56 protein-coding genes and 1 other RNA gene (2 of these 57 only partly in view) are annotated in these 56268 nt (G+C 57.2%); 29 read left to right on the top strand and 28 right to left on the bottom strand.

Annotated elements, in window-relative coordinates; genetic code table 11:
• From ACRZ96_RS06520 to ACRZ96_RS06540, 5 genes are all read right to left on the bottom strand, one after another.
• Window positions 1–957 carry the 5' portion of an SPFH domain-containing protein gene (locus ACRZ96_RS06520; RefSeq protein WP_170563990.1) on the bottom strand. Its footprint begins 192 nt before the window's first position, so 957 of the gene's 1149 nt are visible here — the first part of the coding sequence; its start codon is at window positions 955–957; the stop codon falls past the left edge of the window.
• A 22-nt stretch (window positions 958–979) separates the two neighbouring features.
• Window positions 980–1951, bottom strand: a complete 972-nt coding sequence (locus ACRZ96_RS06525; protein ID WP_480567273.1) for a DUF2927 domain-containing protein — start codon at window positions 1949–1951, stop codon at window positions 980–982.
• Window positions 1951–3141: a toxic anion resistance protein gene (locus tag ACRZ96_RS06530; protein ID WP_170392243.1), complete on the bottom strand. Its 1191-nt coding sequence runs from the start codon at window positions 3139–3141 to the stop codon at window positions 1951–1953. The genes ACRZ96_RS06525 and ACRZ96_RS06530 overlap by 1 nt, the downstream gene beginning before the upstream one ends.
• A 29-nt stretch (window positions 3142–3170) precedes the next feature.
• Window positions 3171–4085: a 5-bromo-4-chloroindolyl phosphate hydrolysis family protein gene (locus ACRZ96_RS06535; protein ID WP_223116816.1), complete on the bottom strand. Its 915-nt coding sequence runs from the start codon at window positions 4083–4085 to the stop codon at window positions 3171–3173.
• Window positions 4086–4260: 175 nt separating this feature from the next.
• The gene (locus tag ACRZ96_RS06540; RefSeq protein ID WP_480814335.1) at window positions 4261–5076 is read right to left on the bottom strand and encodes a pseudouridine synthase; all 816 of its coding nucleotides are present in this window, start codon (window positions 5074–5076) and stop codon (window positions 4261–4263) included.
• A gap of 61 nt (window positions 5077–5137) precedes the next feature.
• Between ACRZ96_RS06540 and ACRZ96_RS06545 the strand changes: the two genes are divergently transcribed.
• Window positions 5138–5590, top strand: a complete 453-nt coding sequence (locus ACRZ96_RS06545) for a nucleoside deaminase (protein ID WP_480814336.1) — start codon at window positions 5138–5140, stop codon at window positions 5588–5590.
• Here the strand turns inward: ACRZ96_RS06545 and ACRZ96_RS06550 are convergent.
• Entirely contained in the window at window positions 5587–6753 is a 1167-nt protein-coding gene (locus tag ACRZ96_RS06550; RefSeq protein WP_480814337.1) for a M24 family metallopeptidase, read from the bottom strand. The two genes, ACRZ96_RS06545 and ACRZ96_RS06550, sit on opposite strands and share 4 nt — an antisense overlap.
• Window positions 6753–7445, bottom strand: a complete 693-nt coding sequence (locus ACRZ96_RS06555; protein WP_480706797.1) for a metal-dependent hydrolase — start codon at window positions 7443–7445, stop codon at window positions 6753–6755. Before ACRZ96_RS06555 ends, ACRZ96_RS06550 begins: the two co-directional genes overlap by 1 nt.
• A gap of 57 nt (window positions 7446–7502) precedes the next feature.
• On the opposite strand from ACRZ96_RS06555, the gene ACRZ96_RS06560 reads away from it, so the two are divergent.
• Entirely contained in the window at window positions 7503–8186 is a 684-nt protein-coding gene (locus ACRZ96_RS06560) for a ceramidase domain-containing protein (RefSeq protein WP_170563970.1), read from the top strand.
• 30 nt (window positions 8187–8216) lie between these two features.
• On the opposite strand, the gene ACRZ96_RS06565 is transcribed toward ACRZ96_RS06560, so the two are convergent.
• Together ACRZ96_RS06565 and ACRZ96_RS06570 are read right to left on the bottom strand one after the other, a co-directional pair.
• Window positions 8217–8780 (bottom strand): DUF4202 domain-containing protein, encoded by a 564-nt coding sequence (locus ACRZ96_RS06565; protein ID WP_170401613.1) that lies wholly within the window; start codon window positions 8778–8780, stop codon window positions 8217–8219.
• A 154-nt stretch (window positions 8781–8934) separates the two neighbouring features.
• Window positions 8935–9093: a hypothetical protein gene (locus ACRZ96_RS06570; RefSeq protein ID WP_170401611.1), complete on the bottom strand. Its 159-nt coding sequence runs from the start codon at window positions 9091–9093 to the stop codon at window positions 8935–8937.
• Window positions 9094–9317: 224 nt separating this feature from the next.
• On the opposite strand from ACRZ96_RS06570, the gene gatC reads away from it, so the two are divergent.
• The 5 genes from gatC (at window position 9318) to rnpB (ending at window position 13015) form a co-directional block, all read left to right on the top strand.
• Window positions 9318–9605 (top strand): Asp-tRNA(Asn)/Glu-tRNA(Gln) amidotransferase subunit GatC, encoded by a 288-nt coding sequence (gene gatC / locus ACRZ96_RS06575; RefSeq protein ID WP_170392224.1) that lies wholly within the window; start codon window positions 9318–9320, stop codon window positions 9603–9605.
• Between the two features lie 3 nt (window positions 9606–9608).
• Window positions 9609–11096, top strand: a complete 1488-nt coding sequence (gatA, locus tag ACRZ96_RS06580; RefSeq protein WP_170563967.1) for an Asp-tRNA(Asn)/Glu-tRNA(Gln) amidotransferase subunit GatA — start codon at window positions 9609–9611, stop codon at window positions 11094–11096.
• A 41-nt stretch (window positions 11097–11137) separates the two neighbouring features.
• Window positions 11138–11842: a hypothetical protein gene (locus ACRZ96_RS06585; protein WP_480706794.1), complete on the top strand. Its 705-nt coding sequence runs from the start codon at window positions 11138–11140 to the stop codon at window positions 11840–11842.
• Entirely contained in the window at window positions 11826–12497 is a 672-nt protein-coding gene (locus tag ACRZ96_RS06590; RefSeq protein WP_480706792.1) for an N-acetylmuramoyl-L-alanine amidase, read from the top strand. Before ACRZ96_RS06585 ends, ACRZ96_RS06590 begins: the two co-directional genes overlap by 17 nt.
• 124 nt (window positions 12498–12621) lie before the next feature.
• Window positions 12622–13015, top strand: an RNA gene (gene rnpB / locus ACRZ96_RS06595) — RNase P RNA component class A.
• A gap of 6 nt (window positions 13016–13021) precedes the next feature.
• Here rnpB and ACRZ96_RS06600 read toward each other — a convergent pair.
• On the bottom strand, window positions 13022–13354 hold the full coding sequence (locus tag ACRZ96_RS06600; RefSeq protein WP_170732963.1) for a GYD domain-containing protein: 333 nt from the start codon (window positions 13352–13354) through the stop codon (window positions 13022–13024).
• A gap of 380 nt (window positions 13355–13734) precedes the next feature.
• Here ACRZ96_RS06600 and rpmG point away from each other — a divergent pair, with 380 nt between their 5' ends.
• Both rpmG and ACRZ96_RS06610 read left to right on the top strand, forming a co-directional pair.
• Complete coding sequence (gene rpmG / locus ACRZ96_RS06605; protein WP_010441901.1) at window positions 13735–13902, top strand: 50S ribosomal protein L33; 168 nt, start codon at window positions 13735–13737, stop codon at window positions 13900–13902.
• Window positions 13903–14109: 207 nt separating this feature from the next.
• Window positions 14110–14616, top strand: a complete 507-nt coding sequence (locus ACRZ96_RS06610; RefSeq protein ID WP_480814338.1) for a membrane lipoprotein lipid attachment site-containing protein — start codon at window positions 14110–14112, stop codon at window positions 14614–14616.
• 294 nt (window positions 14617–14910) lie between these two features.
• On the opposite strand, the gene ACRZ96_RS06615 is transcribed toward ACRZ96_RS06610, so the two are convergent.
• From ACRZ96_RS06615 to ACRZ96_RS06650, 8 genes are all read right to left on the bottom strand, one after another.
• Window positions 14911–15966: an ABC transporter ATP-binding protein gene (locus tag ACRZ96_RS06615; RefSeq protein ID WP_480814339.1), complete on the bottom strand. Its 1056-nt coding sequence runs from the start codon at window positions 15964–15966 to the stop codon at window positions 14911–14913.
• Window positions 15966–17213 (bottom strand): MGH1-like glycoside hydrolase domain-containing protein, encoded by a 1248-nt coding sequence (locus tag ACRZ96_RS06620; protein ID WP_480706788.1) that lies wholly within the window; start codon window positions 17211–17213, stop codon window positions 15966–15968. Before ACRZ96_RS06620 ends, ACRZ96_RS06615 begins: the two co-directional genes overlap by 1 nt.
• A 5-nt stretch (window positions 17214–17218) precedes the next feature.
• A complete protein-coding gene (locus tag ACRZ96_RS06625; RefSeq protein ID WP_480814340.1) occupies window positions 17219–18427 on the bottom strand; it encodes a carbohydrate ABC transporter permease in 1209 nt (402 codons plus the stop codon).
• The gene (locus ACRZ96_RS06630; RefSeq protein ID WP_170512378.1) at window positions 18427–19659 is read right to left on the bottom strand and encodes a carbohydrate ABC transporter permease; all 1233 of its coding nucleotides are present in this window, start codon (window positions 19657–19659) and stop codon (window positions 18427–18429) included. Before ACRZ96_RS06630 ends, ACRZ96_RS06625 begins: the two co-directional genes overlap by 1 nt.
• Window positions 19660–19716: 57 nt before the next feature.
• Window positions 19717–21072 carry an extracellular solute-binding protein gene (locus ACRZ96_RS06635; protein WP_170625244.1) on the bottom strand — a complete coding sequence of 452 codons (1356 nt, stop codon included), beginning with the start codon at window positions 21070–21072 and terminating at the stop codon, window positions 19717–19719.
• On the bottom strand, window positions 21069–22148 hold the full coding sequence (locus ACRZ96_RS06640; RefSeq protein WP_480814341.1) for a LacI family DNA-binding transcriptional regulator: 1080 nt from the start codon (window positions 22146–22148) through the stop codon (window positions 21069–21071). Before ACRZ96_RS06640 ends, ACRZ96_RS06635 begins: the two co-directional genes overlap by 4 nt.
• Before the next feature lie 519 nt (window positions 22149–22667).
• Window positions 22668–23405: a Bax inhibitor-1/YccA family protein gene (locus ACRZ96_RS06645; RefSeq protein ID WP_010441904.1), complete on the bottom strand. Its 738-nt coding sequence runs from the start codon at window positions 23403–23405 to the stop codon at window positions 22668–22670.
• 195 nt (window positions 23406–23600) lie between these two features.
• Complete coding sequence (locus ACRZ96_RS06650; protein WP_480771946.1) at window positions 23601–23819, bottom strand: DUF1127 domain-containing protein; 219 nt, start codon at window positions 23817–23819, stop codon at window positions 23601–23603.
• A gap of 127 nt (window positions 23820–23946) precedes the next feature.
• On the opposite strand from ACRZ96_RS06650, the gene ACRZ96_RS06655 reads away from it, so the two are divergent.
• The gene (locus ACRZ96_RS06655) at window positions 23947–24825 is read left to right on the top strand and encodes a LysR family transcriptional regulator (protein WP_170512372.1); all 879 of its coding nucleotides are present in this window, start codon (window positions 23947–23949) and stop codon (window positions 24823–24825) included.
• Here the strand turns inward: ACRZ96_RS06655 and ACRZ96_RS06660 are convergent.
• The gene (locus ACRZ96_RS06660) at window positions 24809–25777 is read right to left on the bottom strand and encodes an NADPH:quinone oxidoreductase family protein (protein WP_480706783.1); all 969 of its coding nucleotides are present in this window, start codon (window positions 25775–25777) and stop codon (window positions 24809–24811) included. The two genes, ACRZ96_RS06655 and ACRZ96_RS06660, sit on opposite strands and share 17 nt — an antisense overlap.
• A gap of 337 nt (window positions 25778–26114) precedes the next feature.
• Here ACRZ96_RS06660 and ACRZ96_RS06665 point away from each other — a divergent pair, with 337 nt between their 5' ends.
• The 3 genes from ACRZ96_RS06665 (at window position 26115) to ACRZ96_RS06675 (ending at window position 28771) form a co-directional block, all read left to right on the top strand.
• A complete protein-coding gene (locus ACRZ96_RS06665) occupies window positions 26115–26486 on the top strand; it encodes a helix-turn-helix domain-containing protein (protein WP_170343628.1) in 372 nt (123 codons plus the stop codon).
• Between the two features lie 44 nt (window positions 26487–26530).
• Window positions 26531–27322 (top strand): histidinol-phosphatase, encoded by a 792-nt coding sequence (hisN, locus tag ACRZ96_RS06670; RefSeq protein WP_170392196.1) that lies wholly within the window; start codon window positions 26531–26533, stop codon window positions 27320–27322.
• Between the two features lie 114 nt (window positions 27323–27436).
• Complete coding sequence (locus ACRZ96_RS06675) at window positions 27437–28771, top strand: 8-oxoguanine deaminase (protein WP_480706781.1); 1335 nt, start codon at window positions 27437–27439, stop codon at window positions 28769–28771.
• A 65-nt stretch (window positions 28772–28836) separates the two neighbouring features.
• Here the strand turns inward: ACRZ96_RS06675 and guaD are convergent, their stop codons facing one another.
• The gene (gene guaD, locus ACRZ96_RS06680) at window positions 28837–30126 is read right to left on the bottom strand and encodes a guanine deaminase (RefSeq protein ID WP_480814342.1); all 1290 of its coding nucleotides are present in this window, start codon (window positions 30124–30126) and stop codon (window positions 28837–28839) included.
• A 138-nt stretch (window positions 30127–30264) separates the two neighbouring features.
• Between guaD and mgtE the strand changes: the two genes are divergently transcribed.
• From mgtE to ACRZ96_RS06705, 5 genes are all read left to right on the top strand, one after another.
• Window positions 30265–31659, top strand: coding sequence for a magnesium transporter (gene mgtE / locus ACRZ96_RS06685; protein ID WP_480706779.1), 1395 nt, complete (start codon window positions 30265–30267; stop codon window positions 31657–31659).
• Window positions 31656–32222 (top strand): 5-formyltetrahydrofolate cyclo-ligase, encoded by a 567-nt coding sequence (locus ACRZ96_RS06690; RefSeq protein ID WP_480706777.1) that lies wholly within the window; start codon window positions 31656–31658, stop codon window positions 32220–32222. Before mgtE ends, ACRZ96_RS06690 begins: the two co-directional genes overlap by 4 nt.
• A gap of 112 nt (window positions 32223–32334) precedes the next feature.
• On the top strand, window positions 32335–33147 hold the full coding sequence (locus tag ACRZ96_RS06695) for a TIGR00282 family metallophosphoesterase (RefSeq protein WP_170594671.1): 813 nt from the start codon (window positions 32335–32337) through the stop codon (window positions 33145–33147).
• 91 nt (window positions 33148–33238) lie between these two features.
• A complete protein-coding gene (locus ACRZ96_RS06700) occupies window positions 33239–35017 on the top strand; it encodes an SLC13 family permease (RefSeq protein ID WP_170392185.1) in 1779 nt (592 codons plus the stop codon).
• A 96-nt stretch (window positions 35018–35113) separates the two neighbouring features.
• On the top strand, window positions 35114–35860 hold the full coding sequence (locus ACRZ96_RS06705) for a YbaY family lipoprotein (protein WP_170625249.1): 747 nt from the start codon (window positions 35114–35116) through the stop codon (window positions 35858–35860).
• Here ACRZ96_RS06705 and ACRZ96_RS06710 read toward each other — a convergent pair whose 3' ends face one another.
• From ACRZ96_RS06710 to ACRZ96_RS06725, 4 genes are all read right to left on the bottom strand, one after another.
• Complete coding sequence (locus tag ACRZ96_RS06710; protein WP_480814343.1) at window positions 35861–37522, bottom strand: FAD-binding dehydrogenase; 1662 nt, start codon at window positions 37520–37522, stop codon at window positions 35861–35863.
• Window positions 37523–37533: 11 nt separating this feature from the next.
• On the bottom strand, window positions 37534–38391 hold the full coding sequence (locus tag ACRZ96_RS06715) for a bile acid:sodium symporter family protein (protein ID WP_480706771.1): 858 nt from the start codon (window positions 38389–38391) through the stop codon (window positions 37534–37536).
• A 72-nt stretch (window positions 38392–38463) separates the two neighbouring features.
• The gene (locus tag ACRZ96_RS06720) at window positions 38464–39198 is read right to left on the bottom strand and encodes a glutamine amidotransferase (protein ID WP_170594678.1); all 735 of its coding nucleotides are present in this window, start codon (window positions 39196–39198) and stop codon (window positions 38464–38466) included.
• A gap of 16 nt (window positions 39199–39214) precedes the next feature.
• Window positions 39215–40987 (bottom strand): SLC13 family permease, encoded by a 1773-nt coding sequence (locus ACRZ96_RS06725; protein ID WP_170732952.1) that lies wholly within the window; start codon window positions 40985–40987, stop codon window positions 39215–39217.
• Window positions 40988–41097: 110 nt separating this feature from the next.
• Between ACRZ96_RS06725 and ACRZ96_RS06730 the strand changes: the two genes are divergently transcribed.
• Window positions 41098–41838: a YebC/PmpR family DNA-binding transcriptional regulator gene (locus ACRZ96_RS06730; protein WP_170392173.1), complete on the top strand. Its 741-nt coding sequence runs from the start codon at window positions 41098–41100 to the stop codon at window positions 41836–41838.
• A gap of 172 nt (window positions 41839–42010) precedes the next feature.
• Window positions 42011–43285, top strand: coding sequence for an MFS transporter (locus ACRZ96_RS06735; protein ID WP_480771949.1), 1275 nt, complete (start codon window positions 42011–42013; stop codon window positions 43283–43285).
• Here the strand turns inward: ACRZ96_RS06735 and ACRZ96_RS06740 are convergent.
• Window positions 43282–44175: a LysR family transcriptional regulator ArgP gene (locus ACRZ96_RS06740; protein ID WP_480814344.1), complete on the bottom strand. Its 894-nt coding sequence runs from the start codon at window positions 44173–44175 to the stop codon at window positions 43282–43284. The two genes, ACRZ96_RS06735 and ACRZ96_RS06740, sit on opposite strands and share 4 nt — an antisense overlap.
• Window positions 44176–44259: 84 nt before the next feature.
• On the opposite strand from ACRZ96_RS06740, the gene ACRZ96_RS06745 reads away from it, so the two are divergent.
• The 6 genes from ACRZ96_RS06745 (at window position 44260) to ACRZ96_RS06770 (ending at window position 50087) form a co-directional block, all read left to right on the top strand.
• A complete protein-coding gene (locus ACRZ96_RS06745) occupies window positions 44260–44859 on the top strand; it encodes a LysE/ArgO family amino acid transporter (RefSeq protein WP_170512381.1) in 600 nt (199 codons plus the stop codon).
• Window positions 44860–44899: 40 nt separating this feature from the next.
• Entirely contained in the window at window positions 44900–45832 is a 933-nt protein-coding gene (locus ACRZ96_RS06750; protein ID WP_480814345.1) for a DMT family transporter, read from the top strand.
• A gap of 57 nt (window positions 45833–45889) precedes the next feature.
• Complete coding sequence (gene betI / locus ACRZ96_RS06755) at window positions 45890–46462, top strand: choline-binding transcriptional repressor BetI (protein ID WP_170392164.1); 573 nt, start codon at window positions 45890–45892, stop codon at window positions 46460–46462.
• Window positions 46459–47967, top strand: coding sequence for a choline-sulfatase (gene betC / locus ACRZ96_RS06760; RefSeq protein ID WP_480814346.1), 1509 nt, complete (start codon window positions 46459–46461; stop codon window positions 47965–47967). Before betI ends, betC begins: the two co-directional genes overlap by 4 nt.
• Before the next feature lie 88 nt (window positions 47968–48055).
• Window positions 48056–49714 carry a choline dehydrogenase gene (betA, locus tag ACRZ96_RS06765; protein ID WP_170647960.1) on the top strand — a complete coding sequence of 553 codons (1659 nt, stop codon included), beginning with the start codon at window positions 48056–48058 and terminating at the stop codon, window positions 49712–49714.
• A 133-nt stretch (window positions 49715–49847) separates the two neighbouring features.
• The gene (locus ACRZ96_RS06770) at window positions 49848–50087 is read left to right on the top strand and encodes an HP1242/YdcH family protein (protein WP_170392158.1); all 240 of its coding nucleotides are present in this window, start codon (window positions 49848–49850) and stop codon (window positions 50085–50087) included.
• Between the two features lie 56 nt (window positions 50088–50143).
• On the opposite strand, the gene ACRZ96_RS06775 is transcribed toward ACRZ96_RS06770, so the two are convergent.
• Both ACRZ96_RS06775 and ACRZ96_RS06780 read right to left on the bottom strand, forming a co-directional pair.
• Window positions 50144–51544, bottom strand: a complete 1401-nt coding sequence (locus tag ACRZ96_RS06775; protein WP_170392156.1) for a helix-turn-helix transcriptional regulator — start codon at window positions 51542–51544, stop codon at window positions 50144–50146.
• Between the two features lie 64 nt (window positions 51545–51608).
• Window positions 51609–52814, bottom strand: a complete 1206-nt coding sequence (locus ACRZ96_RS06780; protein WP_480706756.1) for a multidrug effflux MFS transporter — start codon at window positions 52812–52814, stop codon at window positions 51609–51611.
• Between the two features lie 181 nt (window positions 52815–52995).
• On the opposite strand from ACRZ96_RS06780, the gene ACRZ96_RS06785 reads away from it, so the two are divergent.
• The 3 genes from ACRZ96_RS06785 (at window position 52996) to ACRZ96_RS06795 (ending at window position 55526) form a co-directional block, all read left to right on the top strand.
• Entirely contained in the window at window positions 52996–54528 is a 1533-nt protein-coding gene (locus ACRZ96_RS06785) for an acyl-CoA carboxylase subunit beta (protein WP_170563888.1), read from the top strand.
• Window positions 54529–54556: 28 nt separating this feature from the next.
• Window positions 54557–55036: a DUF6497 family protein gene (locus ACRZ96_RS06790; protein WP_480814347.1), complete on the top strand. Its 480-nt coding sequence runs from the start codon at window positions 54557–54559 to the stop codon at window positions 55034–55036.
• Window positions 55037–55172: 136 nt separating this feature from the next.
• Window positions 55173–55526, top strand: a complete 354-nt coding sequence (locus ACRZ96_RS06795; RefSeq protein ID WP_170392151.1) for a hypothetical protein — start codon at window positions 55173–55175, stop codon at window positions 55524–55526.
• 86 nt (window positions 55527–55612) lie between these two features.
• Here the strand turns inward: ACRZ96_RS06795 and ACRZ96_RS06800 are convergent, their stop codons facing one another.
• Window positions 55613–56268 carry the 3' portion of a DcaP family trimeric outer membrane transporter gene (locus ACRZ96_RS06800; protein WP_480752420.1) on the bottom strand. It continues 496 nt past the right edge of the window, so 656 of the gene's 1152 nt are visible here — the last part of the coding sequence; its start codon lies off the right edge, out of view; its stop codon occupies window positions 55613–55615.

Here is a 56268-nt window from a genome sequence, read left to right on the forward strand (position 1 = left end):
CCATACATGCTCGACGGGCGGAGGGGGCGGGGGTGCCGCAGGCGCCGAGGCCTGCGGGGCAGCGGGGGCGGAACCGCCCCAAGGGCCGCTTGGTTGACCCGCTGCCATGTTCGACATCTGCTGTGCCATCGCCATACCCATTCCCATGCCAAGACCGGCGCCCATGCCGCCGCCCTGACCGGGATTGTTGGCCGCTGCGGTCATCGCTTCAGCTGCGGAATACTGCGTGAACTTGCCCAGATCGCCCGCCAACCCCATCGATGTGCGCTTGTCCAGCGCGGCCTCGACCGCTGGTGGCAGCGAGATGTTCTCGATGTAGAACTCGGGCATGCTCAAACCATACCCGTCCAGCACCGGCGACACCTCGGCGGCAATCAGTTTGCCCAGATCGGCAGTGTTCGCCGCCATATCGAGAACTGGAATGCCCGAGCCTGCGATGACGCGGCTGAATTCCTGCACGATGATGTTTCTGATCTGAAAGCTGATCTCGTCCATGGTGAATTCACCATCGGTGCCTACGATCTCTACTAGGAATTTCGCCGGGTCCTTGACCCGCACTGTATAGGTGCCGAAGGCCCGGATGCGTGTTGGTCCAAACTCGGGATCGCGCAGCATGATCGGGTTCTTGGTGCCCCATTTCAGGTCATTGAACCGGGTCGTGTTAACGAAGTAAATTTCAGACTTGAACGGAGACTGAAAGCCGTGATCCCAATGCTGCAGCGTCGTCATGATCGGCATGTTGTTTGTCTCAAGCATGTAGAGACCTGGGGTGAAGACATCCGCCAACTGCCCCTCATGCACAAAGACCGCCGCTTGACCTTCGCGCACGGTCAGCTTGGCGCCGTATTTGATCTCGTGTCCTTCACGCTCGAACCGCCAGACCATGGTGTCGCGCGTATCGTCGACCCAGTGGATGACATCTATGAATTCACCGGTCAGAAAATCAAAAATTCCCATTGGATTTCTCCTGTCTTCGGGGTCAGAGCGACTGCCCCATCAATTCGCGTGCAATGATACGGACCACTGGCCGCGCTTCGTCAGCTGTCATGCCAGGCTTGAGGCGCGGGTCGTATAGAATGGTTAGTAGTTTTTCATCATGGCTTGTGAGCAGGGCGAACTCGTCGTCATCGTTGAAGATTGATGGCCGGGCAGACGGGCTGTCATTCGGCAGCCCCAATCCCTGAGCGATCTCTTCGTGGACGCAACTCAGGCGCACCAGATCGGGATGTTCCGCCCGGATCAAGGCAACAGCCCGGGTATATGTCTGTGGCGCGCTGTTCGACGCCGAAGCGAATACAAAGCAATAGAAAGAGCGTGGCAGTTTGTCGAAGAGGTCAAGTTGTGCCTGCCCTATGCCCGGGATCAGTTGTCGCAGCCGGGCTTGCACATAAGCGGTATCATCTTCACCCGCCACGAATACGTGGAAATTTGCATTCCGGGTGGTGGTTGAGACCGGGTGTCCAGTGAGCCGCGACAAGCGGTTGGCGTAGGCGTCAATTCGGGCGGTCTCTTGCTGGCGGACTTCAGGTGCAACCGATGGACCAAACTCGGGCTTTATGCGAACCGGCGAAGACCAGCGACTAAGCTGTCGGCTGGTGCGACTGCTGCCGCTGGCAACGGCTTGCCCCGGATATTCATTATAAAACGCTATGGTCTCAAAGTTCCGAGCCAGATCATCGGCATCATAGGGCGTATCAGGGCCACCGCCATCGGTTCTCAGCAACCCGCGCGTCAGCAAGTTGTTTTGTACGCTTTCATAGTATCGCGCGAGATCAAGGCTCGCTGGTGAGGGCGCTTGATATGCATTGCTCAGGCCTTGCGGCTGGGCAGGTTGAGGTTCAGGAGCGATCGTCGTCGTCAATGTCTCATCGCAGCCAGCAAATGCCAGCAGCGACAAGCCCAATACTGCAATCTTAGCGCGATGAAATGGCCGCACGCCCGCTGTTTCCATTATCCGGGAACAGCCGTTCCGGCATTGTCGCCGATCCCGTCCTGTCGCGCCTTGGCCGAGGCGAGCGTATCGCGCAATTCGGCCTCCATCTTCTTCAGTTCTTCCTCGGCTGCGGCGCGTTTGGCCTTGCCTTCGTCTGCAATGGCGAGGCTTTCGTTGATGGTACCGATCAGGTCTGCATTGGCTTGTTTGACGGCTTCGATATCGAAGACGCCACGCTCCATCTCTTCGCGGATCATTTTGTTGGATTCGCGCAAGTTGGCGGCGTTCGAGGTCAGCAATTCATTGGTCAGATCATTGGCATCACGTACGGCAGCGGCGGCCTCGGCACTGCGCTGTATGGTGACAGCTTGTGCCAGCTGGGTTTCCCAGAGCGGTACTGTGTTGACGAGGGTCGAGTTGATCTTGGTCACCAGCGACTTGTCATTTTCCTGCACCAGACGGATGGAGGGCAGCGATTGCATCGTCACCTGACGGGTAAGCTTCAGGTCGTGGACCCGGCGTTCCAGATCATCGCGCGCGGCACGCAAGTCGCGCAATTCCTGCGCTTTCATCACCTGTTGGTCTTCGGGCGCGGCCTGAACCTCGGCCTCTTTTTCAGGAATGTCGTGGCTGTCCAGCTCGGTCAGCTTCTCCTCTCCCGCTGCGATGTACAGTGCAAGTTCGTCGTAGAACTCCAGCGTTTTTTCGTACAGCAGATCCAAAGACTTGATATCTTTCAGCAGTGTATGCTCATGCCCCAGAAGATCATCAGTGATCCGGTCGATCTGGCTTTGAACGTCTTCATACTGCGCTGTGAACTTGGCAAAGGGCGCGGCGCGGCCCAGTAGTTTTTCCCACCAGCTACGCTCGCGACGTACATCCAGTTCGCTGACTGAGAATCCGCGGATCGTTGTTACGATGTTGCGAAGGCTGTCACCGGCCGGGCCCACATCCTTGTTGCGGACATCGGCCAGCATCGCCTGACTGATCTCTTGCAATTCTGCCTGTGCTGAAGACCCAAAGGACACGATCGAGTTTGTGTCGCCCATGTCGATCTCGCCCATCCGCTTGCGGATCTCGGCACCAACCGGTTCGTCGGCCTCTTCCAGCGGGACAATCTCGGCCTGCGGCTCGGGGAGAGCGACGGCGGTGACTTCCTGCACCAGCGTTTCAGCCTCGACTGCCTTGTTCTTGATCTCATCGGACATGGGGTAATCCTCGCTTACATAAAAGCCGGTCAGTCCAACCGGACGCCTTCGCGCTGCAGCCTGTCGCGCAGCACATCAATTTCAACCGTCAGATCACTGCGGTCATCCAATAGCATCTTTCGCGTCCGCGCCGCGAAATTCTGTTCAAGATCGTCCAGCAACGCCGAATAGTCCGCCAGCGCCTGCGCATCACGCGTCCGTGCATAGACGTCCGAAAACTTCACCGTCGCATCGCGCGCGCCCTGCAAATAAACCGTCAGGTATTTTCGGGCACTAGCCAGATCGCGCGGGTCTTCCTCGACCGTGCGAAACAGATCGCGGGCTGTATCCTGAAAGCGTTCGACCCGCGCTTCGATCCGGCGGTCACCTGCGCGTTTTATTGCATCTGTCATTTGGGTCAGATGGGTTTCGGCGTCCTCGACCACGCGTGCGACACGGTCCTGCTGGAAGGTGTCGACACCCTCCATTCCTTTGTCCTTCATTGGGTCGAGGCCGAAGGAAACCGAATGTAGAACCGTTGCAGCGGCGCCAAACAGGATGGGGGCCAGCAGGCTTACCTGTGATGCTGTTTCGGCGTCCAGAAATTCGGTCCGGTATGAGGCTAGCGCCGCCCCCAAACCGGTCAGGACGCTGGAAAATATCTTGCGGGGAAACGCAGGTCTGCGTGCGGTGCGGCGGGCGTTGTAAGCGGATTCGGCCCTTAAACCTTCGCGCAGCAGAAACGCGGCAGCGGTCAGTAGCCCTGCCGCAACCAGGCCTATGGTCATTCCGATCGCGCCATCGTTCAGAGACAGAAACACCAGTGGTATCGCCGGGACAAACAGGATGTTCGCGCGTGCACCTGCCGGTTCGACACGGGCACCATCGAATTGGCCACGCGATGGCTGATCCTGCGAGGAAACATCGCCTTCTGGGCTGAATTTGCCGCCGTACCGTTTGGCCATTTCGCTACAGGCCCCCCAACAGACCGGTGCAGACGCCGAACAACAGCACCAACAGGGCCGCATAGGCCAATTTTTGTACTCCGGTCCCGGACATGGCGCCCCCCAACTGTGACCATCAGGGAAAATTTAGGCGATACGAGGGCTTGGCGCTAGGGGGAAGGTTGAATAACCCGCGTCACTTGCGAGGTTTCTTGCCGATTGCTGGTCTTTTGCGCTGCGGTCGAGCATGGCGTTTGGCCGGGGGTATTCCGCTATCCTCAGCATCCAGCCCCAGTTGGTCGCGCATGACACGGCGGCGGATTTCTTCAACCTCGCCGGGTTTCAGGTTGCCCAGTTGGAATGGGCCGTAAGAAACCCGCAAAAGCCTGTTCACCACATAACCGATATCTTCGATAGCGCGGCGGATTTCGCGATTTTTGCCTTCGCGCAGGCCGATGGTCAGCCAAGCGTTCGCGCCCTGTTGCCGGTCCAGTGTCACGGTCATGGGCTGAAACCGCTCACCATCGATTACCAGGCCTTTGCGCAGCGGTTCGAAATCTTCGTCTTTGGGGCGTCCATTTACCCGCACCCGGTATTTGCGTAGCCATCCAGTTGAGGGCAGTTCCAGCTTGCGCTTGATGCCGCCATCATTAGTCAGCAGCAGCAATCCTTCCGAGTTCAGATCGAGTCGCCCGACGCTCATGACCCGGGGCATATCCTCGGGCAGGTCGTCAAAAATCGTCTTGCGGCCTTTTTCGTCACGCGCCGTCGTCACCAGTCCCGGTGGCTTGTGATAGAGCCACAGGCGTGATGGCTCGGGTTCGGAGACCGGTTTGCCATCGACGGTAATCCTGTCCTTGGCGGTTACGTTCAGCGCAGGGCTGTTGATCGCCTTGCCATTCACGGTCACACGTCCGGCTTCGATCATGCGTTCAGCTTCGCGGCGCGAGGCGACACCGGCGCGGGCTAGCACTTTGGCGATCCGGTCGCCGGGAGGAGGGGTATTGGTCATCCTCCGGCCATAACCCATCCCGGCGGCTTGCGAAAGACGGGTTTCTGAGGCAGTCAGAGGCATGAAGTTCAGATCCCACATGAAACAGGCGCTGGAACAGGCACAGGCGGCAGCAGACCGAGGTGAAGTGCCGGTCGGCGCGGTGATCGTCGCGCCCGACGGGCAGGTGTTGGCCGCAGATGGGAACCGCACCCGCGAGTTGAATGACCCCACTGCCCATGCTGAGATTCTGGCTCTGCGCGCCGCATGTGCCGCGGCCGGGTCCGAGCGTTTACCCGATCATGATCTTTACGTAACCCTTGAGCCTTGTGCCATGTGCGCCGCAGCGCTGGCCGCAGCCCGCATCCGGCGCATCTACTACGGCGCTTCCGATCCGAAATCTGGCGGTGTCGCGCATGGCGCGCGGGTGTTTTCGCACCCACAGGCCCACCATCGACCCGAAGTCTATGACGGCATTGCCGCCGAAGAGGCTGCCGCGCTGCTGAAACGCTTCTTCGCGACGCAGCGCGGTTAAGTTTTTACGACCATCTCACGTGGGATATCAGCCAGAGGCTTGCCCCCATCTGACGTCACCACAAAGCTTTCGGTAATCGCCAGTCCCCAGTCTGGGGTCCAGAGGCCGGGCATTAGGTGAAAGGTCATATTCTCTTGCAATTCCGTCGTGTCACCGGGTCGCAGGCTCATGGTGCGCTCGCCCCAGTCGGGCGGATAGCTGAGCCCGATGGGATAGCCGGTGCGGTTGGCTTTGACATACCCCGCGCGGGCGAAACTGTCATAGACACAAGCCGCGACCTCTTCGCAGGTGATGCCAGGGCGTGCGGCGGTCATTGTGTCGTCGATAGCGATTAGAACGGCGGCTTCGGCCCGGCGGATATCATCCGGGGGATCACCCAGAAACAGGCTGCGACTGGCGGGGCAGTGATAGCGTCGATAGCAGCCGGAGATTTCGAAATAGGTCGCCTCATCCCGCGCCAGAGGTCGGTCGTTCCAAGTAATGTGCGAGGCAGAAGCCTCACGACCGGAGGGTGCAATCGGCACGATAGCAGGGTAATCTCCGGCTAGGCCGGGCAGTCCGGCGATGCCTGCCGCCTGCACTTCGGCGACAAGTTGGTTTTTGGGCATTCCTTCCTGATATGCATCACGCAGAACACCGTGCATATGTGCGGTCAGCTGACCCGCCTTGCGCATCATTGCGATCTCGGCATCGCTTTTGACAGCACGCTTCCAATTCACAAGCCCTGTGGCATCAATCAATGCACCGAAGGCGCGTTCGAGGATGCGGTGACTGGTGGCTGAGTAATAATAGTTATCCATCTCCACGCCGATACCAGAGGTCCAGCCGCGATCCCGCAACGCAAGGACAAGGGCGTCAACCGGATGGTGGTCCGGGTGTTGCACATGCTCTTCAGGCCAGTCCAGCAGGTCCATCTGGTCCAGCCAGGTGGTCTGCGCAGCCCCCGCTTGGTCCTGCGTTCTGCCCCACCAAAGAGGCGATCCGCTGGCGGGCAGGATGACCATCTGCGGTACGTAAAAGCTCCAACCGTCATAACCGGTGAGCCACGCCATGTTCGATGGGTCCGTGATCAACAAGGTCTCGATACCCTGTTGATCCATCGCAGAACGGGTCTTGTGAATGCGGTCAGCGTATTCCTGCGCGCTGAAATCCGACGCGGGCATTAGAGAGAAATCGCCTGCATGACCTCGGGCTCGATTACATCGACACCGGGTAACCCGTCAGCCAATTCCTGAGCCGATTGCGCGAGAATCGGAAAGGTCTTGTAATGGCACGGGATCACTGTCTTGAAATTGAAATACCGCTTGGCAGCATAGGCAGTGCCCTTCATGTCCATGGTAAAGTGGCCGCCTGCCGAAAGGATGCCGATATCGGGTTTGTAATAATCACCCATCCACTCCATGTCGGCCATAATGTCGGTATCGCCAGAGAAATAGAGCATACGGTCCTCGGACGCGATCATATAGCCGACCTCGGTTCCACCCGTGCGAAGACCATCAGGCGTCGAGAAGGTCGAGCTGTGCGAGGCAGGCACCATCGTTAATTTGACACCGTTTAAGTCAACAGTGCCACCTTTGTTGAATCCGACCGTTTCAATACCTTCAGCCTCGGCCCAGTAGCCCATCAGGTCGTATTGCCCGACCACGGGCACGTTTAGATGTTTGGCCAGCGGCAGCACATCGACGACATGATCGAAATGAGTATGAGTCAGCAGGATATGCGTCGCGCCCGCAACGGCTGCGTCATGCTGATCTTCGCGCAAAGACGGGTTGCCCGTCAGCCAGGGATCGATCAATAGAACTTGTCCTGCTGTTTCGATGCGAAAGCTGCCATGTCCCAGCCAAATGATATCCATAGAGAATCCTCCCATTTTCTGCTTGGAGTTAGCCTAGCATCGGCTATGTAAAAATCTATGGATTGGACGCAGTATGTTGATGGATATTGTGAGCGGCTCTCGCCCGCGTATTGGGCCGAGCCGATAAACGCGATTACCAATGCGGCCTTTCTTATTGCTGCATTTGTGATGTGGCAAAGGGCGCGCGGGCAGGGCGCACCGTTGGCGATGGCTTTGGTTGTCATATTGGCGATGATCGGAATTGGCAGCTATCTGTTCCATACCCATGCGCAGGTTTGGGCGGCGATCTTGGATGTGACGCCAATTCTGCTGTACATCCTCGTCTACATCTACGCGGTGAATCGCGATGTCTGGCGGCTGAGCAACAGATACGCGCTGGGTTTGACCGCGATGTTCTTTCCGTACGTGGCGCTGACGATCCCGCTATTCCAGTTGGTGCCTGGCCTTGGTGGCTCGGCGGCATACGCCCCAGTTCCTCTATTGATTCTGATTTATGCGGTCCTGTTGCGCCGGAAAGCCCCGGACACTGCGCGTGGGCTGACAATAGGAGCAACTGTCCTGATCACCTCGATCACCTTTCGATCACTGGACACTCCAATTTGCGGGTATCTGCCAACGGGGACGCATTTTATATGGCACATTCTGAATGCAGTTATGTTGGGCTGGATGATTGAGGTTTATCTGCGGGCGATCCGAAATCCACCTGCCGGAGCTGCGGTGGCTGCAGGATCAGGACATTGATCAGAACCACCTAAGCATCATCCTGATTGGTTAGTCCCTGAACGCAGCAGCCAAAGCCTCCGGCAGATCAAATTCAGCCAATACGCGCGCGCGGCCTTCGGCTGACATCTTGAAAGCCGTTTTTTCAACAATACGCTGGATTTTTTCGGCGGAGTGCTTGGCGGCAAAAGGTTCAAAGTACCATTTCAGAAAAACGAAACAGATCACGTCCTCAAGCGCCTGTACTTCGGCATTGCGCTTGATCCCCTGTTTGCGCAGCATTTGCCCGACGGCTTCTATATCGTCCGCACTATATTCAGCCTGTTCCATGAATCCTTGCACAACGTCAGCGTGATATACGCCTTGCGCCTTCCTCCAGGCCAGATACCCTGCACGTCCTTCGGGGTATTCAGTGCGCTTTAGCTTCCAGCGTTCGACATGCTGACCACGTGCGGCGATCTGTAAAGCATCCGACGCATCGGGAAATAGCCGATCCAGCTCTGCGCTCATGCGTTGGCCATAAAGCAGCTCGACCGGCTGGCCGTCCTCCATATTAGGGTCTTGCGCATTTGCTGCGTCAATTGCGTCCAGAACGGTTTGCTTGCGTGTGCTCATTCTCTGCTCCGTTAGCTCGCCTGCACTGCACCTGACGGGTGGTTCGGCGTTTGGTCCAAGACCATGCTAACGAGTTGTTGGAATGGGTGCAGCAGTCAATTGCAAAAAGCGCCGGATCGGGAGGGGGCGTACCGATCCGGCGCGCAGGTCAGGGTTATTTGCCTGCCTGGGTGTGGTCCCTCGTCACGGGCTCCGAAACAGGCGCGGGGAAGCTAAGGTTTCGGGTCAGATTGTTCATATCGATACCCAAAGCCAGGGCGGGCGAGGTCAGAACCAGAGCGGACAATATGAAGGCGGGAAGAAGGGTTTTCATGAGGTGTCTCCGATTTCTCGTTGCGTCACGATATTGAGGTGAACTGTTCGGTTCATTTTTTCAATGGCAAAACTGAACTAACCGGTTTACTTATTTGCATATCAGTCATTCAAATATGCATGGCAGCTGGCGATATTGGGTTTGAATCCCCGTCTGCCGCCTGTCGCTCTTGCGAGTGTTGCGGCAGGCAGGTAAACGCCCCCTAACGTAGATGAGGGTTTCCGATGTCGATTGACCAAAGCACCGCCGCCAAGGTGGCCAAACTGGCCCGGATCAAGGTCGAGGATGATGCGCTGCCTGCGCTGGCGTCCGAGTTCAACAATATCCTCGGGTTTATCGAGCAACTAAACGAAGTGGATGTCGAAGGCGTCGAGCCGATGGTCTCGGTTGAGCCGATGCGCCTGAAGCGTCGTCAGGACGTGGTCACCGATGGAAACCAGCAGGACAAAGTCCTATCCAACGCCCCCGATGCGCGCGAAGGGTTCTTCGCTGTTCCAAAAGTTGTGGAGTAAGTCATGAGCGAACTGAACAAATTGGGCCTGGCCGAGGCCCGCGACGCGCTGCGTGCCAAAGATGTCACATCCGTTGAACTGACCGAGGCTTGCCTCAAGGCCATTGACGAAGCCGACGCGCTGAACGCGTTTGTCCACAAGACGCCCGAGATCGCGTTGGAGCGCGCCAAGGCGGCGGATGAGCGGATCAAAGGCGGCGACGCGCCTTCGATGTGCGGCCTGCCGATCGGTATCAAGGACCTGTTTTGCACTAAGGGCGTGCCCTCGCAAGCGGCCTCGAAAATTCTCGAGGGGTTCAAGCCCGAATACGAATCCACCGTGTCGCAACAATTGGCGGATGCTGGTGCTGTGATGCTGGGCAAGCTGAACATGGACGAGTTCGCGATGGGCTCGTCTAATGAAACATCCGTTTACGGCAATGCGGTCAGCCCGTGGCGGCGCGGCAATGACGATGCACAGCTGACACCCGGCGGCTCGTCCGGTGGCTCAGCCTCGGCTGTCTCGGCTGACCTGTGTCTGGCCGCGACCGGTACCGATACCGGCGGTTCGATCCGCCAGCCTGCTGCTTTTGTCGGTATCACCGGCATCAAGCCAACCTATGGTCGTTGCTCGCGCTGGGGCATTGTGGCCTTCGCCTCTTCTCTGGATCAGGCCGGTCCGATGACCAAGAACGTCCGTGACGCAGCGATCATGCTGGAAACCATGTGCGGTCATGACCCCAAGGATTCCACCAGCGCCGAGCTGGCCGTGCCAAATTTCGAGGCGATGCTGACCGGCGATATCAAAGGCAAGAAAATCGGTATCCCGAAGGAATACCGCATGGACGGCATGCCTGCCGAGATTGAAAAGCTTTGGGCCGATGGCACCGCTATGCTGAAAGACGCGGGCGCCGAAATCGTCGATATCTCGCTGCCGCATACTAAATACGCGCTGCCTGCCTATTACGTGATTGCTCCTGCCGAGGCGTCGTCGAACCTCGCCCGCTATGACGGTGTCCGGTATGGCCGCCGAGCGCAGTTGGCTCAGGGCGATGGCATCACCGAGATGTACGAAAAAACCCGCGCCGAAGGCTTCGGCCATGAGGTCCAGCGCCGGGTGATGATCGGCACCTACGTTCTGTCTGCAGGCTTCTATGACGCCTACTACAACCGCGCCCGCAAGGTCCGTACCCTGATCAAGAAGGACTTCGAAGATGTCTTTGCTGCAGGCGTTGATGCGATCCTGACCCCGGCAACGCCGTCGGCCTCGTTCGGTCTGGGCGAGATGACCGAGGCTGATCCTGTTCAGATGTACCTGAACGATGTGTTCACCGTGACAGTGAACCTCGCTGGCCTGCCCGGTATTTCGGTGCCTGCTGGTCTGGACAAACAGGGCCTTCCGTTGGGTCTGCAGCTGATCGGCCGTCCGTGGGAGGAAGGCGATCTGCTCAACACCGCCTACGCGCTAGAGAGTGCGGCTGGGTTTGTGGCCAAGCCCGGAAAATGGTGGTAATCCTCAATCCTGACACGGCAATAAAGAACCGGAGCAGCCAAATGCGCAAATTGCTTCTGATCCCGGCCCTTGGGCTGATCGCGGCATGTGATACCGTTACCCCTGTTTCGGGTACCGGTTTCAATACGCCGGAATATCAGGCGCAGCGCGAGGCCGAACTGGCCGGGCAGGGTCTTGCCGGTAATCCGCTTGCACCACCCGAGGCGGTTTCCGAACAGCCGCTCTCGGCGCAGGGGGCTGTTGGTGCCGTACCAACAGGCGACGCCTCTGACATCGCCAACCAGACGGCCATTGCCTTGGCGAATACGTCGGGTCAAGAGACGCGCGTCGCGCCTCTGACTGCAACAAACAACCCAAGTATCTCTGATGAGCAGGATTTTGAGGCTGTCTCAAACCGTCGCAGTATCGATGCCGACGCTGCTCGTATCGAACAGAATCGGCAGTCTTACGAGGTCGTCGCCCCTACTGCCGTGCCCGAGCGCGGCTCTGACGGGCAACTCAATATCGTGCAATACGCCCTGAGCACTTCGAACCCCATCGGTACCCAGTTGTACAGCCGAGCCGGATTTAACCTGCAGGCCAAGGCACAGCGCAACTGCGCTCAGTTCGCATCTCCTGATCAGGCGCAGATTGAGTTTCTGTCGAATGGAGGCCCCCAGCGTGACCGCAAAGGGCTGGATCCGGACGGCGACGGTTACGCCTGCGGCTGGGACCCCAGCCCGTTCCGCAGTGCCGTCAACAACTAAGCTCTCCCCCATCTGGCACCCATCGCCCAATTTCGGCCCCCGCCGGGATGGGCTGTCACCCAAGCTGATCGTGCTGCACTACACTGCAATGGAGAGCGCTGCTGCCGCGCTTGAACGTCTCTGCGATCCGGGTCCCGAGGTCTCCGCCCACTACCTGATCGGTCGCGACGGTGCGCTCTGGCAGCTTGTCCGAGAGGAAGATCGCGCTTGGCACGCCGGGGCAGGGGAGTGGCAAGGGCAAGCCGACATAAACTCCCGCTCGATCGGGATCGAGCTGGACAATGGCGGAGATCACCCGTTTGCCGAACCCCAAATGCGTGTATTGGAACAGCTTTTGCCCGAACTCATGCAGCGTTGGACCATCGCGCCAGAGGGTGTGATCGGGCATTCCGACATGGCACCGGGCCGCAAGTCCGACCCCGGCCCTCGGTTCGACTGGCAAAGGCTGGAACACCAGCGCCTTGCCGCTCGGCGTGGTACTGCCCTCGAACCGAACGTCAACTTCCGCGAGCTGGCGCAGAACCGGGGCTACACAGCGACAAGCGAGGAGAAGACGCTCCTAAATTCCACACGCCTGCGCTATCGCCCGTGGGCCTCAGGCCCCTTGCACCCCGATGATCTCATAGCCCTCTGTCCGCTCCCAAAATCGACCTGATCCGCCCTTCATCTGGCCAAAAATATCTCGGGGATGAATTGGCCGTAGGCCAAGAAGGGGCTGGCCCCTTCACCACCCCAACCCCTCTTGACGCCATCACGCACAGAGCCTACCCAACCCACGCGCGGAGGGCCGGATGGCCGCTGGGGTCGTTAGGCCCGAGAGGAAAGTCCGGACTCCACAAGGCAACGGTGCCGGGTAACGCCCGGGCGGGGAAACCCGACGGAAAGCGCCACAGAAATCAGACCGCCACACACGTGTGGCAAGGGTGAAACGGTGGGGTAAGAGCCCACCGCGCCGCTGGCAACAGTGGCGGCACGGCAAGCCCCACCGGGAGCAATGCCGAATAGGGTCCCCGCGCGGGCCGGTCGGTGCAAACCGATACCGCCGCTAGGCACGCCTTGGCCGAGAGGGACCGGGTTGGCAGCTCGAGCCGCGCAGCAATGCACGGCCTAGAGGAATGGTCATCGAAGGGGGCAACCCTGGAACAGGATCCGGCTTACAGGCCCTCCGCGCATCTCCTGTTACCCGCCCGGAGGTGTGTAGGTGCCGCCAAGTGCTGCAGCTTTTTCGGCGACGGCAACAAATTCCTGCGCCGACCATGCGCGAACGGTCTCGATCCTCGAAACCGCACCCGTGCCCGCGACGGCCATGCCAATTGCCACAGCATCACTGCCTTCAGGCAGTTCGCTGATAACGACGACATCATTGCCTCCAGTGGTTATATAAAATGAGATCAGTCTGCCGCCTGCTTTCTCAAGCAAGACCTTGACGGGACCGGTGCGATCTTCCGGTTTTGCCAACATTCCTTTGACCCCATCTTGCGAATAAGACGCATAGGTAATGAAAACAGGCATATTTCTCTCCCTTGGTTGCAGTTTATTCGGAGCGCTAAAAGCGGCCGACTCCTTGGCCGTGTCGCGTGCAGGATTGCGCGCAAACCGGAAAAGACCCGGCCAAATAGACAGCCGGGCGTTGCTATAGTTGTGAGCGGTGTTGTCTGCCGGAATTTACATCCAGCCCGGTATTACCTAAGTCCGCAAAACGGGCTTCGAAGGTTCCGGCGACACTATCACAGAATCGTGAGCGTTCCAAATCGACTGCTCTTGAAGCCGTGTCAGGAATTGTTCCCCCAACGCGGCGAATCCGGTTGACTTGGGCGCATGAGCGGTTAAAAGCGCACGCTCATAAGGATTCAACCGAAAGGCCCCTGCCTTTTCGGACGCAGGAGATAACCATGGCGAAGCCGACGACAATCAAGATCCGTCTGAACTCGACCGCGGGCACGGGCCACTTCTACGTGACCAAGAAGAACGCGCGCACCATGACCGAGAAAATGACCATTCGTAAATACGATCCGGTCGCTCGGAAGCATGTCGAGTACAAAGAAGGCAAGATCAAGTAATCTGCCCTCTGACATACTTTTTGAAGAAGGACTCTGCCATGCAGGGTCCCTTTTTGTATTGTTTTGGGGTATCTCTTGGTCGGCCTAAACCAAGCAGGGGCGTTGCAGGGGCGCATCAGAGGTTTGGGTGTTCTGAATCTCAGCGGCTTGCTTTTTCTAATCCCCTGCCGCTACGCTTCAGCAACCCTTTCCAAAATGTTGACCGCCATGAAAAAAATCTTGTTGCCCGCTCTTGCTGTTCTGACATTGTCAGCCTGCGAAGACCCCTTTAACCGCGAAGGTGTTGGTTTCACCGGGATTGATGGTGAACCGCGCACAGTGTCGGATGTAAAAGGCGCCGTAGCCTTTTTGCCGCCAGAAACCAACATCCCGGCGGAACTGGCCAAGCTGCCAACGGTCCAGGTTACATCGGACACAGCCGAGCTTGAAAAGATCGCGGGTGTCGCAATCGATAATGGCGGTCGCTCAGATGCGAATTCAGTTCAGCTCACTGGCAGTGATACCAATCTGTACCTGAGCAATGTCAGTGTAAACGGTCAGTTGTTCGGTGTCCTGCGTACGGAAAACAACTCCACCAAAGTTGATACATCGGTGGGCTCGGCCTTTGGCGCTCAAACGGAACGCTTTACCGGATGCTTGCCCGCAGGTGATGTATACCGCAAGGGTTCGTCCGAGCGCAGTTCGGGTTTTGCAGTGCCGCTGAACTGCCGTTAATTTAGCTTACACAATCTAAGTAAAAGCCCCCGCCATTGGCGGGGGCTTTCTAGTTTCAGTGTTTCTGCAAGTCTTACGAGGCGCTGAGCAAGGGCCCAAACCCAGCAGCGGTCATTCAATCCATGTGACACACCGGACGATGATCACGCGAGTTCAGAGGCCCCCGCCATCCGTTGGCATCCAAGCAAGCGCTATGCGTGTTCTCTATTTCGCCTCACCGCCAAAGAATAGTCAGTGGTGAAACTCAGCCCCGATCAGCAGAACTGTTTAACCTCAACTGATAGGAAGCAACGTTCATTGTTCTACCAATGCCTGCCCATTCTCGTCAAAGAAATGAAGTTTGTCGGTGGGAAAATGCAGGCCGATCTTTGCCCCAGGCTTTAGAGCGGTGTCCCCATTCAGGCGCACGGTAACCTTCTCTTCGGCGCCGCAATCCACGATCAGGAAGGTATCTGCCCCCAGATACTCAATCACCTCGATGATGCCATCACATTGCCCATCGCCCGATGATACAACATCGATGTGTTCGGGGCGAATGCCGAGTTTGCTTGCTACACCCGAGCGCGCGAAGTCGCCGCCTCTGCCCTGTTCCAAAGTGTAGCCATCGTTCTGAGTCGTGCACGGCAATATGTTCATTTTGGGGCTGCCAATGAACTGTGCGACAAACAGGTTGGCAGGGCGTTCGTAAAGCTCGCGGGGTGTGCCGACTTGCGCGATCTTGCCGTACTCAAGCACGACGATGCGGTCGGCCAATGTCATCGCTTCAACCTGATCGTGCGTCACGTAGATCATAGTGCGCTTTAGGTTCTGATGAAGTTTCGCGATTTCGTAACGCATTTCGACACGAAGCGCTGCGTCAAGATTCGAAAGCGGTTCATCGAACAGAAACGCCGTCGGGTCGCGCACGATAGAACGACCAATGGCAACGCGCTGCCGCTGTCCACCGGACAGGTCCTTGGGGCGACGTTCCAGAAAAGGTCCCAGCTTGAGAACCTCGGCGGCTTTATTGACCTGCTCTGCTATCTCGGCCTTCGGAACACCCGCGACCTTAAGTGAGAACCCCATATTTTCGGCGACCGTCAGGTGGGGATAAAGCGCATAGGACTGGAACACCATCGTCAGACCCCGCTTGGAGGGTGGGTGATCCGTGACATCATTGCCGTTGATTAGTAGCGATCCGCGCGAGATATCTTCAAGCCCACCGATCATGCGAAGCAGGGTGGATTTTCCACAGCCCGACGGACCGACGAAGACGATGAATTCACCTTCATCAATCATTAGGTCAACGCCTTTGATGACCTGGGCCGAGCCAAACCACTTTTCGACGGATTTTAGTTCGATGCTGCCCATTAGTTCCTCCCTGCCCAATGCAGCCAAACCGCGGCTGTCCAGGTGAATGAATTCCCTCCGGCAGGGCTGCCGGTCAGAGGATCGTAGTATTCAGCGAAGCCGTTTGTTGCGATCAGCTGCGACGTTTTCTGGCGCAGTGCCTCGGCTTCTTCGAGGTGCCCCATATCCGCTAATCCAAACCCGATCAGCATATTCATGAACCCCCAAGTGGGACCCCTCCAGTACCTGCGTTGGTCGAAGTTGGGCATCGCGGGGTCATAGCTGGGAACTGGAAAGGGTACTTTTGCAAGCGTCGCCTGCAGGCGCTCCAGCATGTGCTGTGAATCAAGTCCCCCAAACCAGCAAAGATACGACGCGTTAGAGATGCTTCCGGCCCAATCACCAGTCAGCGCATCACGCGAGTCGAACGAGCTCAGCGTTTCGTTCCACAAAGATCGCGCGCCCGCTTCGAGCCTTTGAATGTCGCTACTTAGTCCATCCGCAGCAATTCCAAGCCTTTCGCTGATCTCCTGCAGATCGCGTGCGGCGCGCAGAGTGATAAATGTCATCGTCGGATCTGCGACTCGGAAGGGATTCAGGCTCAGCAACTTCTGTTGATCCCAGTCGGCCTGGCAGCCGATCTGAACCAATTTGATATAGCGGTCATAGTCGTATTTGGTCGGTCGGTCTGCACTGTTGACGTGGCTTGTATCACGGCGCTGGTAGTCTCCGACACCTGTAGGATCTACGCCCTCCATTGCTTTGTCCCAGTCCGGTGCATTGTCGCGACCAGCTTCCCACGGATGCGTGGTGCAGACCGCGCCGTGTTCGTCGAGTCGCCATCTCATGATCCAGCGATGCCACGCCAGCAGAGATGGGAAGAGCGCGCGAACGCGGTCCGCGCCTGCATTGCCATCTTTTTCCCAGATCTTCCGCGCCACAGTTGCAGCCACCGGGGGCTGAATGATGCCAGAGGACGGGATCGGCCCGTGGCCACCCCAGACATCCGGGCCGGGGTAATATCCGTCATCCTGTTTGTGAAACAGGATATGCGGCACCATTCCATCATCCCATTGGCCCGAGAACAGTGTTTCTAGTTCCACCCAGGCTCGATCAATGTCGAACTCGGCAAAACCAAGCGCCGCAATCGCGCTGTCCCAATTCCATTGATAGGGGTAAAGCCCTTCGGTCGGGATGGTGTAGCCGCCGCGATCATTGGCAACCAGAATGTTGCGCGCCTCGCGGTCGGGGTTTGTATGTTGGTTCATCTCAGTCATCCTTTGACGGACCCCGCAGTCAGGCCCTTAGTCATGAAACGTTCAAGTCCCAGGAACAGCGCCATGATCGGAACGGTGGCGATCACCGCACCGGCCATCAGATGCTGTCGGGGAATTTCCGAGGAGTTCAGCATCGTGACGCCTCGGGTCAGGGTAAATTTCGAAGGGTCGTCCAGCAGCATGAAGGCCAGCAGGAACTCGTTCCAAGCGATCATGAAGACGTAGAGCGAGACCGACGCCAGCGCAGGCAGGCTAAGCGGCAGCGTAATCTTCCAAATCACTGCCAGCCGCGAAAGCCCATCCATGAGACCGGCCTCTTCCACTTCCGTCGGCAAACCACGGAAATATCCTTGCAGCATGTACAGCGCGACTGGGATCGTCGTGACCGGGTAGATCATGACGATGCCAAGGATCGAGTTGCGCAAGCCAGTCAGCGAGAACGCGATATAGATCGGCAATGCCAGGACGATCATCGGCACCATGTAGATCAGCAGGATCGAGCGTGAGAACGCCTTTTGCCCCGAGAAACGGAACCGAGCTACCGCATAGGCTCCGGGGACGCTGAACAGCAGGGTGATAAAGACCGTCAGGACCGAGACGTAGAGCGAGGTCCAAAGATAGGTGCCGAAGTTGAAATCGCGAAACAGCTCGGTATAGCTGCGAAACAGAGCGGTGCCTTGTGATAGATCTACCGAGAAATCCAGCGGGTTCTGCAACAGGGCCTGTTGCGACTTCAGGCTGGTCATCACCATCACATAGAACGGAATGATCACGATCGCCGTGAAGAAGATATAGCCAAAGCCCGTGCAGAACCGGATCACGGCATCTTCGTACTCGTGGCGGGTGAGCCCGCCGAACGGTGTCTCTTTCAGGATTGCGGCAACGGATTGGTGCATCACGACCGCCATCGCCACGACGGTGACCAGTATTGCCTGCAGGGATGTGTCAGAGCCGATCAGGACAGGCCCGACTCCGGTCAGGCAAGACAGGCCTAACAAGGCGGATACACCCAGTCGGGCCGGTGCGCGTTGCGCCGGGAAGCGGACATACACCAGACCGGCAATAGCCCCCCATATCAAGCAGAGCAAGACCTGTGGCCGGAACGCAGCCCCGGTCGAGAATGACATGGTGATGGCGACAGTAGTGGCGATCACCACCAGCCAGAGCGCGCCTAGAATCGGGGCGGTTATATACCCTTTGCGCATCACAAACCCTCCTCACGGCTGATGAAGCGGAAGAAGACGAAGCTGAAGGCAATCAGGCACATCAGGATCACAACGGCCACCGCTGCGCCTGCGCCGATGTTCGAAACCGCAAAGGCCTGTTCATAGACATTTACGGTCAGAGTACGGGTGCCGGCATTGCCGCCGGTCAGCAGGAAGATGTCGTCGAACTTGTTGAACGTCCAAATGAAACGCAGCAGGAACAGTACCGACAGGATGCCCAGCAGTTGCGGGATGCTCAGCAGCCAGAACTTCTGGAATGGTGAGGCTCCATCCATATCCGCTGCTTCATACATGCTAGAGTCGATGGATTGCATCCTCGCCAGAATGAACAGGAAGGACAGCGGGAAATAGCGCCAGATCTCGAACACTGTGACCATGATCAGCGCCAAAGGGCGTTCCCCGAAGAAGTTGATCGGTTCACTGCTTAGTCCCATCTGCACCAACAATGCGTTGGCAGAACCTGAGAACGGGTCGAACAAGGTGACCCATGTGAAGGCCACAGCGATGACTGGCGCCACATAGGGGAACAGATAGAGGCCGCGTATGAACCCTTGCCCTTTGAAGCTTTTGTTCAGCAACAAGGCTGCAAACAGGCCCATCACCAAAGCTCCAATGGTGCCGACCACGGTGTAGAACAACGTGACCCACAGCACGCCCCAGAACTCGTCTCCATCAAAGACACGGGCGTAGTTTTCCAGACTGAATTCAAGGTTGGTCAGGACGCTGGGTCCGCTCCCGGTCACGCCGGGCTCTGATCCTTCGAGCAGCTCTTCGAAAGCGTCCGGATCTCCGTCCAAGGTGACCGGAATACGGATGCGTTCGCGTTGACCGCCTTCCAGTGTGCCGAAATCGCAGAACAGGTTTTGCCCGTCCAGAACACAGGGACTTGCAACTTCGCGCGCCGTAACGCCGTCCGGTAGAACATCTGTCAGGGTGACGCCGACAACGGCGATGTCCTGACTTGAGTTGCGGACGCGGTATTCAATCCGCAGATCCTCGCCAGATCCGCGCAAGCTTTCACGCACCACAGGTGCAGGCGGACGAAGGTCAGACAGGGTGAAGGGCTTGAAACTGATCCAAAAGATCGCCAGCAAGGGCAGGATCACCACAAGCGATACACTGATCACTGTCGGAGCCAGCAGCGTCCAGGCCAGACGCGCCTCGCGTTTGGCTAGCGCCCCGGTTCCGGTCGGTGGGGTGGCCGAAGACATGGGATACCTCGAAGGGTTGGGTGCAGCGGCGTAATCGCCGCTGCATGTGTCACTAGGTTACTGAACCTTCGCGAGCTCGTCGTTCATTGCGGCCACTGCAGCGGCGGCATCGATTTCATCGTCGATATATTGGCGCACGACCCGGTTAATTGCCTGGCTGTTGATCATTTTGGACGCCAAAGCCAGCTGGCCTTCAGCAACGCCCCAGCGCTGCGCCACGTCCAGACCGCCGACGATCTCATCGATCATCGCCTGATCATACAGCTCGCCCAACGGGGCTTTGCGGTCCACGCCAACAGGCAGCTCTGCCCATGCTTCCGAGAACGCGGTCGGGTTGTCAGCATTACCGCGACGGACCGGGAACTTGCCCTCGGGTGCGATGGCCAGTGTTTGAGTATAGCCGTCGTCCATGGCGAATTTCACGAACTCCATTGCCGCGTCGGTGTCAGCGTCGTTGGTGATGCCAAAGTAACGAACGTCACCCCAAGCCGCGCCATCCGGGTTCGATGGGCCCGAGAAGTTAGTGACGATACCGGTCTTCGAGGCCAGATCGCGCGAGGTCGGATCATCGTTGATCGTCGGCGGGGCGCTGTCGCGCAGACCGGCCAGTTCGTCAAGGATGAAGGGCGACCAGATGATCATCGCTGCTTTGCCATCAAAATACAGCTCGCGCGATTGTTTCCAGAATAGCTCACCCGGGGGCGAGGCTTTCGAGATCGCCTTGTAGAAATCCAATACCTCAATGGTCTTGGCTTCATCCAGCGGTTGGAAGCCGTCCGCGCCAACAGGGGTCACGCCATTGGCGAGGAACACATGCTCCAAAACCTGACTCATGAAGTTTTCATCAACTTTGGTTGCAGCAACGAAACCGTACATCTCGGGCGGGTTGTGCAACTGCTCCAGCGCAGCGACGACGTTGGCGAATGAGTTCGGGGCCTCAAGGCCAGCTTCATCAAACAGGTCTTTGCGGTAGACAACCATTTGAGTCCATCCATCGACCGGTACCGACGCGGTTTCGTCGTTGAACGCCGCCATACCAAGCGCGCCGGGGGCGAAGGTGTCGGCGCCCAGTTCTTCGATCACTTCGGTGGCGGCTTCGGTGTCCAAAATGCCCGCTTCAGCCCATGGCAGGGCATATTGCAGCGGATGATAGACCACATCTGGCAGGTCTCCGGCGGCAAATGCTGCTGTGGCGCGTGTACCCAGATCACTTTCGGTGACCGGGATAACCTCGACCGTGGTGCCGGTTTCAGCCTTGAACTGGTCAGCCATTTCCTGTTGCTTGGCCAGCCGCTCGGGCTGTTCTTCGGTGGTCCAGAAGCGGATCGTATCCGCCTGAGCGGACATCGCCGCCAATACTAGCGCAAGCGATGTTCCAAGCATCATTCGCGATGCTACAGGTGCAAGTTTCATAGTCGGTTTCCTCCCCGGTTATGATCTTTTGAAAGTTGAATTTTTCGGGCCAGTTCCTCGGCTGTAACGCTTGGTGGCCCGTCGGAATTGCGTTCGATCAGAACGGCCTCACTAATCTCACGCAGATCTGTCGGTGCTTCACCGCGAGTCTGGCTGATCAGCATCGTCGCAAGGCGTTCTCCGGCCCGCTTAGAATCGACGCTGAACGTGGTTAGACCAGGGCTGACATATTGGCATTCAGGGATGCCGTCATATCCCAGAATTGATACATCTTGCCCGACCTCGAGGCCCAGTTCTGCACAGACCGAGTAACACCCCAGCGCAGCCAGATCCGTTGCAAACACTATTGCAGTAGGTGGGTGATTCAGCGTCAAAAGCGCGCGTGCCTCAACCGCACCCTCCTCACGCGTACGAGCACCTTCCCGGATCAACTCGTGATCGGCAAGCAAGCCCGCGATCTTGAGACCTTCGAGATAACCGTCACGGCGCAGATGGCTGTAGTTGAATTTCGGATCGCTACCGACATAGCCGATGCGCGTATGGCCAAAATCAACGAGCCGACCGACCGCATCACGGGTTGCAGATTCACCCGAAATGTCGAACCAGGATGTCTCATCCTGCCAGTCCGCTTGCCCATACCCCGTGCGGCCATACATGATGAAGGGAACCTTCAACTCTTGCAGGTATTTCACCCTCGCATCGTCGACCTCGGTCCGGGGCAGAATGAATCCATCGGCTTTGCGCTCTTCGACAAGCCGCCCCAATACATCAAGCATATCTTTTTCGGACTTCGCCGTAGAAATCGTCATCGTCCAGTCGGATGCGCTCGCCGCTTCGCATGCTCCGGCCAGAAAATCCTGAAGAAATGGGTTATGCCGGTCTGGTTCTTCGCTGTTGATGACCATGGCAATAGCGCGCACCCGCCCGGTTCGTATCGCCTGCGCATGGCTGAGTGGGCGATAGCCCATCTTTCGCGCCGTGGTTTCAACGCGCTTTCTCGTGGATTCCGAGATGTCGGAATATCCATTCAGGGCGCGGGACACCGTGCTCTTAGAAAGCCCAAGATGATCGGCCAATTGATCCAGTTTTACCCTGCCGGGGCCAGAATGACTCCGGGGGCGAGACTGCGGTTGCTGGAGACTTGGATTCGTCATCATTCTTCTATTTGTTTTCTCCGAAACCGGTTTCGGCAATCAAAATTATGAAATTCTTTGATTGGATCGACCAGGTACACGAACGTTCCAATGGCGAAAGGCGCTGATGAACGCATATGCAAACTTGCAAACGCGGCTTTCAGAGTGGTGCAAATTAGGGTTGCGCCGACATGGTTGACTGCCGACTGCTACAGTAACTGCAGGCTGATCATTGTTCGCGGAGCTTTGATGGGAATCGGTGAATTGAGCATGAGGACTATGCGTAAATACGGGCGACTATCCGGCTATGAGGGCGTGTAAAATTTGTGGAGGAAAAAGAATCTGGTCGGAACATCATGCGAATTCACCAAGGCTTGGTATTGGCTTTTGAAGAGCAACATAAAAAAAGCCCCGCTTAGCGAAGTGCCAAGCGGGGCTTTCTGTATTCTGTTTGAAGCGGTTTTATTCTCTGTTGCCCAGTAGTTGCAGCAGGAACATGAACATGTTGATGAAGTCCAGATACAGGTTCAATGCACCCATGATCGCCGCTTTGCCAAGCCATTCCTGATCGCCAGCATGAGCCATCTGCAGATAGGTGGTTTTGATCTTCTGCGTGTCATAGGCGGTCAGGCCGGCAAAGATCAGCACACCCAGGATCGACACTGCGAACATGATCGCTGGTGATTGCAGGAAGATGTTGATCACCATCGCAACGATCAGGCCAATCACACCCATCATCAGGAAGGTGCCCATGCCGGACAGGTCTTTCTTGGTCACATAACCGTACAGCGAAAGACCTGCAAACGCGATCGAAGTCACCAGGAACACTTGCGCGATCGAAATGCCTGTAAAGGCTACGAAGATCCAGCTCAGCGACAGGCCCATGACTGCTGCAAATGCATAGAAAAACAGCTGTGCGCCAGATGCAGACAGCCGGTTGATCGCAGCGCCAAAGCCAAACACCATCGCCAAAGGTGCAAACATCACGATCCAGCCCAGGATATTGGGGCTCAGCGTGACCGGATCACGGAAGATCGACAGCAGTTGCGGGCTCGAGCCCACCGCCCATGCCACGGCAAATGTGATCAGCATGCCTACGGACATCGTGCCGTAGACTTTGTTCATATGGGCGCGCAGGCCCTCGTCTATCTCGGCAGCGCGCGCGCCGGACGCCGTCCGGATCGTGTCGAATTGTGCCATATAGGGGTCTCCCTTCAATATTCTGTTCGCAGCCCACGGATGCGAGCCGGTTTCCCGGTAAATATCGGAGAGTGTGGCCCTCGTTTCAAGGGTTTTAAGCCTGAAACTCAGCAAAACTGTCGGCAATTTTTGCAACTGTCGCCAAAAAACCGGCGGCTTGGTCGCCAAATCCCTCAAGCCGCCGGTATTTTCGAATTAATACAGATGTTTGTGCCAGCTGTCGGGCGCGTGCCAGAACGGGCGCTCTGCTTCGTTACGCGCGTCTTTGCGTGAAACGCCGATGTCATTCAGTGCATCATCATCAAGCTGGGCGAGGGCGCGCCGCTGACGAGCGAGGTTAAACAGGTCAAGTATCCGAGCACCAATCGCCTTACGCTTGATGCGACGATGAGCTGAGATGGCTATATGGGTCATGATGATTGCCCTTTCCTGATTGTTTGATGAAACCTAGCGCTTCAATCAATTTCCTTGATCTATATGGAGCAGTCTGACATATTTTGGAAATGAATGTTTATGACGAGTCTCATAAGGAATCTTGAACATGCGAAATTTGGACATCACCACATTGCGGTCTTTCGTAGCTGTTGCTGACCATGGGGGCGTGACGCGTGCCGCTGGATTTCTTCACCTCACGCAATCTGCGGTCTCTATGCAGCTCAAGCGGCTGGAAGAGCTTTTGGGGCTGGAATTACTGGATCGATCCGGTCGAACCATCGCGCTAACGGCGTCCGGAGAGCAATTGCTGGCATACGCACGGCGGATGATTGCGTTGAATGATGAGGTAATCGGGCGGTTGACGGATCAGGCGTTTGAGGGCGAGGTCGTGCTAGGCGTACCGCATGACGTCGTTCATCCGTTCATCCCGCGCGTGTTGAAGCGTTTCAATGCCAGCTTTCCTCGGGTCAGCGTGAACTTGGTCACTTCCAACACGCGGCACTTGAAAGAAGAGTTCGCACGCGGAAGCTTCGATCTGATTGTGACTACGGAATCGGGTGCGGGCGAAGGTGCCGAAACCCTGCACCATATGCCTTTGCGTTGGGTTGGCGCGCTGAACGGATCTGCCTGGCGCCAAAAGCCTTTGCGGCTGGGGTTTTGCCGGAATTGCATTTTCCGTCCGGTTGCGACAGCGGCGCTGGATGATGCGGGAATCGAATGGGATATGAGCATCGACAGCGATTCCGACCGCACCGTTGAAGCCACCGTCAGCGCTGATCTGGCTGTGGGAGTTTTGCTGGAAGGCACCCAGCCCAGCCATCAGGAACTGATTGACCATGCCGGAGTGCTGCCGGACCTGCCGGTGCAGTTCATCAACCTCTACGGTGCAGAGCGGGTACGTGAGGAATATGTATCAGAGCTTGCGAACCTGCTGCGCCAGAACTTCAGTCATCCAACGGCGCAGCCGCTTAAAGTGGCGAGTTGATGCGGATCACCACCTTGCCAGTGGATTTGCGATCGCGCAGCAGTTCCAAACCTTTTGCTGCATCCTGCAAGGGCAGGACGTGGCTGATATGAGGCTTAATCCGGCCCTCAGAATGCCAGCGGAACAAGGTGCTGAAGCTGTCGCGCACGATCTCGGGTCTGAAATTCAGATAGCCGCCGATATATACGCCGATCACGGTCAGGTTCTTGACCAATAGATGGTTGGCCGGGATCTGGGGCACCTCACCTCCGGCAAATCCGATCGGTAACAAGCGGCCTTCCGGGTTGGTCGCGCGGAAGGCGGCCTTGAAGACATCTCCACCAATCGCATCGTAGACCACGTCAGCACCACCCAGAGCGAGAACGCGGTCGCGCAGGTCTTCGCTTGCGTCAAGCAGATGGTCTGCACCAGCTTTTTGTGCCACGGCCAATTTGTCCTGCCCGCGGGCTTGGGCGATGACTGTCGCACCCATCAGTTTTCCGATTTCAACTGCGGTCAATCCCACGCCACCGGCAGCACCGGTGACCAGTAGGGTCTCGCCCGGTTGCAGTCGCGCCCGGTGCGCAAGAGCAATATGGCTGGTGCCATAGGCAATTTGGATCGCGGCCGCGTCTTCGAAACTCATGGAATCTGGAAGGGGAATTGCCCGGTCCGCATCAAAAACGCCTGATTCGGCCAGGCCGCCTTGACCTGAATAGACTGCAACACGATCGCCCAACTTCAAATGCGTAGCATTGTTTCCAATTTCGGTGACAATCCCTGCAATCTCCATGCCCAGCGTAAACGGTGCTTCGGGGGTGTCTTGATACGTTCCTTTCTGCATCAGAAGGTCTGCAAAGTTCAGGCCGCAGGCGCGGATTGCGATACGAACTTGGTTCTCTTGCGGCGGTGCTTCGCGTGTTTCGCATAGCTGAGCGGGTGCCCCTTTGGTCTCGATACGAAATGCCTGCATCATTGGTCTCCGCTCTTTTGTCGCCATAGGCCGTTTGGCTTGACCGTTTGTCAATTCCATTCGCAATCTTCACAGCGTTAAACTGAATAGGGTGGATCAACTGTTTCCCATTTAGAAACTATCAATCTCTATGTTGGCCGTACAACCACAAACCACTGTTCGATTTCTCTGATTCAACCAGCTTGAAAAAATAACGGATTGCGGCAATATTGTACTATGGTGCTGTTCGGGGGGCACGATCCGAATTAGGGAGTTCTTAAGCAGCGACCCGCTAACTAAGCGGCGATGGCTGCTGTCGCGGTTTCCCGGACAGGTGTTTGTGTAAAGGAGACTACCAATGACCCATCACGTCGATGTCCATGTGGGCAAACGCGTCCGGCATCGCCGCTGGCTGATTGGCATGACTCAGCAGCAGTTGGCGCAGCAAGTTGGTATCAAGTTTCAACAAATCCAAAAATACGAAACAGGGGCCAACCGGATAAGCGCATCGCGTTTGTGGGACATTGCCGAAGCGTTGGATGTTCCCGTCAGCTTTTTCTTCGAGGGTCTTGAAGAGGCTCAGAAGTCGGATGCAGACAAGAAATCGGTTCCTGCGGATTTGATGGGTGACAAAGAAGCGCTTGATCTTGTTCGCTCGTATTATGCGATCCCGGAAAACCAGCGTCGCCGCCTGTTTGAACTGGCACGCGTGCTGAGCGACGTCGCCTGATACAAGCGCTTGACTTCGCGGGGTGTGGGGCGCACGGGTAAGCAATGCAAAACACCCTACGAAGCGATCTAGAGATTGCCGAAGAAATGGCCGACGCTGCGCGGGCGGCCATTCTTCCGTTTTTCCGCCAATCTAACCTGAAGACAGACAACAAACTCGATGCCGGTTTTGATCCGGTGACAGCCGCTGATCGCGAAGCAGAAAAAGCAATGCGTAGGGTGCTGGCTGATCACCGGCCTGAGGACGGTATCCTGGGGGAAGAGTTCGGTCATTCCGAGGGAACTACCGGACGAGTTTGGGTGCTGGACCCAATTGATGGCACGCGCGGTTTCATAAGTGGTACGCCCACATGGGGTGTTCTGATCGCCCTAAGCGATGAGACTGGACCGAAGCTTGGTGTGATCGATCAGCCCTATATCGGCGAACGTTTTATCGGAGATAAAGAGCACGCATTTGTCAAAGGCCCTTTGGGACGCACAGAACTTGGGACGCGTGACACTCGATCTCTGGACCAGGCGATCATCTTCACCACTTTCCCGGAGGTTGGCAGCGCGGTCGAGGCCGCCGCATTCAAGGCGGTTTCTCAGAAAACGAAGCTGACACGCTATGGGATGGATTGTTATGCCTACGCGTTGCTCGCTGCAGGTCAAACCGATCTAGTGGTCGAGGCCGGATTGAATTCCTACGATATCCAGGCCCCAATCGCGGTGATCGAGGCCGCGGGTGGTATTGTGACGGATTGGCAGGGCAATCCGGCTCATAATGGTGGGCGTGCGCTCGCTGCAGCCAATACTGAGATTCATGCGGCAGCGCTAGAAATTCTGAAGCAATACTAAACGGGTTGCCGACCCTTCTTTGCGACTTTAAACTGATCACGGCTGGTTCTTACGCCCGTTTTCCACCAGCCCATCACTCCATGCATGAGACGGGCAGTATGCGGGAGTGCGAAAATGACAGAATTTCTGATCCGTAACGCCGATATGATCCTGACGATGGATGATGATCGGCAAGAGCTTGCAGGCGCTGATCTGCTGGTTCGGGATGGTAAGATTGCCCAGATTGGCCAGCGCCTTACGAGCGATGGCGAAATACATGATGCAAATGGGTGTGTTGTGACCCCCGGTCTGGTGAACACCCATCACCATCTCTACCAAACGCTCACCCGCGCGGTTCCCGGCGGGCAGGACGCATTGTTGTTTGGTTGGTTGCGAACGCTCTATCCCATCTGGTCCCGCTTTGGTCCTGACGAGATGTTTATATCTGCCCAGATCGGATTGGCCGAGATGGCACTGTCCGGCTGCTCGCTTAGCTCTGACCACCTTTACCTATATCCAAATGGCGCGCGGCTTGAACACACGATCCATGCAGCGTCAGAGCTGGGGCTGCGTTTTCATCCCACGCGTGGGGCAATGAGCATTGGAGAAAGTGACGGTGGACTGCCTCCTGATGCTTTGGTCGAATCCGAGCGGGCTATTCTGGAGGATATGATCCGCGTAGTAGATGCCTATCACGACCCATCTGAGGGTTCGATGTGTCGCGTTGGTTTGGCGCCGTGTTCACCGTTCTCGGTTAGTCGGGACTTGATGCGCGATGCCGCGCTGTTGGCGCGCGACAAAGGTGTGATGCTGCACACCCATCTGGCGGAGAACGATGAGGATATAGCCTATTCTCAAGATCAGTTCGGCTGTAGACCCGGCCAATACGCCGAAGAATTGGGCTGGACCGGTTCGGATGTCTGGCACGCTCATTGTGTCAAGCTGGATGGCGCCGAGATTGACCTGTTTGCACGTAGCCGAACCGGCGTTGCGCACTGTCCATGTTCCAATTGTCGTCTTGGTTCAGGTATCGCGCCAGTCCGAAAAATGCGTGATCAAGGCGTGCCAGTCGGGTTGGGTGTGGATGGATCAGCCAGCAACGACAGCGGCAATCTGATGGCCGAGGCGCGCCAGTCTATGCTGCTGCAACGAGTCGCAAACGGCGCTGACGCCATGTCGGCCCGTGAGGCGCTTGAGATCGCCACCCGAGGCGGGGCGGATGTGTTGAATCGGCCCGATTGCGGCCGGCTTATGCCCGGTAAACGAGCTGATATTGCCATTTGGGACGTGCAAGGAATTGAAAGTGCAGGCAGTTGGGACCCCGCTGCGCTCCTTCTGGCCGGACCAACGCGTGTCAAACACCTCTTTGTCGAGGGACGCCAGATTGTTCGTAACAGTCAGATCGCCACGATCGACCTGCCAAGGGTCATAGAAACCCAAAATCGTCTGGCACGCGCGCTGGCAGAATAGCGAATCCGCTCTTCATCTGGCTAAAAATACCTCCGCCGGAGGCATGGGCCATAGGCCCATTCCTATCAACCAGAAACAGCTCGTCCGGCGATCCAGGTATCGGTTACGGCACGGTCATCACCCATCATGATGGTCGGGAACACCGCTTCCCAAAGATCATCAGCATGAGCTTCGCGCTGGGCGATAGCAGGCGTCGATGCGAGGTTCAGCACCGCCAGATCGGCTTCCATGCCCACGGCGATGTTGCCAATACGGTCATCCATCCGCAGGGTACGGGCCGATCCCACCGTTCCAAGCCAAAGCAATTGCGAGGGGTGCAAGGGATGGCCTCGCAATTGACCAATCTCATAGGCCGCAGCCATTGTGCGCAGCATTGAAAAATTTGAGCCGCCTCCGGTGTCGGTGGCCAAGCCCACGCGGTGCCCTGAGTGAATTAGACCATTCATGTCAAACAGGCCAGAGCCGATAAACGTGTTTGATGTGGGGCAGTGGATCAGAGCTGCATCTATCTCGCGCAGACGATCCCGCTCTCGGTTTTCCAGATGGATCGCGTGCCCATAAAGGCCATTTCCGCTCAGCAAACCAAACTGCTCGTACGTATCCAGATAGTCGCGCGTGTCGGGGAACAGGGATCGGACCCATTCGATCTCATCGGTCTGTTCGCTCAGATGGGTTTGCATCAGGCAGTCGGGATGCTCGGCCCAAAGCGCGCCCATCGCCTCCAGCTGTTCTGGTGTCGATGTCGGCGAAAATCGTGGAGTGATGGCGTAAGATATGCGATCAACCCCATGCCACTTTCCAAGCAGAGCTTTGGACTGGTCGTACCCGGTTTGTGCAGTATCTCGCAGCCCCTCAGGCGCATTGCGATCCATGCAGGTTTTACCCGCGACGACCCGCTGCCCACGCGCCTGCGCGGCGGTAAAGAAGGCATCAACACTCTCTGGATGAATGGTGCAAAAGCTGCACATGGTTGTGGTGCCATGGGCTGCGGTCAGGTCTAGATATCTGTTTGCAATTTCAGCGGCATAGGCGGGGTCGTCAAACTTCATCTCTTCAGGGAACGTGTAGCTGTTCAGCCAATCAATCAGCCGCTTTCCCCAGCTCGCGATCATTGCCGTCTGCGGATAGTGGACATGAGAATCCACAAATCCCGCCATGATCAGCTGATCGCCATAATCCTTAATGTTGGCTTCGGGATGCGCGTCAGACAGGTCGGACGCCTGGCCCAGTGCCGCGATGCGGCCATCTTCGATCAGGACGGCTTGGTGAATTTTGGTCGCATCGGTGGGCTCACCTTCGAACGGTGATCCGTTGAAGCTAAGCACACGTCCCTTCAGAAGCGTCTTTTGCGCCATTTGTTCTGTTCTCCGCCTGTTTTGGACCGCCAACCAGCATAGGGGCGCGAAAGATGCGGGTAAATTGGACCATTGTCATTGTTTTCCGGTAGCTGCTTCTTCTATCTAGGGGCAATCGACAAGAAAGAGGGGCAGCGCATGACGACAGGCAACGACGAAGCCAGACCCGATCAGCCCCGCGATGAGGACGCCTATGCGCTGGACCCGCGAACCGTTGCGGCCATCCTTTATGCGGTTGATGTCGAAGATCGTGCCAAGCTGATTGAGCTGATGGAGCCGCTACACGCGGCCGATATCGCTGACCTTCTGGAACAGATCAATCCTTACGACCGTGCGCGCCTGATCCGGTTGTATGACAAGGAGTTCGACGGGGATATCCTGTCGGAGCTCGACGAGTCAGTTCGGGAAGAAGTGATCAATGTCCTGAAACCGGACGTTCTGGCCGAAGCCGTTCGGGATATGGAAAGTGATGACGTTGTTGACCTTCTGGAAGACCTTGAAGAGCCGCAGCAAGAAACCATCCTGGGCGCGCTTGAAGACTCCGAACGCGTCGCGGCAGAGCAAGCCCTATCTTATCCAGAAAACTCTGCTGGCCGCCTTATGCAGCGCGAGGTGGTCATGGCGCCCGATCACTGGACCGTGGGGCAGGCCATCGATTTCATGCGTGCCAACGACGATTTGCCGGAACAGTTTTATCACGTCATACTTGTTGACCCGCGATTGAAACCGGTTGCTCAGGTCACGCTGGGCAAGTTGATGGCAACCCGGCGCGAGGTGCCGCTGCAGGACATTGCCGAAGATGAATTCTACACCATCCCCGTCGAACAGGATGAAGAGGACGTGGCCTATGCGTTCAATCAGTATCACCTGATTTCGGCTCCCGTCGTGGATGGCGACGGTCGTTTGGTCGGTGTCATCACCATCGACGATGCGATGGTGGTCCTGGACGAAGAATACGAAGAGGATATGCTGCGTCTTGCGGGCGTCTCGGACGAAAGCTCTCTGTCCGATAGTGTAGCGGCAACCAGTAGGCGCCGCTTGCCTTGGCTTGGTGTCAATCTGGTTACGGCGATTTGCGGATCGCTGGTGATTTCTCAGTTTGAGGCCGCGATTGATCAACTGGTGGCGCTCGCGATCCTGATGCCGATCGTCGCCTCGATGGGGGGCAATGCCGGGACCCAATCACTTACCGTTGCAGTGCGGGCGTTGGCAACACGCGACCTGACCGGCTCGAACGTAGGGCGCGTAATCCGGCGAGAACTGCTGGTGGGAATGCTCAACGGGCTGTGTTTCGCTATCGTGTTGGGAACCGTCGGGATGATGTGGTTCGACTCCCCGCTGCTGGGTGTCGTGATCGGATCTGCGCTGGTCGTGAACATGATCATCGCGGGCTTTGCTGGTACGGTAGTACCGGTAGTGCTGGACCGTCTGGGTGTTGACCCGGCGCTGGCGTCAGGAACCTTTGTGACCACGACAACGGATGTCATGGGGTTCTTCATCTTTCTGGGGCTTGCCAGCTTGGTACTACTGTGAACGAGACAACCGATCTGACCGAAATCAAGGCCGCAGCGCGCAAGGCGGCATTCGCGCGACGCAAGGTAGCGTTTGATATGCGCATCCCGGGCGCGGCCGGGCGCTTGTCCGAGGTTCTGGCGGGTCATCGCGGTGTTCCCATGTCTGGCTATATGCCGATCCGCACCGAAATCGACCCGCTGCCTGCAATGGCCGAGGCTTCTGCATATGGCCCAGTGGGCGTGCCTGTCATTCAGGCCGCAGGGCAGGCGTTGCGCTTCTCTCGATGGACGCCTGAGGGCATACTGAAAGATGGACCTTTCGGGGCAAAAGTGCCCGAGGTCGATGATTATTTCGACCCGGAGATCCTGATCGTGCCACTGGTTGCCTTTGATGCGAAGGGTGGCCGCTTGGGGTATGGCGGCGGCTTCTATGATCGCACGCTTGAAGGGTTGCGCGCCAAGCGCCCGACGCTGGCCATAGGATTTGCCTTTGATGCGCAGGAAGCCGAGCATCTGCCGCTGGAGCCAACTGATCAACCACTCGATATGGTGATTACTGAAAGCCGGGTGCTAACTTTCTAATTTATCCCTCGCTATGCGCGATCGCGATTTCCTTTACATTGGCAGGCTTCAGGCTGAGTGATTGTTTGCTTCTGCCTTGTTATTGCCACTTCCAGCCCCTAGGACCGCAATCATGAGGATTTTGTTTCTTGGTGACGTCATGGGGCGCTCGGGTCGCGCCGCCATCCAACAGCATTTGCCACGTCTGCGTGACGAATGGCGGCTGGATTTTGTCGTTGTCAACGGCGAGAACGCCTCGAACGGAATGGGGCTGAGCGGGGATCACGCCAAGTTGCTTTTGGACGCGGGGGCCGATTGTATCACCTTGGGCGATCATGCTTTCGACCAGAAAGACATGCTGCAGTTTATTGAGAAAGAACCTCGCATCGTGCGTCCGTTGAATTATGCCAAAGGGGCACCGGGGCGGGGGCATCGACTGTTCACCGCGCCGGGCGGTCGCAAGGTTTTGGTGGTGCAGGTGTTAGGGCAGGTCTTCATGAAACGCCCCTTTGACGATCCCTTTTCGGCCATTGAACCGATCCTGAAATCGCACCCACGCGGCGGCCAGGCGCAGGCGATCATCGTCGACATGCATTGCGAGGCAACGTCCGAGAAAATGGCGATGGGCCATTATTGCGACAAACGCGCAAGCCTTGTGGTTGGGACGCATACGCATGTGCCTACCGCGGATGCGCAGGTATTGCCGGGCGGTACAGGATACCTGACCGATGCCGGGATGTGCGGCGACTATGACTCGGTCATCGGAATGGACAAGCAGGAACCGATGCGCCGGTTCATAACCGGGATGCCCAAGGCGCGGTTTACGCCTGCGACCGGTGAGGCGACCTTGAGCGGAGTTTTTGTCGAAACCGATGACCGCGATGGAAGCGCAAAATCCGTGCAGATGATTCGTGTTGGCGGGCGGTTGCAGCAGTCTACACCCTGAAAAGCACGTCAGACTTGCCCCGCCGCACGCAATACGTGAAACTACCTATTAGGCGCGTATGCCAGATCAGGGTTCGGACAGAATACCAAGAATGCAATTCCTTCAACTGACAGAGATGGGCAGCGCAATTCTGGCGCTGATGATCGTAGCGGGCATGTTCATCATGTTTCTGCGCGAGGTCTATCCGACCGAAGTTGTCGCCATCGGCGGGGCGGCCCTGATGCTGGCAACCGGTATCCTGCCCTATCAAAGTGCGCTTGCAGTCCTTTCGAATCCCGCGCCGTGGACCATCGGCGCGATGTTCATCATCATGGGTGCCTTGGTGCGCACCGGAGCGCTTGATGCCTTCACCTCGCTCGCGCAGAAGCAGGCGCAGGTGAACCCTCGGTTTGCCATCGGGTTATTGATGGCGTTTGTCGTCGTCGCTTCGGCGGTGGTGTCGAACACACCGGTTGTCGTTGTAATGATCCCGGTCTTTATCCAGATCGCCCGCACGCTGAACGTTTCGGCGTCCAAATTGTTGATCCCGCTCAGCTATGCGGCGATCCTTGGGGGTACGCTGACGCTGATTGGCACCTCGACTAACCTGTTGGTCGATGGTGTGGCCCGCGCACAGGGTATGACGGCGTTTTCAATCTTCGAGGTTACCCCGCTGGGCATAGCGCTGGTGATCTACGGTATGGTGTACCTGCGCTTCATTGCGCCACGACTGCTACCCGAGCGTGACAGCATGGCCGAGATGCTCAGCGACCGCTCCAAGATGAAGTTTTTTACCGAGGCGGTCATTCCACCCGACAGCAATCTGATCGACCGCGAAGTGACCGGCGTTCAGCTGTTCAAGCGCCCCGGAGTGCGTTTGATCGACGTGATCCGGGGGGATGACTCGCTGCGGCGGAACCTCAAGGGGGTGACGCTTAAAGTGGGCGACAGGGTAGTTTTGCGCACCGAGATGACCGAATTGCTGAGTCTTCAAAGCAACAAGGAACTCAAGCGCGTTGATCAGGTCTCAGCTGTTGAGACCAAGACGGTTGAGGTTCTGATCACGCCGGGCTGCCGCATGGTCGGTCGAACGCTTGGTGCGATGCGGTTACGTCGCCGATATGGTGTCTACGTCCTGGCGGTTCATCGCAGGAACCAAAATATCGGGCGTCAGTTGGATGCTTTGACCGTGCGTGTCGGGGATACACTGCTGTTAGAGGGCTCGCCTGCGGATATCCAGAAGCTGGCCGCCGATATGGATATGGTCGATGTTACGCAACCTTCGGCACGAGCGTTTCGCCGCAGCCATGCGCCCATAGCCATCGGTGCGCTGGTCGGGATCGTCGCCCTGGCGGGGTTGGGCGTGGCACCGATTTTGCTGTTGTCGATCATCGCCGTTGCTGTGGTTTTGCTGACCCGATGTATCGACGCGGATGAGGCGTTCTCATTTGTCGAAGGCCGATTGCTGGCCCTAATCTTCTCCATGCTCGCAATTGGGGCTGCGCTCGATAAATCGGGCGCGGTTACACTGATTGTCGAAGCGGTCGCACCGGCGCTTGGCATGTTGCCACCTTTCTTGATCATATGGGCCGTATATCTGTTGACCTCGGTGCTAACCGAATTGGTTTCGAACAACGCCGTGGCGGTGGTGGTCACTCCGATCGCGATCTCTCTGGCTCAGGCTGTAGGAATTGATCCGCGCCCGCTGGTGGTCGCGGTGATGGTGGCGGCATCGGCATCCTTTGCGACGCCGATTGGCTATCAGACCAACATGATGGTGTATGGCCCGGGTGGGTACAGATTCACCGATTTTCTGAAAGTTGGTGTGCCGCTGAACCTGACTGTGGGTCTGCTGGCGTCACTTCTTATTCCGTTCATCTGGCCGCTCTGACACTGGCACGGATTCGCCGACCTGGTGTTTCGGGCCTTGTAAATGTCGATATCGACACAATCTTTTTGCCTAAGATGAATGTGAAAGGATGGGATCATGCCTTTTCCAAAACTCGGGCAGGCCATTGTGGCCGGAGCAATCGTATTGGCCTTGCTGGGCAGCCAAAGCTCGGCAGGAACAGTCACTGGCACGGCAACCTACCGTGAACGGATCGCCCTGCCACCGGATGCGACGCTATTTGTCGAATTGCAGGATATCTCTCGGGCCGATGCGGCAGCGGTCACGCTGGCGGCGCAACGCTATGCGTTGAACGGAGTGCCCTCGGAATTTGAGCTGACTTTTGATGACGCGCTGATCCGCGAGGGTATGACCTATGCAGTACGCGGATCGATCTATCGCGGGGGTGAGCTGTTGTTTACGACGGATACGGTCCATCCCGTGCTGACCAACGGCGAAGGCAATTCGGCAGATCTTGTGCTGGTGCAGGCCGGTGCTCAGAGCCCCGCGACCCTGGAAGGGACTGAGTGGACAGCCATCGGTATCGGTGGAACCGTGCTCGATACAAAACGGCCGCCCCAGCTTTCCTTCGCCCAAGGTGGTGCGTTCGGTGGCACGGGCGGTTGCAACCGGTTTTCCGGGCAAGCCGAGATCACCGGCAACAGCCTTGAGTTTCCAGACAATATGGCCGCGACTTTAATGGCGTGCCCGCCAGAACTGGACGAGGTCGAGGATCAGTTCTTTGCCGCCCTGCAAAACGTGACGAGCTATGCCGTTGCCGGTGACAGCATGGTTTTGCTCGATGCTGCAGGTGAGCCGATACTGAAATTCGTGCGCACCCAGTAATCAGGCCACTGCGCGGGACCTTCCTGCGTTGCGACCCGAGAAGATGCAACCGCCCAGAAACGTGCCCTCTAGCGCGTTGTACCCGTGATAGCCGCCACCGCCAAAGCCCGCGACCTCTCCGGCTGCAAACAAGCCGGGGACGATTTGTCCATTGGCGCCGATCATCTGACTGTCAAGATTGGTCTGCAGCCCGCCCAGTGTCTTGCGGGTCAGTACGTGCAGCTTGACCGCGATTAGCGGGCCGTTTGATGGATCGAGGAACTTGTGCGGTTTGGCCGTCCGGATCAGCTTGTCGCCCCGATAATTGCGTGCCGCAAGGATGGCCATCATCTGGGCGTCTTTGGAAAACGGATTGTCGACCTGAGAATCCCGTGCCTCGATCTGGGTGCGCAAATGCGTCTCGTCTATCAGACCTCCGCCTAATTGGTTCATGCCGCTGACCAATTCAGTCAGCGTGTTGGCGACGACGAAATCGTCGCCCTTTTCCTTGAATGCCTCGACCGGGCCAGTCGCCTTGGTGCCAGACAGGATGCGCTGACGGATCACCTCTTTCCAGCTGCCCGAAGTGAAATCCGGGTTCTGCTCGGACCCCGATAGCGCAAATTCCTTTTTGATGATCTTCTGGGTCAGAACGAACCAGCTATATTCATATCCGGTTTTCAGGATCTCTTTCAGCGTTCCCAGCGTATCGAACCCCGGCAAGCAAGGGGGGTGCAGGCGATTGCCGCGCGCATCGAACCACATCGAACTTGGGCCGGGTAGAATACGTATACCGTGCGCGGGCCAGATCGGATCCCAATTGCGCACACCTTCAGTGTAATGCCACATTCTGTCGCCGTTGATGACATGTCCGCCAGCTTTCTCGCTGATCGGGATCATGCGGCCATCGACATGAAACGGAACGCCTGCCACCATATCTTTGGGCGGTTCACCCAGCCGGTCGCGGGGCCAGTTCTGTCTCACCATCTCAAAATTCCCACCGATCCCACCAGAGGTGACAATAACCGACGGGGCATAGACTTCGAATTCGCCTACTTCGTCCCGGTTGGTCTTGCCACCTCTTTGAATGCCGTCATCGGCCAGGACTTCCCCTGACACGCCTTTGGCAGAACCATTTTGCATAATGATGTGGCTGACTTGGTGACGGAACTTCAATTGGATCAACCCGGCGTCGACATGCGCGCGGACGCGGCGAATAAAATGCTCAAGTACACCTGGGCCGGTTCCCCAAGTGATGTGAAAGCGCGGGACCGAGTTGCCATGGCCGTCCGCATAAGACCCTCCGCGTTCGGCCCAGCCCACGACGGGAAACCAGCGCAGCCCCATGTCATGCAGCCAGGGACGCATTTCACCTGCGGCGAACTCTACATAGGCTTCAGCCCATTTGCGGGGCCAGTTGTCTTCGTCGCGGTCAAACTGCGCGCTGCCCATCCAGTCGCGCAGCGCCAGATCGTGGCTGTCGCGGATGCCCATGCGACGTTGCTCGGGGGTGTCGACCATGAACAGGCCGCCGAGGCTCCAAAACGCCTGTCCACCCAGAAAATGCTCGGGCTCCTGATCCAGCACGATCACCCGCTTGCCCCGGTCGCCCAATTCGGCCGCCGCCGAGAGGCCCGCAAGGCCGCCTCCGATCACGATCGCATCTGCGGTGTTATTGGTCATCGGATGTCCTTTCAGCGGCTGCGGAACCAAAGGATGAAGGGGGTTACGACCACATACATCGTGATACCATAAACGGCGGCAGGAACGGCAAGTGGGCTGAAGCCGGTCGTGGTGCCGGTGATCAAAGCTGCCAGCGTAATTCCCATCGCCGAATTCTGAATGCCAGTCTCGACCGAGATCGTTTTCGCCTCACTCCATGTCAGATTGGCGATGCGCGCCAGCCCCAGACCGATCAGCAAAAGCGCAACGTTCAACGCGATCAGAGCTGCCCCAATCGAGCTGAGGTTTTGGATGAAGAACTGCCAGTTTCCGGCCAGTGCCGCCGCGACGATCAGCACGAACAGTATCGATGCGAGCGTCGAAAGCGGGCCGTCGACCCGAATGGCGAACCCCCTTGCAAAGTGACGTATGGCGACGCCAATGGCGACTGGAAGGGTCGTGATCAGGAACAGCGCGGTGGCTAATGCGCTGATCGAAACTTTGGGTGCGGCCTCGCCCATGAAATGATCTATGGACCATGCGGCCAGAATGGGGACGGTCGCGATGGACAGCAGGCTGATCACCGCTGTCAGGCTGACCGACAGCGCCACATCACCTTTGGCAAATTTTGCGAGGATGTTGCTGGTGACCCCACCGGGGCAAAAGCTTAAAAGCATGACACCCACGGCGATTTCAGCGGGCAGTCCGAACAGAGTGACCGTCGCGAAGGCAGCCAATGGTATCAGCACAACTTGACTGATGGCGCCAATGGCGAAGGGGTACCCCCGCGCCAAAACTCGGCGGAAATCGGCGGCTTCTAGCCCGATCCCCAGTGACAACATGATAATGGCCAGCGAAATGGGCAGGCCAACGTTGATAAGCAGGTCCAAGAACAACTCCTCCCAAAGTCATTCGGGCCAGCCTATGCGAGGGGTCGTAGATCAGGCAACAACGCCGTTGGGTCACCCGTAGCGTTGAGCAAACCGGCGCAGGATTTCACCCGGCTCCGTAACGTCTGCGGCATGGCACATATCGATCAAGCTTTGCGCATCCTCTGGCGGAAAATAGCCGTGGTCCTTGTAGATGTTGATCCGCTGTTCAAAATCTTTGGCGTCCGCTTCGGGGTGGAATTGGGTGGCATAGACATTCTGCCCCCAGCGGATCATCTGAAACGGGCAGGGGTCAGACGCTACCAGATGAACGCAGCCATCCGGCAGTAGCTGTACGGCTTCCTTATGTCCCACAAACGCTTCGAATTTCGGCTTTAGGCCTGCGGTCAAGGGGTCTTGAGCGCCATCTTCTGTCAGACGGCAGTCGGACGGTCCGACCGGTTCGCCAAATTGCCGTTTGCTGACATCTCCGCCCAAATGTACGGCGAGAATACCCAAGCCATAGCAGCAGCCCATGAACGGGTGATCTTTCGCAGTGATCTGGGGCATCAGTCTCATGATCGCGCCTTCGATCTTTGCATCCAGCGCGGATTTGGTGGTCGGATCGTCGCTAACGCAGCCGGGACCCCCACCCACGATGACACCAGCGTAATCGACGACATCCAACCCTTCGGGCAGGTCTTCGCAATCCAGCCGGATGCGATGAGTTTGCGCAGGGCTCAGCCCGGTTTTGTCCAGTATCGAGGCATATTCGGCATCCGATGCATCGGTTTCCGGGCGCAGTTGCAGGATCAGAAAGCGTTTCATAAACAGCCTTTAGCCATCAAAGCGGCCAGAACACAAGGATCGCGGGGATCGAGACCGCGATGATCAGGATTTCCAGCGGCAGCCCCATGCGCCAGTAATCACCAAAACGGTATCCTCCGGGACCAAGCACCAGCGTATTGTTCTTGTGCCCAATGGGCGTCAGAAACGCGGCAGACGCCGCAACGGCCACCGTCATCAGAAACGGATCGGGCGACACCTCAAGCGTGCGCGCCATCTGAATGCCAACCGGGGCGGCGACAATGGCGGTGGCTGTGTTGTTCAACACATCGGACAGGGTCATCGTCACGACCATCAGTACGGTCAGGATTGCCCAGGCGGGCAGGCCGTTGGTCAGCTGAATCAAGGCGTTGGCGATCAACTCGGTTCCGCCCGAGGTTTCAAGCGCGCTGCCCAATGGGATCATTGACCCCAGCAATACAACCACCGGCCATTCGATGTGGTTGTAGATATCCGCAATCGGCATGATCTTGGTCAGCACATAGGCGACGACCACGAACCCCAGTGCGATCGGCAGATAGATCAGCCCGATACTGGCCGCCAACACGGCTGCGGCAAACAGGCCGATGGCAAGCCAGGCTTTATCATTCGCGGTTACATTCAAGCCGCGCTCGGCCAGGGGCAGGCAGCCGAGCCACTCGGTGACATCGGGTGCTCGGTCGCGCGGGCACAGCAGCAATAAGATGTCGCCGGGCTCGACCTCGGTTTTGCGAACCTGACTGGTGATCCGGCGCCCTTGGCGTGAAATGCCCATCAGGACTGTACTCTGTCGCCAGGCCAGTCCTAACGCCTGCGCAGTTCGCCCAGTGATGCGCGCGCTTTCGGGGACAACGACTTCAACCACTTCCAGCCCTTCGCCTTCGGCAGTCAAAACCTCCTGCCGACGGGCGTCCGAGAAATCCAGATTGAGCGCGGCGCGGAACTCATCCAGCGCTTCGGGGCGTGCTTCCAGAACAAGCGCATCGCCTTCATGCAGGGTTGCGTGGGTTGATCGACCATAGCGTCGCTTTCCGTCCCGGATCAGGCCGATGATAGCGACGTCAGATTTCTCGGCGGCCTCATAAAGCTCACTGACCCGTTTCCCGATATGGGGCGATTCAGGCGGGATCGTCAGTTCGGCGATGTATTCGGCCAAAACTTCCGAGGTTTCTTCCTGCGCGCCGCGATTGGGAATGAGGCGCCAGCCGATCAGCGCGACGAACGCCAGCCCCGCAATTGCAGCCAATCCGCCCACCGGTGCGAAATCGAACATGTGAAACGGTTCGCCCAGTGTTTCAGCCCTGATCGAGGCGATGATGATATTTGGCGGCGTACCAATCAGCGTGGCCATCCCTCCCAGGATCGTCGCAAAGCTGAGCGGCATCAGGCTAAGGCCGACCGGGCGCCCCGCTTTGCGCGCGGTCTGGATATCGACTGGCATCAGTAGCGCCAGCGCCGCGACGTTGTTCATGAAGGCCGACAGGATCGCCCCGATGCCGCCCATTAGCGCGATATGCGCGCCCAATCCGCGCGATGCGTCGACCAGCGTGCGCGTGATCATGAACACTGCACCCGAGCGCACCAGACCGGCAGAAACCACCAGCACCAACGCCACGATGATCGTGGCCGGGTGCCCGAACCCGGCAAAGGCATTGTCAACGGGCACCACACCCAGCGTGACCGCGATCATCAAGGCGGTGAATGCTACAAGGTCATAGCGGAACCGCCCCCAGAGCAGCATTCCGAAAACGGCGATGAAAAGGGAAAAAAGAATGATCTGATCTGTCGTCATACCGCCACCATAGTCACGGGCGAAGACAGGGCAAGCCGCTCTCTTGATCCTTTGCCCCGCAAACGTCTATATGAGCGCCAAACACGCAATCACGATGACGAGGACGCACCATGGCAGGCCACTCCAAATGGGCCAATATCCAACACCGCAAGGGACGTCAGGACGCCGCGCGGTCCAAACTGTTTTCCAAGCTGTCGAAAGAGATCACGGTCGCCGCCAAGATGGGCGACCCCGATCCCGACAAGAACCCGCGCCTGCGTCTGGCGGTGAAAGAGGCCAAGTCGAATTCGGTGCCCAAGGACGTGATCGACCGTGCGATCAAGAAGTCCGTAGCAGGCGAGGGCGATGAATACGAAGAAATCCGGTATGAGGGCTATGGTCCCAACGGTGTGGCCGTGATTGTTGAAACGATGACCGATAATCGCAACCGTACCGCCTCGACTGTTCGTTCGACCTTTTCGAAGAATGGTGGAAACTTGGGTGAAACCGGCTCGGTCGGGTTCATGTTCGACCGCAAGGGCGAAGTTGTGTATCAGGCAGACGCAGGCGATGCGGATACGATTTTCGAAGCCGCGATCGAGGCCGGGGCAGAGGATGTCGAAAGCTCGGATGACGGTCACATCATCTGGTGTGCAGATACGGATCTGAACGATGTGTCGAACGCGCTGGAAGAGGCGCTGGGCGAATCCGAATCCACCAAGCTGGTCTGGAAGCCGACAACGACGACCGAGTTGGGTCTGGAAGACATGCAAAAGCTGATGAAACTGGTGGATGCATTGGAAGACGACGACGACGTTCAGCGCGTGACCACTAACTTCGAAGCGACCGACGAGGTTATGGCGCAGCTCTGATGTATCGGACAAACGCCAGATGAACCAAACCCGGCCCAGCGGCCGGGTTTTTCTGTTGCAGTTGCGCGTCTTACACAAGCCTTGGTCCTGAAGCCTCTTGCGATTAAACTCAGATCATTGAGGCTGAAGGACCTGAAAGGCAACCGTAGGCACATCATGCAGAGCATCGCAAATGGCGAGTAAATCGACTGATCCGGCCCGACGAAATGTCCCGGTTCTGGCTAGCCAAAGTATCCTTTCCCAAGTGGCGTGGACTTTGGGCAGCCCGTCTATCGTATTGCCATTCCTTGCGGTCTCGCTGGAGTTACCGATGTTCCTTGCCGGTGCATTGGTGTCGATCCGCATGGTTGGCAGCATGATCTCGGACGTGTTTTTCGCCCGCTCCATTGCTGCGCAGGCGCGGAAGAAACGCGGGATTGCCCTGACCGAGATCGGAATTGGCGGTTGCCTTCTGATGGCCCTTTTGATCGCGGCCACCGGCAGTGTCTCATTGACGGCCATTGCCTTTGTGATCGCCTTTTTCATGATTGGGCTTATTGAAGAAAGCCAATCCCTGATGCTGTCTGACTTGTTGGGCGATCATCTGAAATCGAAATCCCGGATGGTTATCCGTTATCTCCAATTGGGCGCGGGAGGTCTTTGTGCCATCGGCTTGGTGTTGCTGATACACGAGATCACGAAAGAGTACCCGCCATTCTCGCGGCATTCCGCGGTGATTGCGGCCTCGGTTGTGTTTTTCTTGTTTTCAGCATTATGCATTCTCGGCATGGCCGAGATCTCCCCCGATGAGTCCGGTAATGGAAAACCTAAAGGTGCAGGACGTCAATCGCTGCAGAACATCATCTCCGGCATCGTAAGTATGTTCGAACAGCCATGGTTCCGGCGCTATATGGCTCTACGGCTTCCTTTGGTTGTCGTGTCGCTGTCGGTTCCGTTTTTTGCGCTCATCGCTGCCGAGGCACATCACAACTCGGCCAAGGGTTTGACGGCCATGATCATCTCATCCGCGTCCGGCTATCTGGTCTCGGCACCCTTGTGGCAACTGGTGAACATGAAATCACACCGTACCGTGATGGTCGCGGGCAACTTGTTGGTCGCAGTGACAGGGATCGTTTTGTTGGCGTTCCACTATGCCGGTATCGATCACGAAGTTCACTTACACGCCATTGCCCTGTTTGTCGTCTCGGTGGCGACAACGGGAATTTCCAGCGCGCGCCAGCTTTATTTTTTAGACGTTGCGCCCAAGGAACAACGTATTCAGGGCGCAGCAGCCATCAAATCCATCTGCAGACTCGCTGCCGTTGCACTGTCTGCAATTTTGGCTGCGGTTGCACATATGCACGAGGTTGCAGCTGCCATCGTGTTTATCGTGCTGGCCAGCATCTGGGCGGCATTTAGCTGTTACCGCATCGCGAAACCGCAAAAGGCTGCAGAGTCGCAGGCCTAATCTGCCGCTGGCGCGATCAGTTGCTGCGTTGCCGCGCGACGTACCGCTTGGGTCAAGGGTGCAAGGGCAGGGGCAAGGACACGCCCGATCTGCCAGGTCAGTTCGATATCGAGCGGCGCATCGGGGATTACTTCGCAGATCTGCCCATTTGCGATCGCTCTTCTTACAAGGCTTTCGGGGTTCATACCCCATCCTAATCCGGCGATTGCCGCGTCAACAAAGGCATTTGTGGACGGCAGAAAGTGAGACGGTGGCGAAAGACGGCTGCCTGTCTGGGCATATATCCAGGATTTCTGCAGATTATCTTTACGGTTGAAGGTCAAGCAGGGGGCCTGTGCCAGGGATTTGGCGGAAACCCCATCAGAAAACCACCGCTGCATGAAGCCAGGGCTCGCGGTCGGCAAATAGCGCAAAGTGCCCAACGCAATGGCATCGCATCCGGTAATGTTCTGACCACCCACCGTTATCGCCGCACTTACGTCGCCACGCCGCAGCCAGTCAGCCGAATGGTCCTGATCGTCAATTACAAGGTCGAACAGTATGTCTTCGGCGCGCGCCATCGCGTCGATAAACCATGTGGCCAGGCTGTCAGCCGGTAGTGCGACGCGAACCCGTACCGGACCTTCACGCTGATCCAAAGTCAGCTCTCGCGCCAGCTTTGCCTCCAACAGGCCGATATCTTCGGCATGACGGGCGATCCGCAGACCCGCCGGAGTGCCGATGCATGGGGTGCCGCGATGAATGAGGGCCGCACCAACACGATCCTCCAACGCCTTGATCCTCTGCGAAATAGCCGACGGGGTGACGGATAGCTCTGCGGCTGCGGCCTCAAAGCTGCCGTGTCGCAAGATCGCCGCCAATGCTGATAGCTGATGAGGATCGAGGAGCATTAGAGTTACTTAATCTGGGTAATCATCATTAATTTGATAGATTTACACCGGCCATGTAGTCAACGAGTATCGACAGGAGGCTGCATGTTCCCATCAATGATTGCCGGGTTTGCCCTGAGTTTTAGCCTTATATTGGCGATAGGCGCTCAGAACGCCTTTGTTCTGCGCCAAGGCCTGCGGCGCGAGCACGTCTTTGCACTGTGCCTGACCTGCGCAGTGTCTGACGCGATACTGATCGGGGCGGGTGTTGCAGGGTTCGGCACCCTGGCTCAGGCCGCGCCGTGGTTTGAAACGGTGATGCGTTATGGTGGGGCAGTGTTTCTGATTTGGTACGCCCTACGTAGTTTTTGGTCTGCCTGGCAAGGTGGGGCGGTGATGGATACCGCAACAGGGCAGCGCACCAGCCTGCGTGCGGCCATGCTGACCGTGCTGGCCTTCACTTGGCTCAACCCCCATGTATATCTGGATACGGTCGTATTGATCGGGTCGATATCGGCCCAATATTCAGATCGCATGGGGTTTGCGATAGGGGCGATGACTTCGAGTTTCGTTTTCTTCTTTTCGCTCGGCTACGGTGCCAGAGTGCTTTCACCGATTTTTGCACGCCCGCGCGCATGGCAGATTCTTGATTTTATCATCGGAATCGTGATGCTTATGATCGCGTTGAAACTTGTTATCATGTGAAGGGTTGTCCCGGATCAGAATTCGGTGTTCAACCGTTTGTATGACCTCACCTAATGATCAGCACCGCCCGCTTGTTGGCATGTTTTGGATGCTTGCGGCCGGGCTGTCCTTTGTGGGCATGAATGCGCTGGTGAAGGTGCTGGGAACCAGCATGAACCCCATTCAAGCGGCATTCTTGCGCTATGTCCTGGGTCTGGTGTTTCTTTTGCCCGCAATCCGGGCGATCCTCGGAACTCCATTGACCCCGCGCAATCTAACGCTGTTTGGACTACGCGGAATGGTCCACGCCATCGCCGTCATGCTTTGGTTTTTTGCGATGACGCGCATCCCCCTCGCCGAGGTGACCGCGATGAATTACATGACACCTATCTACGTCACGGTGGGTGCGGCACTGTTCTTGGGTGAAAAGCTAGCTTTTCGTCGTATCGCCGCGATTGGTGTTGCTGTGATTGGAGTAGTGATCATCCTGCGCCCGGGCTTTCGCGAAATTTTGCCCGGCCACATAGCGATGCTAGGGGCTGCACTAGCGCTTGGTGGTTCCTATCTGCTGGCCAAAGTCATGGTCCGTGATATCCGTCCCTCAGCCGTTGTTGCCCATCTTTCGATATGGGTCACAATCGCGCTTATCCCTTTCGCCGTCGCGGTTTGGGAGCCGCCCAGCCTGCGCGATCTTGGTATACTTTTCATCGTCGCCAGCTTTGCGACTGCGGGGCACTATTTCATGACGCTTGCATTGCAGGCTGCCCCGGTGGCCGTGACCCAGCCAGTGACGTTCCTGCAGCTGATCTGGGCCACTTTGCTCGGCGCTTTGGCCTTCCATGAACGCATCGACATCTGGGTAATTGCAGGAGGCACTCTGATCCTGGCTGCCGTCAGCTTCATCACCTGGCGTGAAGCCGTGCTGAGCCGTGGCGGCACACCGCCGCAAGGTTCTGAGACCCCAGATGCGAAACCAAGAGCCGTTATTGATTGACGAGTCAATAAAAACCGCTTAGCCTTCCTTGCACTCAGGTATGGCGAAGAGGCGAAGATGCCAAAACTCGGAATGGAGCCGATCCGGCGGGACGCGATCGTCAAGGCGACGATCGCCGAGCTTGGCGCGCAAAAATCCCTTGATGTCACCGTTAGCCAGATCGCCAAACGCGCAGGGATGTCCAGTGCATTGGCGCATCATTACTTTGGGGGCAAAGAACAGATATTCCTAGCCGCGATGCGGCGTATCCTGACGGATTTTGGATCTGAAGCGCGCGCACAACTCAGCACGGCAGATCCGGAAGAGCGCGCACAGGCCATCATTCGCGCCTGTTTCGCGCCATCATGTTTCACACCGGATGTTATCGCAGCTTGGATGACTTTTTATGTTTTGGCACAAACCAACGATGATGCGCTGAGGCTCTGGCAAATCTATCAGGCGCGCATCCGCTCGAACCTGATCCACGCGTTGCGTCCGCATATGAGTGACCCGAGCGAGGCTGCCGAAGGTATGATTGCGCTGATCGATGGTTTGTACATCCACTCTGCACTGAATTCCCCACAAGAGCCGCAGCGGGCAGTCACCCATGCGCTGCGGGTACTGAGAGTTTTCCTAGAGGCCGAAAAATGACAAAGCCGAATATTCTGATCCTGATGGTGGATCAGCTCAACGGGACCCTCTTCCCCGACGGTCCTGCAGAATGGTTGCATGCGCCGAACCTGAAGAAGCTGGCGGCAAGATCAACGCGTTTCGCAAATGCCTACACTGCCTCGCCGCTCTGTGCTCCGGGACGTGCGAGCTTTATGTCGGGTCAACTGCCATCGCGTACTGGCGTCTATGACAACGCCGCCGAGTTCAGCAGCGATATCCCGACCTATGCCCACCACCTTCGTCGTGCAGGATATTACACCTGCTTGTCCGGCAAGATGCACTTTGTCGGCCCAGACCAGTTGCACGGGTTCGAAGATCGTCTGACCACTGATATCTACCCGGCAGATTTCGGTTGGACGCCGGACTATCGTAAACCCGGTGAGCGCATCGACTGGTGGTATCACAATATGGGCTCGGTCACCGGGGCAGGCATTGCCGAGATTTCCAATCAGATGGAATATGATGACGAGGTCGCTTACAACGCCAAGGCCAAGCTATATGACCTTGCACGCGGTAAGGATGATCGCCCCTGGTGTGTGACCGTCAGCTTCACGCACCCACACGATCCTTACGTGGCGCGACGCAAGTACTGGGATCTGTATGAAGATTGTGAGCATCTTGAGCCACAGATCGCGGACCTGGGATATGACAAACAGGACCCGCATTCCAAACGTATTTTCGATGCCAATGACTGGCGCAGCTTCGACATAACGACCGAGGATATTCGCAAATCCCGTCGCGCCTATTTCGCCAATATCTCATATCTGGATGACAAGATCGGTGAGATACTGGAGGTTCTGGAAACGACGCGGCAAGAGGCGATCATACTGTTCGTGTCCGACCACGGCGACATGCTGGGTGAGCGCGGGTTGTGGTTCAAGATGACTTTCTTCGAAGGCTCTTCCCGCGTGCCGCTCATGATTTCGGCCCCCGATCTTCCAGTTGGTCGCATCGATACACCAGTTTCGACGATCGACGTGACACCGACGCTTGGTACGTTGGCGGGCGTCGATATGGCGGAAATCTCACCTTGGACGGATGGTGAGGACCTTGTTCCCTTGGCAAAGGGCACAGACCGAACCGCGCCGGTTGCAATGGAATATGCCGCCGAGGCCTCATACGCTCCTTTAGTCTCTCTGCGCTATGGCAAATGGAAATACAATCGCTGTACATTGGACCCCGATCAACTGTTCGATCTCGAGGCTGATCCGCATGAGATGGAAAATCTCGCTGGCCTGCCCGAACATGCAGGCACCTTGCAAACACTGCGTGCTAAATCCGAGGCGCGATGGGATATGGATCGCTTTGACGCCGATGTGAGGGCCAGCCAAGCCCGGCGCTGGGTGGTTTATGAGGCATTACGGCAGGGTGGCTATTATCCTTGGGACTATCAGCCTCTTCAGAAAGCGTCTGAACGGTACATGCGCAATCATATGGACCTGAACGATGTCGAGGATAGCCAGCGTTATCCGCGTGGCGAGTAATCCTTTACATTTTTGAAATTGCACCCGTCGGAAGTGCGGAGATTTTTCGTCGAAAAATCTTGCCCCGAAGGTGAACGGAGACACGAATATGGAAGCAGATTTTGTCATTGTTGGCGCCGGTTCTGCTGGTTGCGCGATGGCTTACCGTCTGAGTGAGGCCGGAGCCTCGGTTCTGGTGATCGAGCATGGCGGCACTGACGCTGGACCCTTCATCCAAATGCCTGCCGCCCTAAGCTATCCGATGAATATGTCGCGATATGACTGGGGCTACAAATCCGAGCCCGAACCGCATCTGAACAATCGTCAACTTGCTTGCCCCAGAGGCAAGGTGATCGGAGGGTCTTCTTCGATCAATGGCATGGTCTATGTGCGCGGTCACGCGCGAGATTTTGACACCTGGGCCGAGATGGGCGCAGATGGATGGTCTTACGCAGATGTGCTGCCGTACTACAAACGCATGGAAACCTGGCATGATGGTGGCCATGGGGGTGATCACACCTGGAGAGGCACGGATGGACCTCTGCACGTGTCGCGAGGGCCTCGTGAAAATCCGCTGTTTAAGGCGTTCGTCGATGCAGGTCAGCAGGCTGGATATGAGGTCACTGGCGACTATAACGGTGAGAAACAAGAAGGTTTTGGGCCGATGGAGCAGACCGTCTGGAAAGGACGGCGCTGGTCGGCGGCGAATGCGTACCTTAGGCCAGCGCTCAAGCGGCAAAACTGCGAAATCATCCGGGGTCTTGCGGCGCGCGTGATTATTGAATCTGGGCGCGCATCCGGGGTCGAATTGATACGGGGTGGCAAACGGGAAGTGATCACAGCGCGGCGCGAGGTTGTATTGGCGGCTTCGTCTATCAATTCGCCTAAGTTGCTGATGCTTTCGGGGGTTGGACCCGCGGCGCACCTGGCTGAGCACGGTATCAAAGTGGTCGCCGACCGCCCTGGCGTCGGCGCCAATCTGCAGGACCACCTAGAGCTTTATATTCAGCAGGCCTCGATCCAGCCGATCACGCTTTACAAGCATTGGAACCTGATCAGCAAAGGAATGATCGGAGCGCAATGGCTGTTTACCAAAACAGGCCTTGGCGCATCGAACCAGTTTGAAAGCGCCGCCTTTGTGCGTTCGAAACCGGGTGTGGAATATCCTGACATACAATATCATTTTCTGCCGATGGCGGTTCGCTATGATGGGCAGGCGGCAGCCGAAGGGCACGGATTCCAGGCGCATGTGGGGCCAATGCGGTCGCCCTCGCGCGGCGCTGTGACTCTGCGATCCGCCAAAGCCGAAGACGCGCCGGTGATCCGGTTCAACTACATGAGCCATGACGCGGATTGGGAAGACTTCAGAACCTGCATTCGCTTGACCCGAGAGATCTTTGGACAGCAGGCGTTCAAACCCTTTGCCGGTAAAGAGATCCAACCGGGGGCGGAGGTTCAGTCGGACGAAGAGCTAGATGCCTTTATCGCCGAGCATGCCGAAAGCGCCTATCACCCTTGCGGGACTTGCCGCATGGGACGTGCGGATGACAAGGATGCCGTTGTCGACCCGCAGGGGCGTGTGATTGGGGTGGATGGATTGCGCGTCGCCGATAGCTCGATTTTCCCGCAAATCACCAATGGCAATCTGAACGCGCCGTCGATCATGGTGGGTGAAAAGATGTCGGACCATTTGCTGCAGAAAGACCCTCTGCCCAAAGCGAACGACCAACCCTGGATAAGTCCGAGATGGGCAACGGCACAGCGCTGACACATCCAAAACCCACGGCGTGCATTTATCCTGAAAGCTGGATGATTGCGCTCGGAATTTGATCGGCGTCAAAGCGGAGTGCGACAGTCATGTTTAGCCTTGGGATGTAACGCTGAAACAAGGAGCCAACTGGATGTCTCATACCCCGCATGAACTGGCTGAAGAGTTCCCCGACAAGCTCGAAGTGATGAGTCAGCTCAAGCAAACGGATGCGCATTTTGCCCGACTTGCGGATGAGTATCATGAGGTCAACCGCACCGTGCATCGGGCTGAAACCAACGTCGAACCGATGGAGGAATTGGCCGAGGTTGATTTGCGGAAGAAACGCGCGGCGCTCAAAGACGAGATCTGGGCGATCTTGTCAAAAAGCTGAGGATTAGGCGGGGGCTCTGCCCCCGGACTCGCAGGATATATATGGCCAGGCGAAGATCAGGTGACCTCATAAGGCAGGGTGCCGCGGCTATGGGCGTCGATGGTCAGGCGGCGCTCTAACGGTGGGACTGATCTTTGGTGGCAGGTTTGGCGCTCGCATATGCGACATGATATGCCGATGGGCTCGTAAGCGCTCGCGTTGTTTATGTCGAGATTATCGGCGTAGACCAATGCTTCGGCATGACGAACCTCACATCCCAAGGCGATGGCGTAGCGGCGGACAGGAGCACCGAACGAGCCCCCGGATTTTGAAACATCACGAGCCAATGAGATATAGCGGACGCCATCCGGTGTCTCGGCTAGCTGTTGCAGGAAATGACCCGGGGTCTCGAATGCCCGGTGGACATTCCAGAGTGGGCAGGCGCCGCCGAAGCGGGCGAATTGAAGCCGCGTGGCTGAATGTCGTTTAGTGATTGTGCCCGCCTGATCCACGCGGACGAAGAAGAAGGGAATTCCTTTTGCACCGGGGCGCTGTAGCGTGGACAGGCGGTGCGCCACCTGTTCAATCGACGCCCCGAACCGGTTGCTGAGCAGCTCCAAATCGTGCCGATAGTCCTGCGCTGCGGATAGGAAAGCGCCGTAAGGCATCAGCGAAGCCCCGGCAAAATAGTTGGCGAGGCCAATTTTGGCGATGGCGCGGGCCTCATCGCTTTGGAAACGGGCGAAATCTAGCGTTGCTTCAAGCAGCTTATCCTGACTGATCAACGCCACCTGCAGCAATAGTTGGAAGACCTGCGTTTGTGGTGCGGCGCGCGAGGAAAGGCGCAGGGTTTTGTCACCAGCATTGTAGCTGCGTAAGGTTTCTGTGTCGGCGAAAGTGACGTGAATGCCGCGTTCTGACAGGCTGTTCAGGGCGACTTGCCGAATATCGCTGGTTTCATCGGCACGGCTGGCGAAGCGTTCGGCGGCGCGGTCAACGGCGTCAATATAATTGTCGCAGTAGTGAAAGAAATCGCGCACCTCTTCCCAAGGGCTGGCCTGAATACGGGCATCCTCGCGGCCCAATGCCTCGTCGAGCGAGGCGAGGCGTTCATGGGTCTGGCGATAGGCGCGGTGTAACTCGATGAACGCGCGTGCAAGCGCGGGCGCATTTGAAGCGGTGAGCCTGAGATCAGCCAGAGGGGGCGCCGTTTCGGCGAACACCGGATCGGCCAGTGCTTCGCGCATGTCCGAAACCAATCGTTCGCTATCCCCTGTGCTGAGTTCGGTCACATCCATACCAAACTCTTGCGCCAGTGCCAGAACAACGGTTGTCGAGATCGGCCGGTTGTTATTCTCCATCTGGTTCAAATAGGGCAGTGAAACGCCCAGTTTTGCGGCGAAATCCTTCTGCGTGAGGGTCAGGCGTGTGCGCATTTCGCGCAGCTTGGCGCCAGCGTATAGTTTCTGAGTGGCCATGGCGGTTCTTTGCAGCTTTACTGAATCTGCAGGCTAACTTTGCAAACCCTTTCGCGCAAGCCGTCTACAGACCCAATTGCCGTTCGCGCCAGATAACAACGCTGATCGCGCAGATTGCCAGGGCGGCGGTTGCCAGCATCAGCCAAAGCAGAGGCATCGCGCCTGTCTCATGCGTCAGCAATGCGCCTGCCAATGCGCTGAGTGCCGCGCCGCCGCCCAACATGATTGCACCGCTCAGGCCAGATGCTGTGGCCGCCAGATGCGGGCGGACCGAAAGCGATCCGGCAGTCGCATTCGGGATCGCCATGCCGTTACCCAACCCGACGAAGGTCATCAGGCCAAAGAAGCTGAGCGCCGTTCCCAAATCCACTAGGAACAACAAAGCTGATAGGGCCACGCCAATTGCATTCAGCCAGCATCCCCAACGCACCATTCGGTTGACGCCGAAGCGAACCGAGAATCGACCGCTGATGAAGTTACCGAAGAAATAGCCAATCGCAGGCGCGCCAAAGTAGATGCCGACCTCGGCGGCTGTCATGCCGAAAACTTCGGTCCCGATATAGGGTGCGCCCCCGAGATAGGCAAAGAACGCGCCTGAAGAGAAAGCTGAGGACAGGGAATAGCCCCAGAAGCGGGGCGATTTCAGCAATTCAGGATATTCGCGAAATTGCTGCATCAGTGTTTTGCCGCTTGCGGCGGCGGTTTCGCCAAAATCTTGGTAGGTCAGCACCAGCGCTAGCGCCGCAAGGGCAAAGGGTAGCCAGAAATTGGCTTTCCAGCCAAAAGTTTCTTCGAGAAGCCCGCCGACAGCAGGGCCGATCATCGGGACGACTGCCATCCCCATGGTGACATATCCGAGCATCGAAGCAGCCTGGTCCTGTTCGTACATGTCCCGCACAGCCGCACGACTTAAGACAATACCAACGACAATGACGGCCTGAAACATTCTGAAGGCCAGAAAGGTCTCGACATTTGGGGCGTATATACACCCCAGCGTTGCAAGCAGAAAAAGGGCGAGTCCCCACAGCAGTACAGGCCGACGTCCGGCCTTATCGGCAATGGGTCCTATTAAGATTTGCAGTGCCGCGTTGACCAGAAGATAAAGCGCGATCGAAAGCTGCATCACCTTGTAATCAGTCTGAAAATACGTCGCCATAAAGGGAAGGCTGGGCAGATACAGATTCATGCTCAGTGCCGACAATCCTGACAACAAAACGAGTGTTGCAAGCGTGGGGGGCGTGCGGCTGACAGAGGGTGAACTGAACTGCATGGTTTACCTTTAGACCCTGATCGCAGGAAATGCCATCGGCAGTTTGGCTTGTTGTGTTAATTAACAAATTTGCAGTTATCTCAAATAGTGTTGCCAAATATTTGCAAATTTGCCGAAAACTTCTTTGGCCGCCGATCCCAACTCGTTATGGTCGCGCAAATTCTCTTGGGAGACTACCGACATGAAAGACATCCTTTCCGAGCTCGAAGGCCGTCGCAACAACGCGCGATTGGGTGGCGGGCAAAAACGCATCGACTCGCAACACGCCCGCGGAAAGCTGACGGCACGCGAACGGATCGAGTTGCTGGTAGACGAAGGCAGCTTTGAAGAGTTTGACATGTTTGTCAGCCATCGCTGCACTGATTTCGGGATGGAGAAACAAAAGCCTGCTGGTGATGGGGTGGTCACAGGCTGGGGTACGATCAATGGTCGAATGGTCTACGTCTTCAGCCAGGACTTCACCGTATTCGGTGGCTCTCTGTCAGAAACCCATGCGCAGAAGATTTGCAAGATCATGGACATGGCAGTTCAAAACGGAGCGCCGGTGATCGGGATCAACGACTCAGGCGGGGCGCGGATTCAGGAAGGCGTCGCTTCATTGGCCGGATATGCCGAAGTGTTCCAGCGTAATATCATGGCCTCAGGCGTCGTTCCGCAGATCAGCGTGATTATGGGGCCGTGTGCAGGTGGTGCGGTTTACAGTCCTGCGATGACCGACTTCATATTCATGGTCAAAGACACCTCGTACATGTTCGTGACCGGCCCAGACGTTGTAAAGACCGTCACCAATGAGGTCGTGACGGCAGAGGAATTGGGCGGGGCTTCAACCCACACCAAAAAGTCGTCGGTCGCTGATGGCGCGTTTGAAAACGATGTGGAGGCGCTGGCCGAGGTGCGCCGTCTTGTCGACTTCCTTCCGCTCAACAATCGCGAGAAACCGCCGGTTCGTCCGTTTTTTGACAGCCCTGACCGGGTCGAGACATCGCTGGATACGCTGATCCCGGACAATCCGAACACGCCGTACGACATGAAGGAACTGATCACCAAAGTGGCGGATGAGGGTGATTTTTACGAGATTCAGGAAGACTACGCTAAGAACATCATCACCGGTTTTATCCGGCTTGAAGGGCAGACCGTGGGCGTCGTGGCCAACCAACCCATGGTATTGGCAGGATGTTTGGACATCGATAGTTCCCGAAAAGCGGCCCGGTTCGTGCGGTTCTGTGATTGCTTTGAAATCCCGATCCTGACGCTTGTTGATGTTCCGGGCTTTCTGCCGGGCACTTCGCAGGAGTATGGCGGCGTGATCAAGCACGGCGCGAAACTGCTATTTGCTTATGGCGAAGCGACCGTGCCAAAGGTCACCGTAATCACGCGTAAGGCCTACGGTGGCGCGTATGATGTTATGGCCTCCAAACACCTGCGCGGCGACTTCAACTATGCGTGGCCCACGGCTGAGATCGCGGTGATGGGCGCAAAGGGCGCGACCGAAATCATCCACCGTGCCGATCTGGGCGACGCCGACAAGATTGCGAAACACACTCAGGACTATGAGGACCGGTTCGCAAATCCCTTCGTCGCGGCCGAGCGCGGCTTTATCGACGAGGTGATCATGCCACAATCGACCCGCCGCCGTGTATCACGTGCATTTGCGAGCCTGCGCGGCAAGCAACTGAAGAACCCTTGGAAAAAGCACGACAATATTCCGCTGTAAATGCCCGCCGAGGAGGCCCGAGCCGTAAATGCCCCGATTGACCGGACATAAGACCGCGCAGGTTGCAACAGCTCTGCACGCTCCCTCGGAGGAAGGAAACCGCCGCTGGCGGATCCGGGGATGCGCCGGGGTTATTACGTTGCTGGTCGGAGTAGGTTCGGCGCTGGCCTCAAACCTGCTGCCCGTGCCATCGGGTCAACCGGTCGAGCTTAGCGATGTGCTTCTGGACACCAATCCGGGTGAGCTTTGGGTGCGGTTTCGGTTCATTGCACCCAAGATCGGATCGACTGCAGGTCGTATCACATATGATGTCGCCGTAGTCGACATGGAGCATTTGTGTGAAACACTGGCGGTGCCTTACGTGGTCCAGCACGAATTGCAGCCTGCCCGGATTGTGATTTCGTTTTCGGACAGACCGGTAGCGTTCGGCACCTCCGAACCTGACGCAACGCAGTTCTTCGAAGCCTACCGGCTGGATCAATCCCGGTGTATCTGGGAGGGGCTCTGACCATGAACCAAAAATGTCACGGTCTCAGAGTGTCCCGATACAGTGATGCAGCTCTGGAGGTTCGCATGATCACTTCAATCCCGCAGGCATGTCCGATGGCCTGCCATATCTGGAACTTGTCCATTGAGGTTTCGCAATGCTGAAACATCGCGGTTTCCCCGGACGTTTGCCCGGAACAGACTTCCAGTTCACCATTCGGCGGGCCAATCCCAAGGGCGTTACGCCGCTGACCCAGCGAGAACGCTTTCGCGATCGCAAACCCGCCGACAAGCGCGCAGATGTCGCGTTTATTGAGGCGTTATGGGCGCACTTTGGTGATCAGCCCTTTGAGCGGGGCAATCTGGACGCGGGCCGTCTAAGTTGGCTGTTCGGGCGCGAGGTTGTCGCCGCCGAAGACCCGTTTGATCCTGCAAGCTATGATGCTCTGCTGGTGATCAATCTGGACGCCGCGCGCCAATCTTTCCCTGACGTGTTCGACGGAGTGCGCTGATTGTGACCGGGGCTGCCGCACATAACACTCAGATGATCAGTGACACTGGAACCCTGCCCGCTAATGGGCAGGGTAGGCTGTTTTCATCAGAAGTTGAGTTGCGCGGCCAACTGGACACGATTGCCGTCGAATGTGTCGCCGGAAATTGTATCGTTCCGCTCTCCATAGATGTATTCGGCGCTGAGCGTCAGGTTGTCTGTCGCCTTGTAAAAGGCATTGACGTGGATCGTCTCAAGCTCGGTGAACGACAAAGTACCGGTCGATGTAGGCAGGTCGTAGTCTTCCTTGCCATAGGCGATGCCGACGTTCCATTTGGAACTCAGGTCCTGACGGAATTCGATGGTGTAGCCATCAACATCGTTGGCCTGACCCCCGACGACTGCGTCACCCAAGCCGATCAGGTAGGGGCCAAGTGCCTCGCCGTTGACATAGTTGACCTGAAACAACCCACCTTCCCACGGTCGGATCGAGCCCGACAAAGAGAAACCGGTCTGATCGACCTCGACGTCGCCGGATTGCGCCTTGCCGTAGAGCGCCGAGGCACGAGCGATGTATTTGCCATCGTTGTATTCGACCGAACCAGTCAGCACGGGATCATCCGAATCCGAGCCGCCGACGTTTTCTTCAACGGAAACGGCGAAGGTGGTATTCGATCCGATATTGTTGGTGTAGCGCACCTGCGGTACGCGCGCGAAAGCGATCCCGACCGGCCCGTTAAATTCCACCGAGGTCGGGTAGGTGT

The sequence above is a fragment of the Ruegeria sp. CF1 genome (assembly GCF_056537445.1).

Excerpts from the sequence above, each read along its gene's own strand:
- ACRZ96_RS06585 (WP_480706794.1), top strand. The coding sequence starts at position 11,138 with ATGCGCAAATTGCTTCTGATCCCGGCCCTTGGGCTGATCGCGGCATGT.
- ACRZ96_RS06720 (WP_170594678.1), bottom strand. The coding sequence starts at position 39,198 with ATGAAACGCTTTCTGATCCTGCAACTGCGCCCGGAAACCGATGCATCG.
- ACRZ96_RS06785 (WP_170563888.1), top strand. The coding sequence starts at position 52,996 with ATGAAAGACATCCTTTCCGAGCTCGAAGGCCGTCGCAACAACGCGCGA.
- ACRZ96_RS06695 (WP_170594671.1), top strand. The coding sequence starts at position 32,335 with ATGAGGATTTTGTTTCTTGGTGACGTCATGGGGCGCTCGGGTCGCGCC.
- mgtE (WP_480706779.1), top strand. The coding sequence starts at position 30,265 with ATGACGACAGGCAACGACGAAGCCAGACCCGATCAGCCCCGCGATGAG.
- ACRZ96_RS06735 (WP_480771949.1), top strand. The coding sequence starts at position 42,011 with ATGGCGAGTAAATCGACTGATCCGGCCCGACGAAATGTCCCGGTTCTG.
- ACRZ96_RS06555 (WP_480706797.1), bottom strand. The coding sequence starts at position 7,445 with ATGGATATCATTTGGCTGGGACATGGCAGCTTTCGCATCGAAACAGCA.
- ACRZ96_RS06730 (WP_170392173.1), top strand. The coding sequence starts at position 41,098 with ATGGCAGGCCACTCCAAATGGGCCAATATCCAACACCGCAAGGGACGT.
- ACRZ96_RS06540 (WP_480814335.1), bottom strand. The coding sequence starts at position 5,076 with ATGACCAATACCCCTCCTCCCGGCGACCGGATCGCCAAAGTGCTAGCC.
- ACRZ96_RS06565 (WP_170401613.1), bottom strand. The coding sequence starts at position 8,780 with ATGAGCACACGCAAGCAAACCGTTCTGGACGCAATTGACGCAGCAAAT.
- ACRZ96_RS06655 (WP_170512372.1), top strand. The coding sequence starts at position 23,947 with ATGCGAAATTTGGACATCACCACATTGCGGTCTTTCGTAGCTGTTGCT.
- ACRZ96_RS06795 (WP_170392151.1), top strand. The coding sequence starts at position 55,173 with ATGCTGAAACATCGCGGTTTCCCCGGACGTTTGCCCGGAACAGACTTC.
- ACRZ96_RS06660 (WP_480706783.1), bottom strand. The coding sequence starts at position 25,777 with ATGCAGGCATTTCGTATCGAGACCAAAGGGGCACCCGCTCAGCTATGC.
- ACRZ96_RS06650 (WP_480771946.1), bottom strand. The coding sequence starts at position 23,819 with ATGACCCATATAGCCATCTCAGCTCATCGTCGCATCAAGCGTAAGGCG.
- ACRZ96_RS06615 (WP_480814339.1), bottom strand. The coding sequence starts at position 15,966 with ATGGGCAGCATCGAACTAAAATCCGTCGAAAAGTGGTTTGGCTCGGCC.
- ACRZ96_RS06780 (WP_480706756.1), bottom strand. The coding sequence starts at position 52,814 with ATGCAGTTCAGTTCACCCTCTGTCAGCCGCACGCCCCCCACGCTTGCA.
- ACRZ96_RS06700 (WP_170392185.1), top strand. The coding sequence starts at position 33,239 with ATGCAATTCCTTCAACTGACAGAGATGGGCAGCGCAATTCTGGCGCTG.
- ACRZ96_RS06740 (WP_480814344.1), bottom strand. The coding sequence starts at position 44,175 with ATGCTCCTCGATCCTCATCAGCTATCAGCATTGGCGGCGATCTTGCGA.
- betA (WP_170647960.1), top strand. The coding sequence starts at position 48,056 with ATGGAAGCAGATTTTGTCATTGTTGGCGCCGGTTCTGCTGGTTGCGCG.
- ACRZ96_RS06570 (WP_170401611.1), bottom strand. The coding sequence starts at position 9,093 with ATGAAAACCCTTCTTCCCGCCTTCATATTGTCCGCTCTGGTTCTGACC.
- ACRZ96_RS06665 (WP_170343628.1), top strand. The coding sequence starts at position 26,115 with ATGACCCATCACGTCGATGTCCATGTGGGCAAACGCGTCCGGCATCGC.
- ACRZ96_RS06560 (WP_170563970.1), top strand. The coding sequence starts at position 7,503 with ATGGATTGGACGCAGTATGTTGATGGATATTGTGAGCGGCTCTCGCCC.
- gatA (WP_170563967.1), top strand. The coding sequence starts at position 9,609 with ATGAGCGAACTGAACAAATTGGGCCTGGCCGAGGCCCGCGACGCGCTG.
- ACRZ96_RS06645 (WP_010441904.1), bottom strand. The coding sequence starts at position 23,405 with ATGGCACAATTCGACACGATCCGGACGGCGTCCGGCGCGCGCGCTGCC.
- gatC (WP_170392224.1), top strand. The coding sequence starts at position 9,318 with ATGTCGATTGACCAAAGCACCGCCGCCAAGGTGGCCAAACTGGCCCGG.
- ACRZ96_RS06635 (WP_170625244.1), bottom strand. The coding sequence starts at position 21,072 with ATGAAACTTGCACCTGTAGCATCGCGAATGATGCTTGGAACATCGCTT.
- ACRZ96_RS06620 (WP_480706788.1), bottom strand. The coding sequence starts at position 17,213 with ATGAACCAACATACAAACCCCGACCGCGAGGCGCGCAACATTCTGGTT.
- ACRZ96_RS06750 (WP_480814345.1), top strand. The coding sequence starts at position 44,900 with ATGACCTCACCTAATGATCAGCACCGCCCGCTTGTTGGCATGTTTTGG.
- ACRZ96_RS06705 (WP_170625249.1), top strand. The coding sequence starts at position 35,114 with ATGCCTTTTCCAAAACTCGGGCAGGCCATTGTGGCCGGAGCAATCGTA.
- ACRZ96_RS06535 (WP_223116816.1), bottom strand. The coding sequence starts at position 4,085 with ATGGCCAAACGGTACGGCGGCAAATTCAGCCCAGAAGGCGATGTTTCC.
- ACRZ96_RS06625 (WP_480814340.1), bottom strand. The coding sequence starts at position 18,427 with ATGCGCAAAGGGTATATAACCGCCCCGATTCTAGGCGCGCTCTGGCTG.
- ACRZ96_RS06775 (WP_170392156.1), bottom strand. The coding sequence starts at position 51,544 with ATGGCCACTCAGAAACTATACGCTGGCGCCAAGCTGCGCGAAATGCGC.
- betI (WP_170392164.1), top strand. The coding sequence starts at position 45,890 with ATGCCAAAACTCGGAATGGAGCCGATCCGGCGGGACGCGATCGTCAAG.
- ACRZ96_RS06545 (WP_480814336.1), top strand. The coding sequence starts at position 5,138 with ATGAAGTTCAGATCCCACATGAAACAGGCGCTGGAACAGGCACAGGCG.
- ACRZ96_RS06630 (WP_170512378.1), bottom strand. The coding sequence starts at position 19,659 with ATGTCTTCGGCCACCCCACCGACCGGAACCGGGGCGCTAGCCAAACGC.
- ACRZ96_RS06770 (WP_170392158.1), top strand. The coding sequence starts at position 49,848 with ATGTCTCATACCCCGCATGAACTGGCTGAAGAGTTCCCCGACAAGCTC.
- ACRZ96_RS06745 (WP_170512381.1), top strand. The coding sequence starts at position 44,260 with ATGTTCCCATCAATGATTGCCGGGTTTGCCCTGAGTTTTAGCCTTATA.
- ACRZ96_RS06530 (WP_170392243.1), bottom strand. The coding sequence starts at position 3,141 with ATGTCCGATGAGATCAAGAACAAGGCAGTCGAGGCTGAAACGCTGGTG.
- ACRZ96_RS06725 (WP_170732952.1), bottom strand. The coding sequence starts at position 40,987 with ATGACGACAGATCAGATCATTCTTTTTTCCCTTTTCATCGCCGTTTTC.
- rpmG (WP_010441901.1), top strand. The coding sequence starts at position 13,735 with ATGGCGAAGCCGACGACAATCAAGATCCGTCTGAACTCGACCGCGGGC.
- hisN (WP_170392196.1), top strand. The coding sequence starts at position 26,531 with ATGCAAAACACCCTACGAAGCGATCTAGAGATTGCCGAAGAAATGGCC.
- ACRZ96_RS06790 (WP_480814347.1), top strand. The coding sequence starts at position 54,557 with ATGCCCCGATTGACCGGACATAAGACCGCGCAGGTTGCAACAGCTCTG.
- ACRZ96_RS06675 (WP_480706781.1), top strand. The coding sequence starts at position 27,437 with ATGACAGAATTTCTGATCCGTAACGCCGATATGATCCTGACGATGGAT.
- ACRZ96_RS06610 (WP_480814338.1), top strand. The coding sequence starts at position 14,110 with ATGAAAAAAATCTTGTTGCCCGCTCTTGCTGTTCTGACATTGTCAGCC.
- ACRZ96_RS06525 (WP_480567273.1), bottom strand. The coding sequence starts at position 1,951 with ATGGAAACAGCGGGCGTGCGGCCATTTCATCGCGCTAAGATTGCAGTA.
- betC (WP_480814346.1), top strand. The coding sequence starts at position 46,459 with ATGACAAAGCCGAATATTCTGATCCTGATGGTGGATCAGCTCAACGGG.
- ACRZ96_RS06710 (WP_480814343.1), bottom strand. The coding sequence starts at position 37,522 with ATGACCAATAACACCGCAGATGCGATCGTGATCGGAGGCGGCCTTGCG.
- guaD (WP_480814342.1), bottom strand. The coding sequence starts at position 30,126 with ATGGCGCAAAAGACGCTTCTGAAGGGACGTGTGCTTAGCTTCAACGGA.
- ACRZ96_RS06550 (WP_480814337.1), bottom strand. The coding sequence starts at position 6,753 with ATGCCCGCGTCGGATTTCAGCGCGCAGGAATACGCTGACCGCATTCAC.
- ACRZ96_RS06600 (WP_170732963.1), bottom strand. The coding sequence starts at position 13,354 with ATGCCTGTTTTCATTACCTATGCGTCTTATTCGCAAGATGGGGTCAAA.